41 protein-coding genes (1 of these 41 cut by a window edge) are annotated in these 57,671 nt (G+C 68.6%); 24 read left to right on the top strand and 17 right to left on the bottom strand.

Annotated features, from left to right (window positions below):
* Nucleotides 1–56: the 3' end of a class I SAM-dependent rRNA methyltransferase gene (locus GLA29479_RS05735; RefSeq protein WP_031373977.1), read on the top strand. 1,114 nt of this gene lie to the left of the window's left edge; the window shows 56 of its 1,170 coding nt (coding positions 1,115–1,170); its start codon lies beyond the left edge, outside the window; its stop codon occupies nt 54–56.
* A 1,318-nt stretch (nt 57–1,374) separates the two neighbouring features.
* On the opposite strand, the gene GLA29479_RS05730 is transcribed toward GLA29479_RS05735, so the two are convergent.
* Complete coding sequence (locus GLA29479_RS05730; RefSeq protein ID WP_031373848.1) at nt 1,375–1,698, bottom strand: hypothetical protein; 324 nt, start codon at nt 1,696–1,698, stop codon at nt 1,375–1,377.
* 431 nt (nt 1,699–2,129) lie between these two features.
* Here GLA29479_RS05730 and GLA29479_RS05725 point away from each other — a divergent pair, with 431 nt between their 5' ends.
* Nucleotides 2,130–3,704, top strand: coding sequence for a DNA recombination protein RmuC (locus tag GLA29479_RS05725; RefSeq protein ID WP_057916089.1), 1,575 nt, complete (start codon nt 2,130–2,132; stop codon nt 3,702–3,704).
* A gap of 78 nt (nt 3,705–3,782) precedes the next feature.
* Here GLA29479_RS05725 and GLA29479_RS05720 read toward each other — a convergent pair whose 3' ends face one another.
* The 6 genes from GLA29479_RS05720 to GLA29479_RS05695 form a co-directional block, all read right to left on the bottom strand.
* Nucleotides 3,783–4,982, bottom strand: a complete 1,200-nt coding sequence (locus GLA29479_RS05720) for an MlaA family lipoprotein (protein WP_082638315.1) — start codon at nt 4,980–4,982, stop codon at nt 3,783–3,785.
* A 129-nt stretch (nt 4,983–5,111) separates the two neighbouring features.
* The gene (locus GLA29479_RS05715) at nt 5,112–5,411 is read right to left on the bottom strand and encodes an STAS domain-containing protein (protein ID WP_057916090.1); all 300 of its coding nucleotides are present in this window, start codon (nt 5,409–5,411) and stop codon (nt 5,112–5,114) included.
* Between the two features lie 2 nt (nt 5,412–5,413).
* On the bottom strand, nt 5,414–6,073 hold the full coding sequence (locus GLA29479_RS05710; RefSeq protein WP_057916091.1) for an MlaC/ttg2D family ABC transporter substrate-binding protein: 660 nt from the start codon (nt 6,071–6,073) through the stop codon (nt 5,414–5,416).
* Nucleotides 6,070–6,639 (bottom strand): outer membrane lipid asymmetry maintenance protein MlaD, encoded by a 570-nt coding sequence (gene mlaD / locus GLA29479_RS05705; RefSeq protein ID WP_057916092.1) that lies wholly within the window; start codon nt 6,637–6,639, stop codon nt 6,070–6,072. Before mlaD ends, GLA29479_RS05710 begins: the two co-directional genes overlap by 4 nt.
* A gap of 164 nt (nt 6,640–6,803) precedes the next feature.
* Nucleotides 6,804–7,553, bottom strand: a complete 750-nt coding sequence (locus GLA29479_RS05700; RefSeq protein WP_057916093.1) for an MlaE family lipid ABC transporter permease subunit — start codon at nt 7,551–7,553, stop codon at nt 6,804–6,806.
* Nucleotides 7,553–8,344, bottom strand: a complete 792-nt coding sequence (locus GLA29479_RS05695; protein WP_057916094.1) for an ABC transporter ATP-binding protein — start codon at nt 8,342–8,344, stop codon at nt 7,553–7,555. Before GLA29479_RS05695 ends, GLA29479_RS05700 begins: the two co-directional genes overlap by 1 nt.
* Nucleotides 8,345–8,949: 605 nt before the next feature.
* Between GLA29479_RS05695 and recC the strand changes: the two genes are divergently transcribed.
* The 4 genes from recC to GLA29479_RS25930 all read left to right on the top strand — a co-directional run bounded on the left by recC (nt 8,950) and on the right by GLA29479_RS25930 (nt 18,794).
* Entirely contained in the window at nt 8,950–12,330 is a 3,381-nt protein-coding gene (recC, locus tag GLA29479_RS05690) for an exodeoxyribonuclease V subunit gamma (RefSeq protein ID WP_057971042.1), read from the top strand.
* Nucleotides 12,327–15,896, top strand: coding sequence for an exodeoxyribonuclease V subunit beta (gene recB / locus GLA29479_RS05685; protein ID WP_057971041.1), 3,570 nt, complete (start codon nt 12,327–12,329; stop codon nt 15,894–15,896). Before recC ends, recB begins: the two co-directional genes overlap by 4 nt.
* Entirely contained in the window at nt 15,893–17,755 is a 1,863-nt protein-coding gene (gene recD, locus GLA29479_RS05680; RefSeq protein WP_057971040.1) for an exodeoxyribonuclease V subunit alpha, read from the top strand. Before recB ends, recD begins: the two co-directional genes overlap by 4 nt.
* A 910-nt stretch (nt 17,756–18,665) precedes the next feature.
* On the top strand, nt 18,666–18,794 hold the full coding sequence (locus tag GLA29479_RS25930) for a hypothetical protein (RefSeq protein WP_282955877.1): 129 nt from the start codon (nt 18,666–18,668) through the stop codon (nt 18,792–18,794).
* Nucleotides 18,795–19,088: 294 nt separating this feature from the next.
* Here GLA29479_RS25930 and GLA29479_RS05675 read toward each other — a convergent pair whose 3' ends face one another.
* Nucleotides 19,089–20,243, bottom strand: coding sequence for a LysR family transcriptional regulator (locus GLA29479_RS05675; protein WP_082638313.1), 1,155 nt, complete (start codon nt 20,241–20,243; stop codon nt 19,089–19,091).
* A gap of 250 nt (nt 20,244–20,493) precedes the next feature.
* Here GLA29479_RS05675 and GLA29479_RS26050 point away from each other — a divergent pair, with 250 nt between their 5' ends.
* The 8 genes from GLA29479_RS26050 (at nt 20,494) to folE (ending at nt 31,445) form a co-directional block, all read left to right on the top strand.
* On the top strand, nt 20,494–20,931 hold the full coding sequence (locus GLA29479_RS26050; protein WP_057971039.1) for a DUF2798 domain-containing protein: 438 nt from the start codon (nt 20,494–20,496) through the stop codon (nt 20,929–20,931).
* A complete protein-coding gene (locus tag GLA29479_RS05665; protein WP_051884856.1) occupies nt 20,928–21,869 on the top strand; it encodes an SDR family NAD(P)-dependent oxidoreductase in 942 nt (313 codons plus the stop codon). Before GLA29479_RS26050 ends, GLA29479_RS05665 begins: the two co-directional genes overlap by 4 nt.
* The gene (locus GLA29479_RS05660) at nt 21,866–23,080 is read left to right on the top strand and encodes an efflux RND transporter periplasmic adaptor subunit (RefSeq protein WP_082638309.1); all 1,215 of its coding nucleotides are present in this window, start codon (nt 21,866–21,868) and stop codon (nt 23,078–23,080) included. Before GLA29479_RS05665 ends, GLA29479_RS05660 begins: the two co-directional genes overlap by 4 nt.
* A gap of 228 nt (nt 23,081–23,308) precedes the next feature.
* Complete coding sequence (locus GLA29479_RS05655) at nt 23,309–26,476, top strand: efflux RND transporter permease subunit (protein WP_057916100.1); 3,168 nt, start codon at nt 23,309–23,311, stop codon at nt 26,474–26,476.
* On the top strand, nt 26,469–27,920 hold the full coding sequence (locus GLA29479_RS05650) for an efflux transporter outer membrane subunit (RefSeq protein ID WP_057971038.1): 1,452 nt from the start codon (nt 26,469–26,471) through the stop codon (nt 27,918–27,920). The genes GLA29479_RS05655 and GLA29479_RS05650 overlap by 8 nt, the downstream gene beginning before the upstream one ends.
* Before the next feature lie 550 nt (nt 27,921–28,470).
* Nucleotides 28,471–30,153, top strand: coding sequence for a GGDEF domain-containing protein (locus tag GLA29479_RS05645; RefSeq protein WP_057916102.1), 1,683 nt, complete (start codon nt 28,471–28,473; stop codon nt 30,151–30,153).
* A 155-nt stretch (nt 30,154–30,308) separates the two neighbouring features.
* Nucleotides 30,309–30,650 carry a hypothetical protein gene (locus GLA29479_RS05640; protein ID WP_057971037.1) on the top strand — a complete coding sequence of 114 codons (342 nt, stop codon included), beginning with the start codon at nt 30,309–30,311 and terminating at the stop codon, nt 30,648–30,650.
* Between the two features lie 201 nt (nt 30,651–30,851).
* Complete coding sequence (gene folE / locus GLA29479_RS05635; protein ID WP_031371805.1) at nt 30,852–31,445, top strand: GTP cyclohydrolase I FolE; 594 nt, start codon at nt 30,852–30,854, stop codon at nt 31,443–31,445.
* Between the two features lie 333 nt (nt 31,446–31,778).
* Here the strand turns inward: folE and GLA29479_RS05630 are convergent, their stop codons facing one another.
* Both GLA29479_RS05630 and gltB read right to left on the bottom strand, forming a co-directional pair.
* Entirely contained in the window at nt 31,779–33,311 is a 1,533-nt protein-coding gene (locus GLA29479_RS05630) for an FAD-dependent oxidoreductase (protein WP_057971036.1), read from the bottom strand.
* Between the two features lie 251 nt (nt 33,312–33,562).
* Nucleotides 33,563–38,032 (bottom strand): glutamate synthase large subunit, encoded by a 4,470-nt coding sequence (gene gltB, locus GLA29479_RS05625; protein ID WP_057971035.1) that lies wholly within the window; start codon nt 38,030–38,032, stop codon nt 33,563–33,565.
* A 521-nt stretch (nt 38,033–38,553) separates the two neighbouring features.
* Here gltB and GLA29479_RS05620 point away from each other — a divergent pair.
* The 3 genes from GLA29479_RS05620 (at nt 38,554) to GLA29479_RS05610 (ending at nt 41,255) form a co-directional block, all read left to right on the top strand.
* Nucleotides 38,554–39,819, top strand: coding sequence for a TCR/Tet family MFS transporter (locus tag GLA29479_RS05620; protein WP_057971034.1), 1,266 nt, complete (start codon nt 38,554–38,556; stop codon nt 39,817–39,819).
* A 69-nt stretch (nt 39,820–39,888) separates the two neighbouring features.
* Complete coding sequence (locus tag GLA29479_RS05615) at nt 39,889–40,125, top strand: hypothetical protein (protein ID WP_057916107.1); 237 nt, start codon at nt 39,889–39,891, stop codon at nt 40,123–40,125.
* A 65-nt stretch (nt 40,126–40,190) separates the two neighbouring features.
* Nucleotides 40,191–41,255: a DNA topoisomerase IB gene (locus tag GLA29479_RS05610; protein ID WP_057971033.1), complete on the top strand. Its 1,065-nt coding sequence runs from the start codon at nt 40,191–40,193 to the stop codon at nt 41,253–41,255.
* A 278-nt stretch (nt 41,256–41,533) separates the two neighbouring features.
* Here GLA29479_RS05610 and GLA29479_RS05605 read toward each other — a convergent pair whose 3' ends face one another.
* Nucleotides 41,534–41,974, bottom strand: a complete 441-nt coding sequence (locus tag GLA29479_RS05605) for a barstar family protein (protein WP_057971032.1) — start codon at nt 41,972–41,974, stop codon at nt 41,534–41,536.
* A complete protein-coding gene (locus GLA29479_RS05600; protein ID WP_057971031.1) occupies nt 41,971–42,432 on the bottom strand; it encodes a guanyl-specific ribonuclease in 462 nt (153 codons plus the stop codon). The genes GLA29479_RS05605 and GLA29479_RS05600 overlap by 4 nt, the downstream gene beginning before the upstream one ends.
* Nucleotides 42,433–42,674: 242 nt before the next feature.
* On the opposite strand from GLA29479_RS05600, the gene GLA29479_RS05595 reads away from it, so the two are divergent.
* Nucleotides 42,675–42,875, top strand: coding sequence for a KTSC domain-containing protein (locus GLA29479_RS05595; RefSeq protein WP_057916111.1), 201 nt, complete (start codon nt 42,675–42,677; stop codon nt 42,873–42,875).
* Between the two features lie 94 nt (nt 42,876–42,969).
* On the opposite strand, the gene GLA29479_RS05590 is transcribed toward GLA29479_RS05595, so the two are convergent.
* The 4 genes from GLA29479_RS05590 to GLA29479_RS05575 all read right to left on the bottom strand — a co-directional run bounded on the left by GLA29479_RS05590 (nt 42,970) and on the right by GLA29479_RS05575 (nt 47,850).
* Complete coding sequence (locus tag GLA29479_RS05590; protein WP_057971030.1) at nt 42,970–43,377, bottom strand: I78 family peptidase inhibitor; 408 nt, start codon at nt 43,375–43,377, stop codon at nt 42,970–42,972.
* Between the two features lie 118 nt (nt 43,378–43,495).
* Nucleotides 43,496–43,816 (bottom strand): I78 family peptidase inhibitor, encoded by a 321-nt coding sequence (locus GLA29479_RS05585; RefSeq protein WP_057971029.1) that lies wholly within the window; start codon nt 43,814–43,816, stop codon nt 43,496–43,498.
* A gap of 279 nt (nt 43,817–44,095) precedes the next feature.
* Nucleotides 44,096–45,442, bottom strand: a complete 1,347-nt coding sequence (locus GLA29479_RS23495; RefSeq protein ID WP_248842800.1) for a ribonuclease H-like domain-containing protein — start codon at nt 45,440–45,442, stop codon at nt 44,096–44,098.
* Complete coding sequence (locus tag GLA29479_RS05575; RefSeq protein WP_425599972.1) at nt 45,439–47,850, bottom strand: DEAD/DEAH box helicase; 2,412 nt, start codon at nt 47,848–47,850, stop codon at nt 45,439–45,441. Before GLA29479_RS05575 ends, GLA29479_RS23495 begins: the two co-directional genes overlap by 4 nt.
* A 450-nt stretch (nt 47,851–48,300) precedes the next feature.
* Here GLA29479_RS05575 and GLA29479_RS05570 point away from each other — a divergent pair, with 450 nt between their 5' ends.
* The 6 genes from GLA29479_RS05570 to GLA29479_RS05545 all read left to right on the top strand — a co-directional run bounded on the left by GLA29479_RS05570 (nt 48,301) and on the right by GLA29479_RS05545 (nt 57,144).
* Nucleotides 48,301–49,914, top strand: coding sequence for an N-acetylmuramoyl-L-alanine amidase family protein (locus GLA29479_RS05570; protein WP_144436367.1), 1,614 nt, complete (start codon nt 48,301–48,303; stop codon nt 49,912–49,914).
* A 332-nt stretch (nt 49,915–50,246) separates the two neighbouring features.
* Complete coding sequence (locus tag GLA29479_RS05565; protein ID WP_057971025.1) at nt 50,247–51,704, top strand: Hsp70 family protein; 1,458 nt, start codon at nt 50,247–50,249, stop codon at nt 51,702–51,704.
* A gap of 99 nt (nt 51,705–51,803) precedes the next feature.
* Nucleotides 51,804–53,852 (top strand): McrB family protein, encoded by a 2,049-nt coding sequence (locus tag GLA29479_RS05560; RefSeq protein WP_082638308.1) that lies wholly within the window; start codon nt 51,804–51,806, stop codon nt 53,850–53,852.
* On the top strand, nt 53,849–55,138 hold the full coding sequence (locus tag GLA29479_RS05555) for an McrC family protein (protein WP_169795615.1): 1,290 nt from the start codon (nt 53,849–53,851) through the stop codon (nt 55,136–55,138). The genes GLA29479_RS05560 and GLA29479_RS05555 overlap by 4 nt, the downstream gene beginning before the upstream one ends.
* The gene (locus GLA29479_RS05550) at nt 55,135–55,764 is read left to right on the top strand and encodes a DUF938 domain-containing protein (protein WP_057971022.1); all 630 of its coding nucleotides are present in this window, start codon (nt 55,135–55,137) and stop codon (nt 55,762–55,764) included. The genes GLA29479_RS05555 and GLA29479_RS05550 overlap by 4 nt, the downstream gene beginning before the upstream one ends.
* Nucleotides 55,765–55,788: 24 nt before the next feature.
* Nucleotides 55,789–57,144 carry a hypothetical protein gene (locus GLA29479_RS05545; RefSeq protein ID WP_057971021.1) on the top strand — a complete coding sequence of 452 codons (1,356 nt, stop codon included), beginning with the start codon at nt 55,789–55,791 and terminating at the stop codon, nt 57,142–57,144.
* Here the strand turns inward: GLA29479_RS05545 and GLA29479_RS05540 are convergent.
* A complete protein-coding gene (locus GLA29479_RS05540; RefSeq protein ID WP_057971020.1) occupies nt 57,054–57,671 on the bottom strand; it encodes a YiiX family permuted papain-like enzyme in 618 nt (205 codons plus the stop codon). The genes GLA29479_RS05545 and GLA29479_RS05540 overlap by 91 nt on opposite strands.

Below are 57,671 nucleotides of genomic sequence, written 5' to 3'. Positions count from 1 at the left end.
CGCAGGTGCCGGAGTCGCGGTATCTCAAGGCGGTGTTCTGTCGCGTGTTGGATTGAGCTGATTGCCAGGTTTGTAATGCGTCGCTCCGTCTGTAGGAGCGGCGCACTAGCGAATCATGTAGGAGCTGCGTGAGCCGCGACAGCGATCTTGCGGTCTCGCGCCGGCATCTCCACGCAGGCAACGGGTAGGAGCGACGCAAGTCGCGACCGCGCTGTGACGGTCTTGCGGTATATCCAACCAGCAAGATCAAACGCACGAAGCTTCCGCCCCCTAAAGGGTGCGGGTAACTTTCTTTTGGCCAAAGCCCCAAAAGTCCGTCTGGATTCCCTTCGGTCAAAAGTCACCAAAGAAAAGTGCTTTTCCTTGACGAAGCTCCCTTGCGAGTACGTCACTCGCGCCGGGATTTTCCGATAAGACATCCTTGTCTTATCGGAAAACGGCGCACGTCCTGTGCGCCGCCCTCCGGGTCTCTACTTGACCGGAAAAGCGGCAAAGCAGATCAAAATCACGGCAACGGCAACGGCAACGGCAACGGCAACGGCAACGGCAACGGCAACGGCAACGTGGTCGCTCTTGGGTAGGAGCGGCGCGAGCCGCGACCGCGAATCTCTGCTGACGAAAATTTCTCGAAGCCATTTCGATCCTAGAGCCTTAGCTCTGGCTCTGGCTCTGGCTCTGGCTCTGGCTCTGGCTGTGCGCCGCCGAGCCCTCGCGAAGGCAATCGAAGACCCGGAGGGCGGCGCGCAGGGAAGCGCGCCGTTTTTCATCGGGACAGGGATGTCCCGTATGAAAAATCCCTGCGTCGGCATCGCTCGTGCGGGCCCTTGACTCAAAAAGAAGCATTTTTCTTTGGTTACCTTTCTTTTGTTGCTTATGACAAAAGAAAGTAACCCGCCGCTTTAGTGGCGGAAGCTTTTAGCGTTTGATCTTGATCTTGCTTGAAAGAGACGCCGCAAGACCATCGCAGCGCGGTCGCGGCTCGCGCCGCTCCTACCCTCGCGGAAGTGCGCCGTGTCGATGGGCCACGTCAGCGCTGTCGTTTGTGTGCGTCCCGTGGTCGCGGCTCGCGCCGCTCCTACCCTCGCGGAAGTGCGCCGTGTCGATGGGCCACGTGGGCGTTGTCATCTCTGCGAGTCCCGCGGTCGCGGCTCGCGCCGCTCCTACCCTCGCGAAAGTGCGCCGTGTCGATGGGCCACGTGGGCGCTGTCATCTCTGCGAGTCCCGCGGTCGCGGCTCGCGCCGCTCCTACCCTCGCGGAAGTACGCCGCTTCGATGGGCCACGTAGGCGCTGTCGTTTGTGTGCGTCCCGCGTTCGCGGCTCACGCCGCTCCTACAGGGGACGATTGGTAGCGCAGCGCGCGACATCCGAACAGCTCAATCGCGCCACCACAACACCGCCGGTGGGTCGTCGGGCAGGGCGAATTCGAGGCGCTTCAAGGCGTCCAGGTCCAACCCCGGCAGGTGCACGCTCATCGCGGTCGCCACCTCGCGATAGCCCGGCCAGTCGGTCCGCAGCTCCAGGCTGTCGCCGCTGACGGTGCCCAGCTCGACGAAGATCAGCTTGCGGTCGACCACGTCGATCGCATAGCCGTCGATGCCGTCGATGTCGGCCCAGCGGATGCCGTGGACGCGGCCGGCGCCGTCGTCGCGCCAGATGCCGCGCGGGTCGGCGTAGAGCCGGGGAGCTTGCGGGTCCATGCATGCGATCCTTGCGGTGGCCGGTCGGCGAAGCCGATCGGGGCAAATCCAGATTGGCACAGTTCCCGGCGGCGGTTCGGTTCCGTACGGAACTCGGCCGCCCCGATTCAGGCGCGATCTGCGACCGCCTGCGCATTTCGCCTTCGCGCCGGGTTCCACCCGAATGGGCGGTCGACGGCCGCCATCGCCGGGCGACGGCCACGGCTTAACCGCTCGCCATCGCAGGGCCTGAGACTCACCCCGTTAGACTAGACACCCATCCTGCGGCACCGCGGGCAGACTGCGATCGGTATCGACCCACCGGCTTGGAACCGAGCGTCGTCGAACCGCCTGCCTCCCATCGCCCGCTCCACGCCGCCTGCTCCATATCGCCTGCCCCATACCGCCCACACCCGGCGCCTGGCCCCAAGGCCTTCTCCAAGAGTTTTCCGATGCCCCTGACCGCTGCCCTCGTTGCCATCCTGTTCGCGTTGTTGATCGGCGCCGTCCTCGCCTGGCTGCTGGCCCGGGCCGGCGCCGCGAGAGCGTTGGAGGCGGCGCGCGCGGAGTTGGGCACGCAGTTGAATGCGGCCAACCAGGAGCGGGCCCAGTTGCAGGAGCGCGCTGCGCGCATACCGGAGTTGCAATCGCGTCTCGGCGAACTCGAAAGTCTGCGCGATCAGTTGGTGCGCGACAGCGGCGTGCTGCGCGAGTCGATCGGTCGCGTCGGCGCCGAGCTGGCCAAGGAGCAGGACAGCTTGCGGGTGGCGCGGTCGAACCTGGAAGAGACCGAGCGCGTGCGCGATCGGCATGCCGCCGAGGCCAACCGCCTGTCGGTGCAGGCCGCCGAACTGGCGACCCAGCTCGACGCCGAACGTAATCAGTCGCAGGCCAAGATCGCCCAACTGCGCGAAGTGCGCGAAGAGCTGACTTCCGAGTTCAAGAACCTCGCCAACGACATCCTCGAAGAAAAGAGCAAGCGCTTCACCGAGCAGAATCGCAGCCATCTCGGCTTGCTGCTCGATCCGCTGCAGAAGAAGTTGGTCGAATTCCAGAGCAAGGTCGAAACGGTCTACGACAACGAGACCCGCGACCGCACCGCGCTCGGCGAGCAGGTGCGCCAGCTCATGGCGCTGAACCAGTCGCTCAGCGACGATGCCAAGAACCTCACCAGCGCGCTCAAGGGGTCGAGCAAGGCGCAGGGCGCCTGGGGCGAGTTGATCCTCGAACGCGTGCTGGAGTCGGCCGGGTTGCGCAAGGGCGAGGAGTACGACGTCCAGGAAAGCCACAACAGCGAGGACGGCGAACGCCGTCCCGACGTCACCGTGCATCTGCCCGAGGACCGGCATCTGGTGATCGACTCCAAGGTTTCGCTGACCGCGTACGAGGAGTACGCGAGCGGCGAAGACGACGAGCAACGCGCGCGCGCGCTCAAGCGTCACATGGACTCGGTGCGCGCGCACATGCGCGGGCTGTCGGAAAAGCGCTACCAGGACCTTTACGGCCTGCGTTCGCTCGATTTCGTCTTGATGTTTGTGCCGATCGAGCCGGCCTTCATGCTTGCCGTCACCAACGACCGCAATCTGTTCATGGACGGATGGCAGCGCAACGTGCTGATGGTCAGCCCGTCGACCTTGCTGTTCGTGGTGCGCACCGTCGCGCATCTGTGGCGGCAGGAAGCGCAGAACCGCAATGCCCAGGAAATCGCCAAGCGCGGTGCGCAGCTCTACGACCGTTTGTGCGCCTTCGTCGCCGACCTGGAGAAAGTCGGCGACCGCATCGGCCAGGCCAAGGACAGCTTCGATGCCGCGCGCGACAAGCTCAGCCGCAACAAGGGCAGTGTGATCCGCCAGGCCGAGATGCTGAAGGACATGGGCGTGAAGCCGAACAAGGCCTTGCCGCCGAAATTGGTCGAGTTGTCGGCCGACGAGGACGTTGCCTCGGAAGACGGCGAAGAGGGCGTGCGGCCGATCGAAGGGGCCGCGGGCTTGTTGCCGCTGGGCGGGGATGAAGCGCCGCAGGCTTGAAGTTCCGGTACCGCTAAAGCAGAACGGCCCGGATACGCATCCGGGCCGTTCGTCGTTACGGGATGTTGCGAGTAAAACTCAGCGGCCGCCGTCGGTCGGCATCACCGGCATCGCGTCGGCCGGCACGCTGGGGTTGCTGTCGTCCTGCAGGTACTCCGGCAGGGCGCTGTCGCCGTTCTTGTCGAGGCGGTCGCCGAAGATCTGGTAGTCCCGGCGCTGGGTCCAGGAGTCGCGGACCAGGGCGTACTCGTCCTCGGCGCCGTCGCGCAGGCTGTCGAGCGGCAGCAGCTGGGCGCGCACGTCGACCAGTTGCAGGCCCTGCAGCGGGATGCGGATGCGGTCGCGTTCGACGTGGCGCAGCGGGCTCAACGGCGCATCGCCGAGGGCGCCGAAGGAGTCGCGCACGGTGCGCGGGCCGAAGAACGGCAGCTCGACATAGCGCGAGCGCTTCCAGCCCCACACGCCGAGGGTCTGGCCGAAGTCTTCGCTGCGGTTGGGCAGCTTGGCGTCACTGGCCGGATCGAAGATGCCGCCGATGCCGAGCGTGGTGTTGAGCGCGAAGCGGCCGAGCGCCTGCGCGGCCTGCTTGGGCTTGCCCTGCAGCAGCGCGTTGAGGATCGACACCGGCTGGCCGAGGTTGTTGAAGAAGTTGCTGACGCCCAGGCGCACCGGACGCGGCACGACCTTGGAGTAGGCGCGCGCGAGCGGGCGGGCGACGCCGCGATCCACCGCCATGTTGAAGCGGTGCATCTTGCGGTTGTACTTCTCCCACGGGTCGAACGCGCCCGGGACCGAAGCCGGCGCCGGCAGGGTCGGGTCGGCGACCGGGTCGTACTCCTGCGCCGGGGTGCCGTACAGCGCGTCGAAATCGCGCTCGGCCTCGGTGCGCTGGTCGTCGGCCGCGCTCGGTTCGCCCGTGGCGGTGGCCGGCGGCGGCTCGGCGGCTTCGGCCGCGGGCGCATTCGGATCGGGCTGTGCCGGTTGGGCCTGGCTCGATTCGACCTGGGCGAGGGCGTAGTCGAGAGCGGGCTCGGCCGTTGCCGCCTGCGCCGTGTCGGCCGGCGTCGTCGCGGCCGCATCGGCCGGCGTGGTCGCCGTGTCGGTGAGCGCGAGCGATTCGACGGATGGCGTCGCGAGCGCCGGTTCGTTCTGCGCCGTGGCGCTTACGAGGGTCGCTTCGGCGGCGGAGGCCGGGGTCGCGTCCTGCGCGAAAGCCGGTACGGAATGCAGCGCGGCCAAGGCCAGGCCGAGCGAGAGTGAGAGTGCGTGGGGGCGCATGGTTGCAGTCTAGTCTTCCGGGACAACGGGTGGGGGCAGCCAGGCCGGATCCGTCGGCGTTGGCGACCGCAACAGGATAGTTCTGCGACGGAACTTGCGAATCAGTGACCGGAACGTAAGAGCCTGAACTTAGCGACCGAAACCGAGCGCGTCGTCGAGCCGGTAGGCCGCGCGCAACTCGCTCAGCCCGGCCGGCGTGCCGACCACTTCGACGCCTTCGACCTGCGCGGCGAGCTCGGCCAACAGCGCCAGTCCGGCGCTGTCGACCTCGGTCACTGCGTTGAGGTCGAAGCGGCGCACGCCGCCGACCAGCGCGCGCGCCTGCGACCACAGCGTCGCCGCCGCGTCACGGTCGAGCGCGCCGCTGAACACCAGCGCGTCGCCGTCCTTGCGCACGCCGGCGGCGTCGCGGGCGGTCGCTGCGCCCATGCTCAGTTGCCGCTCGCCTGGGCTTGCAGCTTGCCGGCCTTGAGGTCCTTGGCGACCTGGGCGATCGACTTCTGGTTCAGCGGCGTGTCGAACTGATTGCGGAAGGTCTGCACGAAGCTCACGCCTTCGACCATCACGTCGAACACCTTCCACTGCGCGCCGTTCTTGCGCAGCAGGTAGTCGACCGGAATCGGCTCGCCGCCCTGGCGCAGGAACTCGCTGGAGACTTTGACGATGGCGCCGCCGCGCAGCGGGGTCTCGGACTTGATGCGGACCTTGAGCTTGGTGTTGAAGTCGAGCAGGGCCGAACCGTAGCGCTGCATCAAGCTGCCGGTGAGGGCATCGGCGAACGCGGCGACGTCGGCATCGGAGGCGCCGCGGCCGTGCGTGCCCAGGACCAGGCGCGCGGCGTAGTCGCGGTCGAACACCTGGTTGAACTCGGTCGAGATGAACTGGCTGAGCGCGGCGCGGTTCTTGCTGAACTCGGCGCGGCGCGCTTCCAGGGTCGACAGGATGCGGGTGCTGTTGTTGAGCACCATCGCGCTCGGCGTGCCGGCGGCGGGTGCGGTGCCCGGCGCCGCGGTGACCTGGGCGAGGGCGAGCGAGGGAGCGCCGGCGAGCAGGGCCGAGGCGAGGACGATGGAGATCAGTGAACGCTTCATTTCTTGGTCTCGTCGGTGGAGGGGGCGGCTTCGCCCTGGAGATAGTCGGGAACGCCGGCGTCGGCGGGCTTGGCGGCCGAATCGCCGGCCGCATTGCCGCCTTGTGCGCCACCGCCGCTGAACATGTACTTGCCGACCAGCTGGATCAGGTCGACGGCCGGCTGGGTCAGGTAGATCTCGTCGCCGGGCTTGAGGTTGTCCGGGTCGCCGCCCGGGGTCAGGCCGATGTAGCTTTCGCCCAATAGGCCGCTGGTGAAGATGCCGGCGGCGGTGTCGGCCGACAGGTTCTGGTAGCGGTTGTCGATGGCCAGGGTCACGATCGAGCTGTACTTGACCGGGTCGAGCGAAATGTCGGCGACCTGGCCCACGGTCACGCCGCCGATCTTGACCGGCGCGTTCGGGCGCAGCGCGCCGATGGTGGTGAAGCGCGCGGTGATCTCGTAGCTGCTGCGGCCGAAGCCGAACTTGCCGTTGGTGGAGGCGATCGCCAGCACCAGCAGCGAAGCCAGGGCGAGCAGCAGGAATGCGCCTACGGCGAATTCGATGCGGGGACTGCGTACGGACATGGCATCACCTTGGGATAAAGCCCGCGCGGTTCGGCGCGGCGATGTAACGGTTGGTCTACGACGTGTCGAGCAAAACCTGGGTGTTGCGCCGGGTGGGGGTGAGGGCGGCGCGCTTGCGCAGCTTCGACCTCGTCCCTGCCCTCATCCGGCCCGGGCCACCTTACTTACTTGAACAGCAGCGCCGACATCACGAAGTTGAACATCAGCACCAGCAGCGAGGCGTTGACCACGGCGCGGGTCGTCGCCACCGAGGTGCCCTCGATGGTCGGCTCGGCGTGGTAGCCGACATAGGCCGCGACCAGGGCCGCGGTCGCGCCGAACACCGCCGACTTCACGAAGGCCATCAGGAAGTCGTCGAAGAAATCGACGCTGTCCTTGAGCACCTGCCAGAAGATCCCCGACTCGATGCCGATCACGTGCACCGATTCGAAATAGCTCGCGCTGATCGCCAGGCTGCAGAAGAAACCGGTCAGCAGCGGCACGCACAGCACCGCCGCCCAGAAGCGCGGCGCGACCGCCTTGGCGATCGGGTCGATCGCCATCAGGCCGAGCGCGGTGATCTGGTCGGTCGCCCGCATCAGGCCCAGTTCGGCGGCGATCGAGCTGCCGGCGCGGCCGATGAACAGCAATGCGGTCAGCACCGGCCCCAGCTCGCGATACATGCCCAGGCCGAGCATGGCGCTGACCTGGTTGGCGGCGCCGTAGGTGTCGAGCGCGCGATAGCCCAGCAATGTCACCGATAAGCCAACGAACGCGCCGCCAACGGCGATGATCGGCAGCGAACGTGCACCTATCTTGTAAATCTCGCGGATCAGCTCGCGGAAGAAGTCGCGGGTCGGCTTGGACGCGCGCAGCACCGACAGCGAGAACAGGCCGGCACGGCCCAGCGAGCGGGTCGCAGCGATGAAGGGCATCAGGCGGCCTCCGTGGTGGTGCGCGGTGCGGCGTCGAAGCCGATCGGGCCGTCGGGTTCGCCGAGCAGGAATTGGCGCACCAGCGGGTCCTGGCTGCGTTCGAGTTCGCCCGGCGTGCCCGAGAACACGATGCCGCCGTTGGCGATCACGATGGCGTGGTCGGCGACCGGCAGGGTTTCGTGGACGTGATGGGTGACCACGATGCTGGTCAGGCCGAGAGTGTCGTTGAGACGGCGCACCAGGCTCATGACCACGCCCGAGGCGATCGGGTCCAGCCCGGTCAGCGGCTCGTCGTAGATCATCAGCGGCGGGTCCAGTGCCAGCGCGCGCGCCAGCGCGACCCGGCGCGCCATGCCGCCGGACAGCTCGCGCGGGAAGGCATCCGCGGCGGCGTGCAGGCCGACCGCGTGCAGCTTCATCAGCACCAGGCGTTGGATCAGCGCCTTCGGCAGGCGGGTGTGCGCGCGCAGCGGCAGGGCGACGTTTTCGGCCGCGGTGAGGTCGGTCAGCAGGCCGTTGCCCTGCAGCAGCACGCCGATGCCCTTGCGCAGTTCGAGCAGCTCGCGCTGATCCTGCGGCACCTTCTGGCCGAACACCTCGACCGTGCCCGCGGCCGGGGCCAGTTCGCCGGTCAGGGCCGACAGCAGGGTCGACTTGCCGCTGCCCGACGGGCCCAGCACCGCGACGATGCTGCCGCGCGGCACCGACAGATTGATCCCGCGCAGCACGCTGCGGCCACCGCGGTCGAGGCGGAGGTCGGTCAGGCGGACGATGGGCGGTTCGGTCGTCATGCGGTAGGACTGTCCGTGTGCGAGGGCGATGAGACGGTCGGACGAGGCTGCAAAACGGCGCAGCTTGGCCCAGCCAGCCTGAACCGGGGTCGAGCGTCGGCCATTGTCGCAGGTTAGGCGGCCTCGCTCGCGGCGGTGGCGGAATGGAGCGTTCAGCCGTCGTCGCATCGCCGAGGCAGGGTGGCCGGCGGCGATTAAAACGGTTTTAAGTGTGTTGGGGGCTGGGAAGGGGCAGCGGAAGCGAGGAGCGAGAGGTGAGGAGCGAGGGGGGAGAGCAAGGAGCAAATCCCCCTGCCCCCTTTCAAAGGGGGGATCTGTTTTTGGGATGAGGTTGGGTCTGACAGTCCATCGCTTCGGCGGGACTCATCAACAACCGCTCTGGTCGGAGCGTCCAGCGCTGCGCGCCTCGGATGGACCGTCAAACAAGGCGTAACCCAAACGGTGCGAGCGCGCACGAACATCACCGCGACATCTTCAAGAAGAAGTCCCCTCCCTTTGGAAAAGGGGGGCAGGGGGGGATTTGCTCTTGCTCTTGTAGTCCTCCCATCCCGCAAACGCCACAACCGGCCGCAGCGCATCCGGCGCCCTTGCGGCAAGATGGCGGGATGCCCGCGCGTGCCGATTTCCGTCTTTATCATTCCAATGCGCTGGACGTGCTGGCGGGTCTGCTCGCGCAGGAGTTGCGCACGCCCGCGCCGGGGCAGCCCTTGCTTGCGCCCGATGTGATCCTGATCCCGCAAGTGGCGATGCGCCGTTGGCTGCAGGCGACGCTGGCCCAGGCCTACGGCATCGCCGCCAATCTGGAATTCCTGACCCCGGGCGAATTCGTCCAGCGCGCGCTCGACGCCAACGCGACCGAGCAGGACCGCGATCACCCCGGCGAGGACCTCGATGCTCAGGCCCTGCGTTGGCGCTTGTACGAGGTGTTGTCGCAGCCGGGGCAAATGCGCGAGCCGGCGCTGGCGCCGCTGCGCGCCTATCTCGACGGCGACGACCCGCTGAAGTCGTGGTCGCTGTCGGGCGAGTTGGCCTCGCTGTTCGAGAAGTACCAGGCCTGGCGCCGCGACTGGCTGCTGGCCTGGGACGCCGGCCACGAACGCAACGATCCGCAGGCCGCGCTGTGGCGCCGGGTCGCCGCCGGCCGCCGCTACCGCGCGCGCCGCATCGACGATTACCTGACCCGCTTCCAGGGCGAGGCCGGCATCGCGCATCCGCCGCGCGGACTGCCGCCGCGCTTGTTCGCCTTCGCCACCCTCAACGTCTCGCCCGACGTGCTGCGGATGATCGCGACCCAGTCGATCGCCGGCACCCTGCATTTCTATCTGCCGACCCCGACGCGCAAGTACTGGGGCGACCTGGGCACTCTGGCCGAACGCCTGCGCCTGGGCGAGGACGCCGCCTTCGGCGACGACGAGAACCCGTTGCTGCAGGCCTGGGGCGCGGCCGGCCGCGATTTCATGGCGGTGCTCGGCGGTTACGAGGTCGTGCACCCCTCCGGCGAAATCGCCGCCTACGCCGATCCCGAAGAGAGCCGTCACGACGATCCCGCGCGCGACAGCCTGCTGCAGCGCCTGCAACGCGACCTGCTGCATCGGCGCGCGCTGCCGGCGACGCCGTGGCGCGAGCGCGTCGATCGCGGCGACGCCAGCCTGCAGGTGCACGCCTGCCACACCCGTCTGCGCGAAGTGCAGGTGCTGCACGATCAGTTGCAGGGCCTGCTCGATCCGAACTCGGCCGAGGGCCGGCGCTTCGATCCGCCGTTGCAGCCGCGCGAGATCGCGGTGCTGGCGCCCGACATCGATCCCTACGCGCCGCACATCGCCGCGGTGTTCGGCGGCCTGGCCGGGCGCCCGGGTTTCATTCCGTATGCGCTGGCCGATGCCAGCCCGCTCGCGTCCGAGCCGCTCGCGGAAGTGTTCCTGCGCCTGCTGGCCTTGCCGGTCTCGCGCTTCGGCCTCAGCGAAATCCTCGACCTGCTGGCGACGCCGGCGATCGCCGATCAAGCCGGCCTCGACGGCGCCGGCCTCGAACGCCTGCGCACCTGGCTGCAGAACGCCGGCGCGCGCTGGGGCATCGACGCCGCCCATCGCAGCCGCCATGACGCCCCCGGCGACGACGCCTACACCTGGGCGTTCGCGCTCGACCGCCTGCTGCTCGGCCACGCCGCCGGCGACGGCGCCGCGCCCGACGAGATGATCGCCGGCATCGCGCCCTATGCCGAGCTCGAAGGCGCCTCGCTGGACGCGCTGGATGCGCTGATCCGTCTGCTGCGGGTGTTGGCGCGCTTCGAACGGGCGCTCGATGCCGAACTGAGCCCGGCGCACTGGGCCGACCGCCTGCTCGGCCTGTTGCGGGCGATGCTGCCCGAACGCCCGCGCGATGCCACCGACCAACGCACCCTCGAACGCCTGCGCAACCTGATCGAAAGCTTCGCCCGCGATGCCGCCAAGGCCGGCTTCGAAGGCAGCGTCGGGGCGGAAGTGGTGCGCAGCCATTTCCGCGCCGCGCTCGCCGAGGCCGACACCCGCGCACCGCTGCTGACCGGCGGCGTCAGCTTCGGCCGCATGGTGCCGATGCGTTTGATTCCGTTCCGGGTGATCTGCTTGCTCGGCATGAACGACGGCGATTACCCGCGCCGCGACCCGGCCGGCGGCCTCAACCGGCTCGCCGCGGAACTCGGCACCGCCGCGCGCCGCCACGGCGACCGCTCGCTGCGCGACGACGACCGCTTCTTGTTCCTGCAGTTGTTCGGCGCCGCCTCCGACAGCTTCTACCTGAGTTACCTCGGCGCCGATCCGCGCGACGGCAGCCAGCGCGAACCCTCGACCCTGGTCTCGGAACTGCTCGACGTGGCCGCGCGTTACCACGCCGATCCGGCCGCGGCGCGCAGCGAGTTCGTGGTGCGCGAACCCCTGCAGCCGTTCGCCGCGGCCGCGTTCGGCGCCGGCGAGCGCGAGCCGGAGCCGCGCCGTTTCAGTTACCGCGCCGAATGGCGGCCGGCGGTCGACGCCGGTGCGCTCGGCCTGCGCGGCGAGATCGGCCCCTGGCTCAACGAGCCCTTGCCGCCGGATCCCGACGCCGCCGACGACGGCAGCGTGACCTATCAAGACCTGCGCAGCTTCCTGCGCGACCCGCCGACCGCGTTCCTGCGCCAGCGCCTCGGTCTGCGCCTGCCCGACGAGATCGACAGCAGCGACGACGTCGAGCCGCTGGTGCTGCCCGGCCCGGGCCTGTTCCGCCAGCAACTGCAGCGCGCGGTGTTCGACGACCTGATCGCCGGCGGCGGCCGCATCGACCGCGAGCGCCTGCAGGCGACGTTGCGCGCGCGCGCGCTGTTGCCGTCCGGCCCGCTCGGCCGGCGCCAGCTCGATGCTCTGCTCGGTCAGGTGCGGCCCTATGCCGACGCCTTCGCCGGCTGGCGCAGCGGCGAGGCCGAAGCGTTGCCGTTCGAACTCGACCTCGGCGACGCGCGCCTGCTCGGCCGGCTCGACGACGTCTACGCCGGCGGCCTCGCGCGGCTGCGTTTCGACAGCCTGCACGGGCCGTCGCAGATCGCCCACGGTCTCGACTGGCTGGTGCTGTCGGCGCTCGGCGACCGGCGCCCGCTGGCCCAGTTCGCCCAGGTCGACGGCGGCCCGGGGCCGCATCTGCGCGAAGCGCTGGCGCCGCAGCAGGCCCAGGCTGCGCTACGTACTTTGTTGCGCCTGCGCGACTACGGCTTGCGCGCGCCGCTGCCCTTCCTGCCGCGCGCCGGCTGGCTCTGGTACGAAGCCGCCGCTCAGGACAAGGACGGCTGGGGCAAGGCCGAGAGCCAATGGCACGGCAGCCCGCGCAGTTGGGGCGAAGCGACCACGCCCGGCGCGCGCCTGGCCTTGCGCGGGCGCGATCCGTTCCGCGACCCGATGCTCGGCGAAGAATTCCGCGAGATCGCCAAGCTGGTGTTCGGCGCCGTCGTCCACGGCCGCGACGAAGGCGGCGACGCATGAACGCCGTGCGCGATCCTTTCCTGGAACTGCCGCTCGACGGCCTGCGCCTGATCGAGGCCAGCGCCGGCACCGGCAAGACCTATACCCTGGCGACCCTGGTCACGCGCCTGGTGATCGAACGCGAACTGCGCATCGGCGAGATCCTCGCGGTGACCTTCACCGACGCCGCCACCCAGGAACTGCGCGAGCGCCTGCGCCGCCGTTTGCTGCTGGCCGCGCGCATCGCCGCCGACGACCCGGCCTTGCCGCGCGACGGCGACGACGACGAGCGCGCGCTGACCCGCAGCCTGGTCGAGGCGCAGGCCGCGCAGGAAGGCGCCGCGCCCTTGCGCGCGCGCCTTGCGCGTGCGGCGCGCGAGATCGACCTGGCCGCGGTGGTCACCATCCACGGCTTCTGCGCGCGGGTCCTGGCCGAGCACGCACTCGAAACCGGACAGCCGTTCGCGGCGCCGGAGATGATCGGCAGCGAACGCGAATTGCACGACGAGATCGCCGTGGACCTGTGGCGCGCCTTCGGCAGCGAGGCGACCGCGGCCGAACTGCTGTCGTTGCAATGGCCGGGCGGCCCGCCTTCGCTCGCGGCCGATCTCGGCCCGTTACTGCGCACGCAGCAACTGTTGCCGCCGGTGCCGTTGCAGTCGGACGACCCGTTGCCGGCGTTGCAACAGGCGGCGCAAATGCTGAGCGCGGCGTTCGCCGAACACGGCGATGAAGCCTGCGCGCGGCTCGATGCCGCGATCGCCGCCAAGGTGCTCAACGGCAACAGTTATCGCGCGACGCTGCCGCGCGAGTTGTGGCTGCTGCTGAGCCAGTGGAGCGCGCACGGCGATGCCGCCCAGGCGCTGGACCCGCGGATCGAACGGTTGACCCCGGCGACCCTGGCCGCGCGCACCAACAAGGGCAAGGAGGCGGCGACGCCGTCCTCGCCGCTGTTCGACGCCGTCGCGGCTTACCTCGACGCCGCGCAACTGCGCGCGCAATGGCTGGCCGCGCAGGCGGTGGCCCTGGTCCACCAAGTGCGCGAGCAAGCCGGCAAGCGGCTGAGCGAACTCAAGCGCGTGCGCCGGGTGCAGAGCTTCGACGATCTGATCGCCGACGTCGCCAGCGCCTTGGAAGGGCCGCACGGCGATGCCTTGGCCGAACGCTTGCGCGAACAGTACGCAGTGGCCCTGGTCGATGAATTCCAGGACACCGACGCGCGCCAGTGGCGGATCTTCGAGCGCGTGTTCGGCGAACGCGCGCTGTTCCTGATCGGCGACCCCAAGCAGGCGATCTATGGCTTCCGCGGCGGCGACGTGCACACGTATCTGATGGCGGCCCAGCGCGCCGAACAGGCGCCGCCGCTGGATCACAACTTCCGTTCGCGGCCCTCCCTGCTGCGCGCGCTCTCGGCGCTGTATGCGCAGGCCGGCGAGACGGCCTTCATCGATGCGCGCATCCGCTTCCGCGAGGTCCAGCCCGGCGGCGCCGTCGCCGATGCCGACCTGCAACGCCACGGCGCGACCGCGCCGGCGCTGACTTTGCGCCGCTTGCCGGCACCCGACGACGGCCGCAAGAAACCCGAATGGAATGCGCCGGAATCGCGCGAGCTCGCCACCCGCGCCTGCGTCGCCGCGATCCACGCCTGGCTGCGCGATGCGCGCGACGGCCGCGCCGAGATCGCCGGCCGGCCGGTGCAGCCGGCCGACATCGCCGTGCTGGTGCGCAGCCACGACGAGGCCGCGCGCATCCAGCAGGCCTTGATCGCGGCCGGCATTCCCGCGGTTGCGGCCGGTCGCCGCAGCTTGTTCGCGACCGAGCAGGCCCTGGACGTGTTGAGCCTGTTCGACGCCTTGCTGCACCCCGGCGACAGCGGCCGCCTGCGTGCGGCGCTCGCGACCGCTTTGATCGGCCTGGACGCCAGCGCGATCGCGCGCTTGTCCGAGGACGAGCCTTGGCAACGTGACTGGCAGATGCGCGCGCTGGGCTGGCGCGAGCGATGGCAGCGGCACGGGCCGCTGGCCCTGATCGCCGACCTGTGCGCCGAGCAGGCGCCGCGCCTGCTGACCTTGGCCGACGGCGAACGCCGCCTGACCAACCTGATGCAACTCGGCGAAACCCTGCAGGAAGCCGACACCCGCTCGCTCGGCCTGCACGGTCTGCGCGATTGGCTGCGCCTGCGCATCGCCGAGGCCGACGACAGCGACGAGAAGCAGCAACTGCGTTTGGAGTCGGACGCGCGGCGGGTGCAGATCCTGACCCTGCACAAGAGCAAGGGCCTGGAGTTCGGCCTGGTGTTTCTGCCCTTCATCGCGATCGGCCGCGAGCCGCGCGGCGGGCGTTTGTGCGAGTACCCCGATCCGGAGCTGGGCCGGGTGCTGCAATTGCAGACCGAGGTGGTCGACCCGCGCGCGCCCGACTGGGACAGTGCGCGCGAACGCGCCGCGATCGAATCGCGTTCGGAAGACGCGCGTCTGCTCTACGTCGGCCTGACCCGCGCGCGCCATGCGCTGTGGTTGGCGAGCGGTCCCCTGTACCTGGCGCCGGCCTCGCCGTTGCTGGCGATGGTGGCCGATCCCGACGCGCTCGCCGCCGGCCATGCCGGCGAGATCGTCATCGACGACGGCGCCCTCGAAGCCGCGCCCGCGCCGCTGTTGCCGGCCGCGTCTGGCGCGGTGCCGCCGGCGCGTAGCGCGCGCCGCAATCTGGCGCGCGACTGGTGGGTCTACAGCTTTACCCAGCTCACCAACGAGGCCAGCGGCGGCGATGCGCCGTTGGTAGCGCTGGACGAACGCGGCGCCGAGGACGAACCGGAGACCGCGCCGGCCTTGCTCACGCCCGCCGATGCGCGCTTCTCCGGCAGCCGCTTCGGTAACGTCGTCCACGACGCGCTCGAACGGGTCGATTTCGGCGCCTGGCGCGATTGGACGCCGGGCCAGGCCGAGCCGCCGGGCGAGGGCGAGGTGCTGGCGTCGGCCTTGCGCGCCGAAGGCTATACCGAGGCCGACATCGACGAAGGCCTGCCGGTGCTGGCCTCGCTGGTCGGCCTGACCCTGACCGCCGCGCTGCCCGAAGGCGCGCGTCTGTGTGAGGTGCCCGAGCGCGAACGCCGCGCTGAGATGGAGTTCCACTTCGCCCTCGAATCGGCGCCGATCGACGCTTTGCTCGATGCCATGCATGCGCACGGTTGGCTGCGCGAGCGCCAGGCCTTCGGTCTGCGGCGCCGGCTCGAAGGCCTGATGACCGGCAAGATCGACCTGGTCTACGTCCACGATGGGCGCTATTACGTGCTCGATTACAAGACCAACCGGCTGCCCGCCTACGACGCCGCGCATGTCGAGCGGGCGATGGACGAAAGCGAGTACACCCTGCAATCGCTGATCTACACCATCGCCTTGCACCGCTGGTTGCGCTTCCGCCTGGGCGAGGACTACGACTACGCGCGCGACTTCGGCGGCGTGCGCTATCTGTTCTGCCGCGGCCTGGATCCCGAGGATCCGGCCGCAGGCGTGTACGCGCACCAGCCGGCGCGCGCGCTGGTCGATGCGGTCGATGCCTTGTTCGCGGGACGCGGGGGTGGGGCATGAGCCTGCTCGATACGCTCTATCGCGAAGGCGCCTTGCGCACGATCGACCACGCGCTGGCCCAGGCGCTGCGCCGGCTCGACCGCGACACGCCCGACTGGGTGCTGGCGGCGGCGGCGCTGGCCTCGCAGGCGATCGCCCACGGCCATGCCGCGTTCGATCCGTCGCGACCGTGGCTGTTGAGCGATGCGGCGATCGACTGGCCGCCTGCGGAGGAATGGTTGGCGGCGTTGCGCGATTCGCGCTGGATCGCCGCGCCGGCCGACGGCGCCGTCGCTCATCGCGACGCGCCCTTGGTGCTGGAGCGCGGCCTGCTGTATCTGCGCCGTTATCGCGAATACGAACGCCGGCTCGCCGCCGGCCTGCGCCGGATCGCCGCCTCGGCGCCGCCGGCGCCGGACCTGGCGGCCCTGGCGCCGTTGTTCGCGGCGCTGTTTCCGAACGCGCGCGACGACGACCGGCAGGCGCGCGCCGCGGCAGTGGCCTTGTTGCAATCGCTGTTGCTCGCCACCGGCGGCCCCGGCACCGGCAAGACCACCACCATCGCGCGGCTGCTGGTGTTGTTGATCGCGCAGGCCCGCGTCGAAGGCGCGGAGCCGCCGCGGATCGCACTGGCCGCGCCGACCGGGCGTGCCGCCGAACGCATGGCCGAAAGCCTGCGTGCGGCAGCGTCGCGGCTGCGCGACCTGGACGGCGTCGAGACGACGTTGTGCGAGGCTTTGCCGGTCGAAGCGAGCACCCTGCACCGCCTGCTCGGCAGCGTGCCCGACAGCCCGCGCTTCCGTCACGACGCCAGCCGGCCGCTGCCGTTCGACATCGTGGTGGTCGACGAGGCTTCGATGGTCGACCTGCCGTTGATGTGCAAGCTGGTCGAGGCGGTGGCCGACGGCGCACGCCTGATCCTGCTCGGCGACCGCGATCAACTGCCTTCGGTCGAAGCCGGCGACGTGCTCGCCGCGATCGTCGATGCCGCCGGCGAGGACGACGGCCTGCCGTTGGCGCTCGCGGAGCGGTTGCGGCCTTTGCTCGGCGATGCCTTGCCGGTACAACCCGACCCGACCCCGCTCGGCGCCTACCGGGTGCATCTGCGTCGTGGCTATCGCCAGGCCGAGAGCCTGGAACTGGCACCGCTGGCTGAGGCCACCCGCGCCGGCGATGCCGATGCGGTGCTCGCTTTGTTGCGCGGTGGCCGCCTGGCCGGCGTGCAGTTCCACGAAGACATGTACGACCCGCTCAGCGGCAACGGCCGCGAACTGCTGTTGCCGACCTGGCGTGCCTTGGCCGGCGCCGCCGACCCGCTGGAAGCGCTCGCCCTGGCGGCGCGCCTGCGCCTGCTGACCGCCTTGCGCGACGGCGGCCAAGGCGCGGCGCCGTTGAATGCACGCATCGAAGAAGCGCTCGCAGGCGCGCATCGCCCGCCGTACTTCCATGGCCGCTTGCTGCTGATCACCGAGAACAGCTACCGCCATGGTTTGTTCAACGGCGACATCGGCGTCTGCCTGCGCGCCGATGCGGGCGCTCGCCCGGCCGGTGCGCGCGAACAAGAGGGTAGTGCGGCGACCACGGTGGCCTGGTTCGCCGGCGGCAGCGACGGCGTGCGCGGTTTCCATCCCTCGGCCCTGCCTGCGCACGGCGGCGCCTTCGCGATGACCGTGCACAAGGCCCAGGGCTCCGAGTTCGACAGCGTCTGGCTGCAGCTGCCGCGCCAGGACGCGCGTCATCTCTCACGCGAGTTGCTCTACACCGGCATGACCCGCGCGCGGCAATCGTTGCACATCGCCGCCAGCGAACCGGTGCTGAGGCAGGCGCTGTCGCGGCATGCGGCGCGGGTGTCGGGGTTGGCGTGGCGGTTGGGCGGGTGAGGGTTGACCACTGTGTGCGGTTACCGGCGTGGGGTCATTCCGGTTGCTGCAGGGCAGGAACGGCGCCAGCCGACCGCGTCGCCTCGATCTTGCGATGTCACTGCGTAGGTTAGTTGTAGGAGCGACGAGAGTCGCGACCGCGGGACGCGCAGTGATCGCAACGCCGATGCCGCGTCAATGAAATGCTTGCCGGCGCGGGGGTGGGAGCGGCGCGAGCCGCGACCGTGCTGCTTGCCGTGGCGACGTTTCTTGCCGCAGAGCGATGAAGCAACATCTACGGCTTCCGTCCGCTGACGCGGCCGGGTTACTTTCTTTTGCTAAGCCCAAAAGAAAGGTAACCAAAGAAAAGGGCTCTCCTTGACGAAGCTCCCCTGCGAGCACGCAGCTCGCGCCGGGATTTTCCGATAAGACGTCCCTGTCTTATCGGAAAACGCCGCACGTCCTGTGCGGCGCCCTCCGGGTCTCCACTTGACCGGTAAGGCGGCAAAGCAGATCAAAATCTCGGCAACGGCAACGGCAACGGCAACGGCAACGGCAACGGCAACGGCAACGGCAACGTTGATCTACCACTGGAGGAGCGGCGTGAGCCGCGACCAAGCATCCACGATCACTCGCGCCGACAGCCGCGGATCGCGGTCGCGGCTTGCGCCGCTCCTACCCCGAAGCAGCGTTGTGGTTGCTGTGCGCCGTTCCGCACTCGCGAAGGCAATCGAAGACCCGGAGGGCGGCGCGCAGGGATGCGCGCTGTTTTTCATCGGGACAAGGATGTCCCGTATGAAAAAGCCCTGCGTATGCACCGCTCGTGCGGGCCCTTGATTCAAAACAAAGCATTTTTCTTTGGTTACCTTTCTTTTGTTGCTTTAGACAAAAGAAAGTAACCCGCCGCTTTAGTGGCGGAAGCTTTTAGCGTTTGATCCTGATCCTGATCCTGATCCTGATCCTGATCCTGATCCTGATCCTGATCCTGATCCTGATCCTGATCCTGATCCTGATCCTGATCCTGATCTTGCTTGAGCGATGCGCCGCAAGACCGTCGTAACGCGGTCGCGGCTTGTGACCAAAGGAAATCCAGTAGGACGCCGCTCCTACCCCGCGAAAGTGCGCCGCTCCGATAAGCCGAGGTGGCGTTGTCATCTCCGCGCATCCCTTGGCCGCGACTTATGACCGAAGGAAATCCAGTAGGAGGTCGCTCCTACAGGGGAAGGACTCGCGGTGTCTTTGTTCAAGCAGGTGCGAAGCTTCCGGCGCCGGCCGGGCCACTTATGGCAACCGCAACCGCGACGCGCCCTGGTGCCCAGGCGCGGCGCTGACACCAGCGCCGCGTCCTCGGCACTCACACCAGCGCCGCGTCCTCGTCGCTCGGGGTGTCGTCCTTGCGCGCGGGCTCCTCGGCCGCCTTGCCGGCGCGCGCCGGCGGCTTGCCGCGCAGGTCGACCGCTTCGGCGATCGCCTCGATCGCTTCGACCACGGGTACCGCGATGGTGCGCTGGTCGTTGGCTTCCTTGGCCAGGCCGTGGGCGAGCGCGGCTTCGGCTTCTTCGGAGGCCTTGCGGAAGCGCTTGGCGTCCGGGCACAGCACCTGCATGTAGTCGGCGTCGAAGTTCAGGCGCTCGACCAGGAAATCGACGAAGGCCCGTACCTTGGGGGACTGCACCTGCCCGCGCGGGAACACCGCGTTGAACTCGTACTCCGGGCCGGTCCAGCCGGCCAGCACGCGCTGCACGTAACCCTGTTCGGCGAAGGCCTTGACGGTGACGTCGGCGGCCAGCATCAGCGCTTCGCCGCACAGCAGCGCGCCGCGCAACGGGCCCGGGTCGTTGGCGACCATGACCGGGTCGATCACGTAATCGACGTTGCGTTCGCCGTCGTTGAGCGTCCACACGTACTCGTTGTTACGCCGCGACTTCGGCATCGCCAGGGTGCGGTGATGGCGCAGGTCGTCGGGGTGCAGCGGTTCGCCGTGGCGGGCCAGGTAGTTCGGGCTGGCGTAGATCTGGGTGCGGAAGATCGCCAGGCGGCGCTTGATCAGGTTGGAGTCGGGCAGGTCGCCGACTCGCAGCGCCACGTCGATGCCCTTGTCGATCAGGTCGACGGTGTCGTTGCTGAGGTTCATCTCCACCCGCACTTCCGGATGGCGCGCATGGAACTCGCCGAGCAAGGGCGCGATCCAGGTGATGCCGACCGAATACGGCGCGGTGATGCGCAACCAGCCGCGCGGGCCGCCCTGCAGCTGGCCGACCGCGCTTTCGGCTTCGGCCAGTTCGCGGGCGATGCGCTGGCAGTGCTCGAAGTACAGATTGCCGGCCTCGGTCAGGCCGAGCTTGCGGGTCGTACGGTGCAGCAGCTGCGCGCCGAGCCGGGTTTCGAGTTCCTGGACCTTGCGGCTGACCGTGGTCTTGGGCAGGCGCAGGACGCGGGCGGCGGCGATGAAGCTGCCGCTCTCGACCACCTTGACGAAGATCAGGGTGTCGTTGAGATCGTGAGCCATGGGCTATGGCCTCCGTAGCGGTGTGGATCGAACGGGAGCCTGCCGCAGGCCGCGCCTTGCACCGGCGCCGCGGGGGTTCTCGTCAGTTCAAAAACTCGATGTGTGTAGCAGCTGCGGTAGCGGGTGACGGCTGTCATGGCGCCTTGCTGACCCCCTCCACTGCCCGGGCGGGGCGGCGGCGGCGACAGTAACGGCATCGTCGCGGGCTGCGAGCAAGCTCGATCCCCGTGTCTCCCACGTCCCTGCCGTCATGTCTGGGGCCGGCCGGGAGGCATTCAAGGAGGCAATGGGGGCATTGGCCCGATGTCGGGACAATTATTCCCTGAATCAGTGGCTAATCAAGTGCCGTCCGTCTCTCTACTCTGTGCCGCAGATCGACACCAAGGCCCCCGCCATGTTGAGCCCCCGACAAGCCCGATTCGCGTTTCTCCCACTCATGCTGGTGGCCATGTCGGCCCTGATCGGGCTGGCCGTGGTCGTGTTCCGCCAAGGCCTGGCGCAAGGCGCCGAAGAGGCCTGGATGCTGGCCTGGGTGCTGGCCTTCATCATCGCGCTGCCCTCGGCGATGCTGCTGCTGCCGGCCGTCAGTGCCGTGCTGGCACATTACACCCGGGGTCATTCCGGGAATGACACTCGTCATGGGATCATCCCGATGACGGGAGAGAAAGTCCCGGGAGCGGGACAATGAAAGCCCCTTTGGTTGTACTCGGTGCCACCGGCGGTGTCGGTCGCGGCGTCGTCCAGGCCGCCCTCGACGGCGGCCGGCCGGTCATCGCGGTCGCCCGCCAGGCCAGCGAACTGAAAGTGCTCAAGGCCAGCTTCCCCCACGCCGACCTGACCACGATCGCCGGCTCGGTGAGCAACGACCCTGCCGGCGCCAAACTCGCCCGCGCCCTGCGCAAACTCGGCCGTCCCCTGGCCGGAGTGGTCGCGGCGGTGTGCGGCAGCGCCGAACGCGGCCGCCTGCTCGACAACCCGGCCGAGTTCCTGCGCCGCAAGCTCGACGAGGATCTCCTCCCCCACCTCGCCGCAGCGCGCCACCTGCTGCCCTTGCTGGCCGAACACGATCGCGGCGGCACCTACGTGCTGATCGGCGGTCCCGGCAGCGAGCACCCCTGGGCCGGTTACGGTCACCGTTCGATCGGTGCCGCGGCCCTGCGCATGCTCGCGCGCGTGCTGCACGACGAAGCGCGCCAGTTGGCGGTCCGCGTGCAACTGCTCGCGGTCGATACGCCGGTGTGCACCGAGTTCAACCAACGCAACGCCTGCCCGGAATGGCCGAGCGCCCTGTCGGTCGGCCAGCGCGCGTTGGCCCTGATCGACCACGACGCCGACAGCGAGCCGCCGCATGCGGTGGTGCCGTATGCCTCGCGCGTCGCCCCGCCGCCGCAGTTGCCGCCGCGCGCCGCGCGCGTCCCCTCAGCGCCCGCCAGCCGCCTGCCAGCCGGTGCCCCCGCCTATCCCACCACCGCCCGTCCCACCCCTAAATCGGCTTCAACCGATGCGTGTTCGCAAGATCCGGACAGCACCGCCGACGAAACCGCGCAACGCTGCCTGCAGGACGCGCGCGCATTGTTGAAGTCGTTGACCTCCAAGAATCCCAAACAGGAACCCACCCCCCGATGAGCACCAGCAACTACTTCGCCCGTTCCGGCCGCGCCGGCGTCGGGCTCTCCGTGCTCGCGCTGGCCGCGAGCGTCGTCATTGCCCTCGCCGCGGTCGGTTGCGGCAGCCAGGCCGCCACCCCCGAAGGCGCGCCGCCGCCGCCGGAAGTCAGCGTCGCCCAGGTCCTGAGCAAGCAGGTCCGGCAGTGGGACGAGTTCACCGGCCGCGTCACCGCGGTGGAATCGGTCGAACTGCGCGCCCGCGTCAGCGGCTACGTCGAGCGCGTGGCCTACCAGGAAGGCCAGGAGGTCAAGAAGGGCGATCTGCTGTTCGTGATCGACCAGCGCCGTTACCGCGCCGAACTCAACCGCGCCCAGGCCGAACTGGAACGCGCACGCGCCGAAGCGCGCCTGGCCCAGACCCAGGACAAGCGCGCCCAGACCCTGGTCGAGGCCAAGGCGATCTCGCGCGAAGAGTTCGAGACCCGCCGCGCCGCCACCACCCAGGGCAACGCCTCGGTCCGCGCGGCCGAAGCCGCGGTGGCCTCGGCCCAGCTCGACCTGACCTTCACCGAAGTGCGCGCGCCGATCAGCGGCCGCGCCGGTCGCGCCCTGGTCACCGTCGGCAATCTGGCCCAGGCCGACCAGACCCAGCTGACCACGCTGGTTTCGCAAAACCCCATGTACGTCTACTTCGAAAGCGACGAGCAGACCTACCTGCGCTACAACGAGCTGGCGCGTAAGGGCGAGCGCAAGGACAACAAGAACCCGGTCCGTATCGGTCTGGCCAGCGAAACCGGTTATCCGCACCAGGGCACGGTCGACTTCACCGACAACCAGGTCGACCCGCGCACCGGCACCATCCGCGCCCGCGCGGTGGTCGACAACACCGACCGCATCTTCACCCAGGGCTTGTTCGCGCGCGTCCAGCTCGAAGGCACCGGCGATTTCAAGGCCATGTTGGTCGACGACAAGGCCGTGCTCACCGACCAGGACCGCAAGTACGTCTACGTGCTCGGCCCGAAGAACGAGGCTCTGCGCAAGGACATCGTGCTCGGCCGCATGATCGACGGGCTGCGCGTGGTCGAATCGGGCCTGGCGCCGACCGACAAGGTCATCGTCCACGGCGTGCAGAAGGTGTTCTTCCCGGGCATGCCGGTGGCGCCGAAGACCATCGCGATGGGCGCCCCGGCACCGGGTCCGCAGGTCGCGAGCACGGCCGGGGCGAAATAAGCGCGGCGGCGTACTGACCAAAAACCTTCGGAAAGCCTTGGTTCGTCATCCCCGCGCAGGCGGGGATCCAGGGCTCCGGGCGACAACGTTTGAAGTCCGCGAATCTCCGCTTCAGCGGGGATGACCGGCCCAAGCCGACGCGCCTACGGGTTATCGCAATCAAGGTCCACGTCCCCACGGCGTGGGCCCGGGAATCATGCGGCTCAAGGCCGCACCAAGGAATCCGTCATGGACTTTTCCAAATTTTTCATCGATCGGCCGATCTTCGCCGCGGTGCTGTCGATCGTGATCTTCGCCGCCGGCCTGATCGCGATACCGATCCTGCCGATCAGCGAATATCCCGAAGTCATCCCGCCCTCGGTAATGGTGCGCACGGTGTATCCGGGCGCCAACCCGAAGGTCATCGCCGAAACCGTCGCCACGCCGCTCGAAGAAGCGATCAACGGCGTCGAAGACATGATGTACATCAAGTCGGTCGCCGGTTCCGACGGCGTGCTGGCGATCACCGTCACCTTCAAGCCGGGCACCGACCCGGACGACGCGGCGGTGCGCGTGCAGAACCGGGTCAGCCAGGCGCTGGCGCGATTGCCCGAGGACGTGCGCCGGCAAGGCGTGACGACCCAGAAGCAGGCGCCGGTGTTCCTGATGGTGGTGCACCTGACCTCGCCGAACGGCAAGTACGACACCCTGTACCTGCGTAATTACGCGCGCCTGCACGTCAAGGATCAGCTCGCCCGCCTGTCCGGCGTCGGCGACGCGCAGATCTTCGGCGGCGGCGACTACGCCATGCGCGTGTGGCTGGACCCGGACAAGATCGCCTCGCGCGGCCTGACCGCCGGCGACGTGCTGCGCGCGATGCGCGAGCAGAACGTGCAGGTCTCGGCCGGCCAGCTCGGCGCCGACCCCATGCCCAACAGCGACTTCCTCACCCTGATCAACGCCAAGGGCCGCCTGCAAAGCAAGGAAGAGTTCGGCAACATCGTGGTCAAGAGCGGCAGCGACGGCGAAATCGTGCGCCTGTCCGATGTCGCCCGCCTGGAACTGGGCGCCGGCGACTACAGCCTGCGCGCGCAGCTCGACGGCAAGAACGCGGTCGGCATCGGTATCTTCCAGTCGCCGGGCGCCAACGCGCTGCAGATCCAGGAGCAGGTGATCGCCAACATGGATCGCCTGTCCGAGAGCTTCCCGGACGGCATCAAGTACGAGGCCGTGTACGACACCACCATCTTCGTGCGCGATTCGATCAAGGCGGTGGTCACGACCCTGCTGGAAGCGATCGCGCTGGTGGTGCTGGTGGTGATCCTGTTCCTGCAGACCTGGCGCGCTTCGATCATCCCGCTGCTGGCCGTGCCGGTGTCGGTGGTCGGCACCTTCGCCGCGCTGTACCTGCTCGGCTTCTCGATCAACACTTTGAGTTTGTTCGGCTTGGTGCTGGCGATCGGCATCGTCGTCGACGACGCGATCGTGGTGGTGGAAAACGTCGAACGCAACATCGAGGAAGGCCTGACCCCGCTCGCCGCGGCGCACCAGGCGATGAAGGAAGTGTCCGGCCCGATCGTCGCGATCGCGCTGGTGTTGTGTGCGGTGTTCGTGCCGATGGCGTTCCTGTCGGGCGTGACCGGTCAGTTCTACAAGCAGTTCGCGGTGACCATCGCCATCTCGACGGTGATCTCGGCGATCAACTCGTTGACCCTGTCGCCGGCCCTGGCCGCGCGCCTGCTCAAGCCGCACAGCGCACCGAAGGACGCGCCGTCGCGCCTGATCGACCGTCTGTTCGGCTGGCTGTTCCGTCCGTTCAACCGCTTCTTCGCGTCGAGCTCGCAGAAGTACCAGGGCGCGGTCTCGCGCACGCTGGGCAAGCGCGGCGCGGTGTTCGTGGTGTATGCGGTGCTGTTGGTCGCGACCGGCCTGATGTTCAAGGTGGTGCCGGCCGGCTTCATCCCGCTGCAGGACAAGCTGTACCTGATCGCCGCGGTGAAGTTGCCTGAAGGCTCGTCGATCGCGCGCACCGATGCTCTGCTCAAGAAGGTCACCGACGTCGCGGCCAAGGTCGACGGCGTGCAGAACACCATGGCCTTCCCGGGCTTGAACGCGGTGCAGTTCACCAACACGCCCAACACCGGCGTGGCGTTCCTGCCGCTCAAGCCGTTCAGCGAGCGCAGCCGTACCGCGGTGGAAATCACCGCCGAGCTCAACCAGAAGATCGGCGGCTTCCAGGAAGGCTTCACCTTCGCCCTGATGCCGCCGCCGATCCTCGGCCTCGGCAACGGCGCGGGCTATCAGTTGTTCATCGAAGACCGCAGCAACCTGGGTTACGGCGCCTTGCAGAATGCGGTCAGCGCGTTCCAGGGCACGATCATGCAGACCCCGGGCATGGGTTATGCGAACACGACCTACCAGGCCAACGTGCCGCAGCTCGACGCCGAAGTCGACCGCGTCAAGGCCAAGGCCCAGGGCGTGCCGCTGACCGATCTGTTCGACACCCTGCAGACCTACCTGGGTTCGGCCTACGTCAACGACTTCAACCAGTTCGGCCGCACCTGGCAGGTCATCGCCCAGGCCGACGGCTCGTTCCGCGACAGCGTCGAGGACATCGCCAACCTGCGTACCCGCAACGATCGCGGCGAGATGGTGCCGATCGGCTCGATGGTGACGGTCAAGCAGACCTTCGGTCCCGACCCGGTGCTGCGCTACAACGGCCACCCGGCCGCCGACATCGCCGGCGACGTCGATCCGCGCGTGATGTCCTCGGCCCAGGCCATGGACGTGGTCAAGGACGTGGCGGCGAAGGTGTTGCCGCACGGCATGGAAATCGAATGGACCGACCTGAGCTACCAGCAGGCCAGCCAGGGCAATGCCGCGTTGATCGTGTTCCCGCTCGCCATCCTGCTCGCCTTCCTGGTGCTGGCGGCGCTGTACGAAAGCTGGACCCTGCCGCTGGCGGTGATCCTGATCGTGCCGATGTGCATGCTGTCGGCCTTGGCCGGCGTGTGGCTCACCGGCGGCGACAACAACGTGTTCGTGCAGGTCGGCCTGGTCGTGCTGATGGGCCTGGCGTGCAAGAACGCGATCCTGATCGTCGAATTCGCCCGCGAACTCGAACTGCAGGGCAAGGGCATCGTCGAAGCCGCTCTGGAAGCCTGCCGCCTGCGTCTGCGTCCGATCGTCATGACCTCGATCGCCTTCATCGCCGGCACCGTGCCGTTGGTGCTGTCGCACGGCGCCGGCGCGGAAATCCGCTCGGTCACCGGCATCACCGTGTTCGCCGGCATGTTGGGCGTGACCCTGTTCGGCCTGTTCCTGACCCCGGTGTTCTACGTCGCCCTGCGCAAGCTGGTCGGCCAGAAGCTGGTCTCGCACGGCGAACACACTCCTCTGGAGAAGATCCATGCGTAAGTTGACCTTTCCCGCCGTGGCCGTGCTGACGCTCGCCTTGGCCGCCTGCGCCGTCGGTCCGGACTATGTCCGGCCGACCCTGGCCACGCCGGACGCGTTCGCCCGCACCGACGCGGCCGCCGCCACCGACGGCAGCGCCGTGGCCGACGCCAACGCCGAGTTCTGGCAGAGCTTCAACGACCCGCTGCTGACGCGGCTGGTCGAGGAGTCGCTGTCGGCCAACCACGACCTGCGCATCGCCCTGGCCAACTACGACCGCGCCAACGCCTTGTTGCGCGGCGCCAAGTTCGACCGTTTCCCGACCATCACCGGCAGCGCCAACGGCAGCGAATCGCGTTCGAGCTCCGACCAGATGCCGGGCGCGTCGAACTCGGCGCGCGACAACGAGAGCTACAGCGTCCAGGCCAATGCGAGCTGGGAACTCGACCTGTTCGGCCGCGTGCGCCGCAACATCGAGTCCGAGCGCGCCGAAGCCTGGGCCGGCGCGGCCGATCTGCAGGCGATGCAGGTGTCGATCGTAGGCGAAGTGGCGCGCAGCTATGTCGAGCTGCGCGGCCTGCAGGAACGCCTGCGCGTCGCCCGCGTCAACGCCGACAACCAGAAGGAAACCCTGCGCCTGGTGCAGGCGCGTTTCGACGCCGGACGCGGCACCGAGTTCGATACCTCGCGTGCCCGTGCCCAGCTCGAGGCGACCCTGGCCCGGGTGCCCAACCTGGAAGCGCAGGTCGCGGTCACCCAGCACCGCCTCGCGGTGCTGACCGGGCAGACGCCGGACGCGTTGATCGCCACGCTCGACGAGGCCTCGGCCTTGCCGGCGTTGCCGGCGCGGTTGGATGCCGGCACCCCGGGCGAGCTGCTGCGCCGTCGTCCCGACGTCGCCGCGGCCGAGCACCGCCTGCACGCGGCCACCGCGCGCATCGGCGTGGCCACCGCCGACCTGTTCCCGCGCTTCACCCTCAGCGGCCTGATCGGTTCGCAGGCGATCGACACCAGCGCCCTGTTCGAACGCGCCAGCGAAACCCGCCTGGTCGCGCTCGGCATCGACTGGTCGTTCCTCGACATCGGCCGCGTGCGTGCACGCATCAAGGCCGCCGATGCCACCGCCGAGGGCGAGCTCGCCCGCTATCAGCAGAGCGTGTTGCTGGCGCTGGAAGACACCGAGAACGCCCTCGTGCGCTATGCACGGGCGCGGGTCGAGGACCAGCACCTGGAACGCGCCGCGCTCGACAGCGCCAAGGCCGCCCAGCTCGCGCGCGTGCGCTACGAGGCCGGCGCCGCCGACCTGTTCGAAGTGCTCGACGCCGAACGCACCCAGTTGCAGGCCCAGGATGCGTTCGCCGACGGCCGCACCCGCAGCGTCACCGGCGCGATCGCCCTGTACAAGGCGATGGCGGGCGGTTGGCCCGGCCGCGAGCCGGTGCGCGAGGGCGTCGCCCAGCGTTGATGGTTCCCCTTGACCGACGATAAAACGGGCGCGGCGGGGCTCCCTTCCCCTCTCATTCGCCGTGACCCGTCGTCGGTCTTTTTGATTCGCTCCAGCCGGTCGTGCGACCGGCTGGAGTTTTCGTATCGGCCGCCGACTCTCTAGCGTGGTGTAGCGTTCTGTCGGAGACCCGAGCGGACTCCCCAACTCGTCATCCCCGCGCAGGCGGGGTGAACGGATGCGTTTGCGAGCCACTGGCTCGCGCATCCGTGAACGCCAGGGCGCTGTGCGCCCTGGCCGGGCCGCAGAGACTTCAAGCGTTCCCGCACGAAAGTCCGGTGGATCCCCGCCTTCGCGGGGGTGAATGGATGCGGCTTGCGAGCCACTGGCTCGCGCATCCATGAACGCCAGGGCGTCATGCGCCCTGGCCGGGTCGCAGAGACTTCAGCGTCATCTCGCGATATCCGCCCTCGCCGAGCTCCCAGGCGGCCGCCCCTCCCCGGCCCATATGCCGACCCGCGCCGACTCGGGCTAGACTGCGCAGCTTCATGGTTCGGGAGCGGATCCGGGTATGCGCATAGGCCTGTGGGCGCTGCTGATCGCGTTGGCCTGCGCCTGTCTGCCGGCCGCCGCGCAATCGTTGAAGGTCGAGGTCCTGCTGACCGATACCGACCTGCAGGCGCCGCCGGTCGGCGCCCCGGTGATCCGCCAGTTGGTCGCCGAACGGCCCGAAGAATCGATCCGTTTCAGCCTGCCGCGCCGCAACGAGGGCTACTGGCTGCGCCTGACCAGCCAGCGCGCGATCGGCAAATACGAAGGCCAGTTGCTGGTCCTGCGCGGTCCGCGCGCGATGGGTCCCCTGCTGTATTACCCGCCCGGCGCCGGTCCGCGCGAAGTCGAGGACGCCGAACACGGCGGCGTGCCGCTGATGCGGCGCGGCTGGGTGCTGGCCCTGCCGAACGGCTGGCCGCCGTCCTCGGTGGCCTATCTGCGCATCAAGGGCCGCGCGGCGATGAGCGAGATCCGCCTGTCGTTCGCCAGCATTCCCGACCTGGCGCGGCAGGAGCGCGGCGACGCCCGCTTCATGGCCGCGGCCTTTACCGCGATGATGCTGATGGCGGTGGCGATGGTCGGCGTGTGGGTCGCGTTCCGCGACTTCGTCTATCTCGGTTACGGCGCCTATCTGGCCTGCATCGCGACCTATCTGTTGTTGCTGTCCGGCGACGCTTCGGAGATGTGGGGGCTGGCCGGGCTGGCCAGCGAACCGGCGATCGGCTGGGCGCTGGCGACTCTGGCGACGATCTTCCAACTCGGTTTCAGCCTGCGCTTCCTCGACCTGCCGCGGCTCATGCCGCGCACCGCCTGGGTGCTGCGCGCGATCCAGTGGGCCAACATGTTCTGGCTGCTGGTGCTGGTGATCATGCGCGAGCACTCCTACGGCTGGTGGTACATCGGCGGCAACCTGTTGCTGCTGCTCGGCGTGCCGCTGATGCTGGTGATCGCGGTCGCGGCCTGGCGCAAAGGCGCGCCCTACGCCGGTTACTACCTGCTCGGTTGGACCCCGATGCTGGTGTTCGCCGCCGCGCTGGCCGCCAATGCGCTCGGCTTGCGCGACGCCGAATGGGCCGAACGCGGCCTGGCCCTGACCGCGGTGCTGGAATCGGCCGTGCTCGCCCTGGCCCTGAGTCAGCATGCCGCCAACCGCCATCGCATCCTGTTGCTGGCGCGGCAGTCGGTCGAACGCGACCCGCTGACCGGCGCGCTCAACGCCCAGGTCCTGGAACAGATGCTCGAAGCCTGGTCTTCGCCGGGCAGCCTGAACGTCAATACTTACGGCCTGTTGCTGGTCGACCTGGACGGCTTCGGCGAGGTCAACGCGCGCTACGGCCGCGCGGTCGGCGACGCCCTGCTGCAGCAGGCCCTGGCGCGCATGCGCGGGGTGTTGCGGCCCGACGACACCATCGCCCGCATGGCCGGCGATTGCTTCGGCATCGTCAGCGAATGCGAACGGGTCGAATGCGAGCTGCTGGCGCGTCGCCTGGCCGACACCTTCGCCGAGCGTCCGTTCCGCATCGACGGCCACGAGATCACCATGAGCGTGAGCATCGGCCTGGCCATCTCGCAGCGGGGCGAGCAAGTCGCCGAGCTGTTCGAGCGCGTGCGACAGGCTTTGCGCAGCGCCACCGTGGCCGGCCGCAACGCGGTCAGCGTCGCCCAGGCCCGCGACGTCGCGACGGCTGTGCCGGCGGAGTGATTCCGCCCTCACGCGGCCCTGACGCCGCTGAGCCGCGCGCCACCGTTTGCTGAACATCGGCGCGGTTGCATCCGATCTTCACCTGCATTGCATGGATCAAGGCCTAGCGTGGTGGCCAAGGACGCACGTGGCGTCCCTGGAATCCGACGCCGGCCATGAAACATCTCGACGCAAAGGAGGTCGGTTCGGCGGTGGCCGAGGCGATCGACCTTGGCGAATACCGCGAGCACTTCCATCGCGAATACCGTTTCGCCGCGTACTACAGCGCCGGACGCGAATGGCCCGACTACGAACCCGCCTACCGTTACGGCTACGACAGCTATCTGGACTGCGGCGGGCACCGCTTCGAAGAGGTCGAGGCCGAACTGGGACGCGAATGGCACCGGCACCGCGCCAGCTCGCGCCTGCATTGGATCGAAGCGCGCGAGGCGGTGCGCGACGGATGGCATCACATCGAGCGCAGCCTGCCTCACGCACTCGACCGGTCGCTGCGCTGACGGCTCGCGCGATGACCACCGCTCCCTAGGCGCTCTCCCCCGGGGAGTCTACTGGTCGCCCCTCCGGGCGGCCTTTTTTTTGCCGGCCGTGGCGGTTGGCGGCGGCCGTCGCAGCCACGGCAACCCGGCGTTCCGCCCGCGCACTCGGCGTGCGCGGCGCGGTGGAGTAGGATGCCCCTCCCACATGCAAGAGGCCGGACCATGGCCGACAACGACAGCAAGCCGTCCCGCGAACAGGCCGAGGCCGCCGTCCGCACCCTGCTGAGCTGGGCCGGCGAAGACCCCGCCCGCGAAGGCCTGCTCGACACGCCCAAGCGCGTGGTCGAAGCCTACGGCGACTGGTTCAGCGGCTACGGCGACGATCCGCGCGAATACCTGGCGCGCACCTTCGAGGAAGTGGCCGGTTACGACGAAATGATCGTGCTGCGCGACATCGAGTTCGAGAGCCATTGCGAGCACCACATGGCGCCGATCATCGGCAAGGCCCATGTCGGCTATCTGCCGAGCGGCAAGGTCGTCGGCATCAGCAAGCTGGCCCGCGTGGTCGAGACCTACGCGCGCCGTTTCCAGGTCCAGGAAAAGATGACCGCACAGATCGCCCAGTCGATCCAGGACGTGCTGCAACCGCTCGGCGTCGGCGTGGTCATCGAAGGCGCCCACGAATGCATGACCACCCGCGGCGTGCACAAGCGCGGCGTCAGCATGATCACCTCGAAGATGCTCGGCATGTTCCGCGACGACGCCCGCACCCGCGCCGAGTTCCTGCGCTTCATCGACGTCGGCCCGGGCCGCTGACGGCGCCGTGAGCAGCGGTGGGTCGGTTCCCATGGACCGGCCTGCATCGCCGGTACCGACGATGCAATGGCGAACTTGCCTTCGCGGCAATCAGGCTCCGCAGCGCTTCTCCCAGGCCGTTATCCCCGCGAAGGCGGGGATCCAGGGCTCCGGGCGAGAACGCTTGAGGTCTCTGCGGCCCGGCCAGGGCGCACAGCGCCCAGGCGTTCATGGATGCGCGAGCCAGTGGCTCGCAAGCCGCATCCATTCACCCCCGCCTTCGCGGGGATGATGGTCTGGAGCTCTCGCGGGGTGCGGAGCCCGTGCATCCCTGTCTGCAGGCGTGAAAAAGCGTCAGCCCGTCTTCGCCAGCTTCGCATCGTCCCGCGCCGCCACCGGCGCCTGCGCGCTCAACAGCGACACGATGCCCGCCGCCGCCTCGCGGCCTTCGAAAGCCGCGGTCACCACCAGGTCGGCGCCGCGCACCGCGTCGCCGCCGGCGAATACCTTCGGATGGGTCGTCTGATACGGCAGCCCGGCCGCGGTCTTGCGCCGCGTCGCGCAGCTTTCGCTGGTCGCCAGCACCTTGATCCGGCCGTTGTCGGTCAACTCGATGCCCTGCTGCGCCAGCCACGCCGGCGGATCGGGCTGGAAGCCGAAGGCGATGATGACCACGTCGGCCTCGAGCACCGATTCGCTGCCTTCGACCACTTCGGCGCGTTGACGGCCGCGCGCGTCCGGCGCGCCCAGGCGCGTTTCGGCCACGCGCACCGCATTGACCGCGGTGCCGTCGCCGAGCAGTTCCAGCGGCTGGCGGTTGAACAGGAACTCGACGCCTTCCTCGCGGGCGTTGCCGACCTCGCGCGCGGAGCCGGGCATGTTGGCTTCGTCGCGCCGGTACACGCAGCGCACCTGCGCCGCGCCCATGCGCACCGCGCTGCGCACACAGTCCATGCCGGTGTCGCCGCCGCCGAGCACGACCACGCGCTTGCCGCGCAGGTCGGGCAATTCGAGTTGGTCTTCCCAGCCGGCGATCGGCTGCGAACGCACGGTGTCGCCTTCGCTGTGCACGACGCGGCCGTTCTGGACCAGGAACGGCAGCGCCGGCAGGACGTTGCGCAGGTCCTGGCCGGGCAGGCCGCCGTCGGTGTAGCGGTACGAGCCCAGGCCCAGGAACACCGCGTCGAACTGCGCGATCAGTTCGTCCAGACTCAGGTCGCGGCCGATCTCGACGCCGAGCTTGAACTGCACGCCCATGCCTTCGAGCACCTCGCGGCGCTGGCGCATGACCGACTTTTCGAGCTTGAAACTCGGGATGCCGAAGTGCAGCAACCCGCCGATGTCTTCGTAGCGGTCGAACACCACCGCCTGGATGCCGGCGCGGGCCAGGCGGTCGGCGCAGGACAGCCCGGCCGGGCCGGCGCCGACGATGGCGACGCGCCGGCCGTTGGGCTTCACCGCCGACAAGTCCGGGCGCCAACCGCTGGCGAAGGCGCTGTCGACGATGTACTTCTCGACCGCGCCGATGGTGACCGCGCCGAAACCGTCGTTGAGGGTGCAACTGCCTTCGCACAGACGGTCCTGCGGGCAGACGCGGCCGCAGATCTCCGGCAGCGGGTTGGTCTCGTGACACAGCGCCGCGGCTTCGTGGACACGGCCCTCGCGCGCGAGTTCGAGCCAGTTCGGAATGTAGTTGTGCAGCGGGCAGGCCCAACCGCAATACGGATTACCGCAGTCGAGGCAGCGGCCGGCCTGCTTCTTGGCTTCGGCTTCGGCGAAGCGGCCGTACAGCTCGCCCCAGTCGCCGTCCAGGCGCAGTTGCAGGGGGATGCGCGTGGGCATCTCGCGCGAGGCATCACGGAATTGGAAGACGGACTTCTTGCTCATGAGTGGCGGCCCCGTTGGCTGCGTTGTCGTGGCGTCGTGGCTGGGGCTGCAAAAGAAAGATCAGAAGCAAATCCCCCCGGCCCCCTTTTTCGAAGGGGGGAGGAGTACCCGTTTGTCATGGCGATCGTGCGCAGACGCGGGGCGTTCGCGCGATTCGTGCCGCAGGAACCGGTGCTCCACCGCCGTTCCCCCCTTTGCAAAAGCGGGGCAGGGGGGATTTGCCGTTGCCGTTGCCGGGTGCGTCATCGTCATCACGCCGCACTCCTCAAGGTCTCGGCCAGCGACTCAAGGCTCGCGGCCTTCGGCTTGACCAGCCAGAACTTGCCCATGTAGTCGCGCATCTCGTCGAGGATGCGGCGCGCCCAGGCGCTGCCGGTCAGGGCGACATGGGTTTCGAGCAGGTCGTGCAGGTGCGAGCGGTGATGCTCGAAGCCGTCGGCGGAAATGCGCAGGATGTCGATCAGCTCGTGGTTGTAGCGGTCGACGAAGTCGCGTTCGGTGTCGAGCACGTAGGCCATGCCGCCGGTGAAGCCGGCGCCGAAGTTCAGGCCGGTGCGGCCGAGCACCGCGACCACGCCGCCGGTCATGTACTCGCAGCAGTGATCGCCGGCGCCTTCGACCACCGCGGTCGCGCCGGAGTTGCGCACGCCGAAGCGTTCGCCGGCGCGGCCTGCGGCATACAGCTCGCCGCCGGTGGCGCCGTACAGACAGGTGTTGCCAAGGATCGGCGTCTCGTGGGCGACGTAGCGCGCGCCGCTCGGCGGGCGCAGGACGATGCGGCCGCCGGCCATGCCCTTGCCGACGTAGTCGTTGGCTTCGCCCGACAACTCGAACTGCAGGCCCCCGGCCTGGAAGGCGCCGAAGCTCTGCCCGGCGGTGCCGCTGAAACGCAGGGTCAGCGGCGCGTCGCTCATGCCGCGGTCGCCGTGCAGGCGGGCGATGCGTCCGGACAGGCGCGCGCCGATGCTGCGGTCGGTGTTGCGGATCTTGTAGCTGTACTCGCCGCCGGACTTGTCGGCGATGGCGCCGGCCAGGTCGCTTTCGAGTTGGGCCGACAGGCCGTCGGGCGCGTCCGGCGGCGCCGGCACGCCGCAATGGCCGCCGTGGGCGAGGCCGGAGCCGGCGAGCAAGGGCGCCAGGTCGAGACGCTGCTGGCGCGCGCTGTCGCCCTGGCTCTGCCGCAGCAGATCGGTGCGGCCGACGATTTCGCCGAGCGTGCGCACGCCGAGCGAGGCCAGCCAATGCCGCACTTCTTCGGCGAGCAGGCGGAAGAAGTTCTCCACGCGTTCGGGCAGGCCGGTGAAGTGGTCGCGGCGCAGACCGGCGTCCTGGGTCGCTACGCCGGTCGCGCAGTTGTTGAGGTGGCAGATGCGCAGGTACTTGCAGCCCAGGGCGATCATCGGCGCGGTACCGAAGCCGAAGCTCTCGGCGCCGAGCAAGGCGGCCTTGACCACGTCGAGACCGCTCTTGAGGCCGCCGTCGGTCTGCAGGATCACCCGGTCGCGCAGGTCGTTGGCGACCAGGGCCTGGCGCGCTTCGGCCAGACCCAGCTCCCACGGCGTGCCGGCGTAGCGGATCGACGACAGCGGGCTGGCGCCGGTGCCGCCGTCGTGGCCCGACACGGTGACCAGGTCGGCGCCGGCCTTGACCACGCCGGTGGCGATGGTGCCGACGCCGGCATGCGAGACCAGCTTGACCGAGATCAGCGCTTGCGGATTGACCTGGCGCAAATCGTGAATCAGCTGCGCCAGGTCTTCGATCGAATAGATGTCGTGATGCGGCGGCGGCGAGATCAGGCCGATGCCGGGCATCGCATAGCGCAAGCGCGCGATCAGCTCGTTGACCTTGTGGCCCGGCAGCTGGCCGCCTTCGCCGGGCTTGGCGCCCTGCGCGACCTTGATCTGCAGCACTTCGGCGTTGACCAGGTACTCCGGGGTCACGCCGAACCGGCCCGAGGCGATCTGCTTGATCTTGGAGACCTTGTCGGTGCCGTAGCGCGCCGGGTCTTCGCCGCCTTCGCCGGAATTGGAGCGCCCGCCGAGCCGGTTCATCGCGATCGCCAAGGCTTCGTGCGCTTCCGGCGACAACGCGCCCAGGCTCATCGCCGCCGAATCGAAACGGCGCACGATGGCTTCGACCGGTTCGACCTGGTCGAGCGGGATCGCGGTGGCGGTGTCGCTGGCGAGTTCGAGCAGATCGCGCAGGGCCGCGGTCGGGCGTTCGTTGACTGCTTCGGCGTAGTGCTGCCAATCGGCCCAGTCGCCGCTGCCGACCGCGCGCTGCAGACGGGTGACCACGTCGGGGTTGAACAGATGGTATTCGCCGCCCGGGGTGTACTTCAGCAGGCCGCCGATCTCGGGCAGGCGGTTGGCGTCCCAGCCGAGATCGGCCAGGGTCTGGTTGTCTTCCTGTAGCAAGTCGAAGCCGGCGCCGCTGATGCGCGAGGGCGTGCCGGCGAAACACAGCTCGACCACCTCGCGGTCCAGGCCGATGATCTCGAACAGCTGCGCGCCGCGGTAGCTGCCGATGGTCGCGATGCCCATCTTCGAGATGATCTTGAGCAGGCCCTTCTTGATCGCGCGGCGGTAGCTGCGGCCGATCTGCGCGACCTCGCCGTGCTTGGTGCGCAGGATGCCGCGCGCGCCCAGGTCGTGCAGGGTCTGGTAGGCCAGGTAGGGATACACCGCGGTCGCGCCGAAACCGATCAGGCAGGCGAAATGGTGCGGGTCGCGCGCGGTGCCGGTCTCGATGATCAGGTTGGCTTCGCAACGCAGGCCGACGCGCACCAGGTGCTGGTGGATCGCGCCGGTCGCCAGCAGCGCATGCATCATCAGGCACTCGCGGCGCGGGCGGCGGTCGCTGATGATCAGCAGCACGATGCCGTCGCGGGTGGCCTCCTCGGCTTCCAGGCACAGGCGCTGGATCGCCGCCTTCAGGCCTTCCTCGGCGCTGTAGTTCAAATCGATGTAGCGGTGCGACTGATCGTACGGCGCCATCGACAGCAGCTGGCGCAGCTTGCGTTGCGCGAGCACCGGCGAGTTCAGGTGGATGTGGCCGACATTGCCGGGGCCGTCGACGAAGACGTTGCCCTCGCGCCCGATCTGGGTCGCCAGCGACATCACGCAGTCCTCGCGCAACGGGTCCATCGGCGGGTTGGTGACCTGGGCGAAAGCCTGGCGGAAGTGGTCGTAGAGCGAGCGCACTTGTTGCGACAGCACCGCCATCGGCACGTCGTCGCCCATCGAGCCGGTCGCTTCCTGCTCGATCTCGGCGAGCGGGCGCAGCACCTGCTCGCGTTCTTCGCGGGTCAGCTGGAACAGCTTCTGGAAGCCGGCCAGGGTGTCGTGATCGAAGGGTTCGGCGGTCAGATTGGGGTCGATCAACTCGCTGTGCAGGTAGGTCATGCCCTGCTTGAGCCAGCGCTTGTACGGCGCACGCGCGCGGTTGATGCGATCGATGGCCTCGGAGTCGAGCAACTCGCCCTGGTAAAGGTCGGCGGCGATCATCTCGCCCGGGCCGAGCTTGCCCTTGGCCTCGATTTCCTCGACCGGCAGTTCCCACACGCCGGCTTCGGAGGCGATCAGGAAATGGCGGTCGCGCGAACGCAGCCAGCGCGCCGGGCGCAGGCCGTTGCGGTCGAGGGTGCAGGCGGCGTAACGGCCATCGCAGGTGACGATGCCGGCCGGGCCGTCCCACGGCTCGGTGTTGAGCGCGTAGTACTCGTAGAACGCGGCGAGGTCGGCGTCCTTGTATTCCAGCGACTGGGTGGCCGGTGGGATCAGGATGCGCATCGCCTTGAGCAGGTCCATGCCGCCGGCTTGCAGCACTTCGAGCATGTTGTCGAGGCTCTGCGAGTCGGAGCCGTCGGTGCCGACGACTTGGTCGAACTCGCGCAGGTCCAGCACCGGCGTGCGCCAGGCATGCGCGCGCGCCTGCGCCCAGGCGCGGTTGCCGGCGATGGTGTTGATCTCGCCGTTGTGGGCGAGCAGGCGGAACGGCTGCGCCAGCGGCCAGCGCGGCGTGGTATTGGTGGAGAAGCGCTGGTGGAACACGACCGCGCTCGCGGCCAGTTCGGGGCGCTGCAGGTCCGGATACAACTGCATCAGCCGGTCCGGCAGCACCATGCCCTTGTAGCCGATGCTGGCCGAGGACAGGCTGACCACGTAGAAGTCCTGGAAGGCTTCGGCGTCGGTCTGGCGCAGGCGTTGTTCGGCGCGGCGGCGCGCCAGGAACAACGAACGCTGGAAACCGGCCGGGTCGAACGGCGCGGCGGCGTCGACGAAGATCTGCTCGATGCGCGGCATGGTCTGGCGGGCGAGTTCGCCGCAGGCCGTCAAATCGACCGGCACCACGCGCCAGCCGGTCACGCGCATGCCTTCGCTGCGCAGGGTTTCGTTGAGTACGTCGCGGGCCTGGGCGGCCAGCGCGGTGTCGCGCGGCAGGAACACCAGGCCGGAAGCGAAATGCGGGCCCGGGCGGATGTTGGCCTCGCGGGCGATCAGGCGCAGGAAGGCGTCGGGATGGCGGATCAGCAAGCCGCAACCGTCGCCGCTGAGCCCGTCGGCGGCGACGCCGCCGCGGTGGGTCATGCGCGAGAGCGCCTCGAGGGCGCGGTCGACCAGGGCGCGGCTAGGGCGATCGTCGAGTTGCGCGATCAGTCCGAAACCGCAGCTGTCCCGCTCGTCGCGGGGGTCGTACAGACTTTGTTGCCTGGCTTGCATCGCATCTCCGGACCGGTGGGGTGTTCCGTGGATCGCTAGCTCGCTATCGCTTTACGTTGTGGTCTGACCGGGTCCTTGCATCGATGTACTAAAACTGGTCCCCGGAGGCGGTTCCCCAACGCGAAGCGACGTTCGCGATATCGATTGGTGGCTTGGCGGTGTTGCTGGAGGTTCTGTTGCGAGGTTCGGTTGTGTTGCGCGCAGGGCGCATCCGCCACTGGCGCGGGACTCGTCCCGCACCGGCAGTCTCAAAACCGAGCGTGTTTCGACTAAACCACAAATTGTGCGATGCGGCAATTCGCCCATGGGCGCGGAATTTGCCCTGCTTACACGCGCACGGAACTGTGAGCGCGCGCGCTCACAAGCGATTTTGTAAGCCAATGATCCGGATGGGAAAATTCTCGATTCGTCGGGCAATTAGTAACGTAAGAAACCATCGCGCGATGACAAACGTCCCTGCCGCACACTCGCCTGCGCGCTAGACTGCGCTACTCGCAAGCCCTTTCGCCCCTTTGGCACTCATGACCTCTCCCTCCGCTCCTGTTTCGGGCGCGCGTCGTGCTGCGCTCGTCTTCATCTTCATCACCGTGCTGATCGATGTGCTGTCGTTCGGCCTGATCATTCCGGTGCTGCCGCACCTGATCGAAGACTTCGTCGGCGGCGACACCGCCAAGGCGGCGTACTGGGTCGGCCTGTTCGGCACCGTGTTCGCGCTGATCCAGTTCGTGTTCTCGCCGATCCAGGGCAGCCTGTCGGACCGGTACGGCCGGCGCCCGGTGATCCTGATCTCCTGCCTGGGCCTGGGCCTGGACTTCATCCTGATGGCGGTGGCCAACACCCTGCCGCTGCTGCTGATCGGCCGCATCATCTCCGGCATCACCGCGGCCAGCTTCACCACCGCCAACGCCTACGTCGCCGACGTCACCCCGCCGGAACAGCGCGCCAAGAGCTTCGGCATGATCGGCGCCGCGTTCGGCGTCGGCTTCGTGATCGGCCCGGTGATCGGCAGCCAGCTCGGCGCGATCGACATGCGCCTGCCGTTCTGGTTCGCCGCCGGCCTGGCCTTGTTGAACTTCTTCTACGGCTGGTTCGTGCTGCCCGAATCGCTGCCGCCGGAAAAGCGCACCGCGCGCTTCGACTGGGCCCACGCCAACCCGTTCGGCTCGCTGATGCTGCTCAAGCGTTACCCGCAGGTGTTCGGCCTGGCCGCGGTGGTGTTCATCGCCAACATGGCCCACTACGTCTACCCGAGCATCTTCGTGCTGTTCGCCGGCTACCAGTACCAGTGGGGCCTGGACAAGGTCGGCTGGGTGCTGGCGGTGGTCGGCGTGTTCAACATCATCGTCAACGTCGCCCTGATCGGCCGCGTCGTCGCCTGGGTCGGCGAGCGCCGCACCTTGCTGTTCGGCCTGGCCTGCGGCGTGATCGGCTTCATCGTCTACGGCAGCGCCGACACCGGCCTGATCTTCCTGCTCGGCCTGCCGATCAGCGCCTTGTGGGCGATGGCGGCGCCGGCGACCCAGGCCCTGGTCACGCGCCAGGTCGGCGCCCACGAACAGGGCCGCATCCAGGGCGCGCTGATGAGCCTGGTCAGTCTGGCCGGTGTGGTCGGGCCGGCGATCTTCGCCAGCAGCTTCGGTTATTTCATCGGCAAGTCGGCGCCGGTCCACCTGCCGGGCGCGCCGTGGTACATCGCCGCGGCCCTGCTCGGCATCGGTCTGCTGATCGCCTGGCGTTATGCGCGCGTGCCGGCGACGGCGCCGGCCGCGGCCGATGCGGTGGCCTGAACCAATGACACTGGCGGGCCCTCGCCGCGTCGGCGAAGGTCGGCGGCGAGATCTCGACAGGAGCCTTGCATGCGTTTATTCACCGGCCTCGCCGTTCTGACCTTTGCCGCGATGCTCGGCGCCTGCAGCGGCGTCGAGTACCGCGACACCAATGCCGCGGTCGATGCGCGCCCCGAATGCGCGAGCGGCCCGACGCGTCCCGGCGAAACCCCGCCGGCCTGGTGCGAGCGCAAGCTCGAAGCGAAGTGGGATTCGCAAGGCGCCTCGGAAAAGGTCGACTTCAAGAAAAAAGACGACGAGCGCTGAACCGCGCGCCGTCGCGCCGCGGCTTCTTGGCGCGGCCTTGACGGCCGGCCCCGTATTGCTGGGGCATGAGCGAGCGAGCGCCTTCGGCTGCGGTCAATCGCCGCGCCGCGCGCGCGGCCGGCTTGCGTTACGTCAACGACGGCGAGCCCGGCATCCTGCGCCGGCGTGCCGGGCGCGGCTTCGCCTATCGCGATGCGCGCGGCCACGCGGTGCAGGCAGCGAAGACCCTCGAACGCATCCGCGCACTGGCGATTCCGCCGGCCTATACCGAGGTCTGGATCTGCGCCGACGCGCGCGGCCACATCCAGGCGACCGGCCGCGATGCGCGCGGGCGCAAGCAATACCGTTATCACCCGCAATGGCGGCAGCGCCGCGACGAGGGTAAGTTCGAGCGCGTGGTCGACTTCGGGCGCGCGTTGCCGGCGTTGCGCCGCTGTGTGCGTCGTGACCTGAAGCTGCCGGGCTTCCCGCGCGACAAGGTGTTGGCGATCGTGGTGGCGGTGATGGCCGAGACCCTGCTGCGGATCGGCAATCACGAGTACGCGCGCAGCAACCGCTCGTTCGGCCTGACCACCTTGCGCAACCGCCACGTCGAATTCCTGCGCGACGGCCGCGCGCGCTTTCGCTTTCGCGGCAAGAGCGGGCTGGCGCAGGAGGTCGAACTCGACAACGCCAGGCTGACCCGGCTGGTGCGGCGTTGCCAGCAATTGCCGGGGCAGGCGCTGTTCCAGTATCGCGACGACGACGGCCGCCTGCAGCCGATCGATTCCGGCGCGGTCAACGATTATCTGCAGCGCGCGATGGGCGCCGACTTCAGCGCCAAGGATTTCCGCACCTGGGGCGGCACCCTGGCCGCGTTCCGGCGCCTGGCCGCATTGCCCTTGCCCGAGCCCGCGCGCGGCGGCGCGCCGAGCGAACGCGCCCTGGCCTCGGCGCAGAACGCGGTGATCGGCGAAGTCGCGCAGGCCTTGCGCAACACCCCGTCGGTTTGCCGTAAGGCCTACATCGACCCGGCCGTGTTCGTGGGCTGGCGCGAAGGCCGGTTGGCGCGTTACGCCGACGGCGCCCGCGGCGAACTGGAATGGGAGCGCGCGGCGCTGCGATTCCTCAAGCAGGCGCGGCGGAGCTAGCGCGTCACGACCCCTGCTTCAAAGGGTAGGAGCGGCGCGAGCCGCGACCACGAATCTGCGGCTGGCGACGTTCGCACGGGTGGCTGCGCGGTCGCGGCTCGCGCCGCTCCTACAGGTGCCGCATCGTGGCGTGCTTTAGGAGTAGGAACGGCGTCCCACAGGGATTTCCTTTGGTCACAAGCCGCGACCACGAAACCTACGGCCATCGACGCCGGCGCGTGCGGGTGCGCGGTCGCGGCTCGCGCCGCTCCTACCCTGAAAGCCGGCGTGCGGTTCGCTCAAGGCGCCATCTGTTCGAGCTCGGATTGCGGCAGCGGCAACAGCGCCCAGAACGCGATGCGCGACTTCGCCCAATCCTGCGCGGCGTCGTTGAGGATCTCGACCAGCGTCGCGGCGTCCTCTCCATGCTCGGCCTGCCAGGGGCCGGCGTGTTCGATCAACAGCAGATAGCCCGGCGCCGGCCACCACGACAGGTCGTTGACGCAGTCGTTGAGTGCGTCCCAGTTATGGCCGAACCAGGCCGGGAAACGCAGGCCCGCGGCAATGCGCGCCAGCGCATCGTCCTTGTCGGCGCAGCCGGCGAAATCGACGCGGGCGACCGCGAATTCGAGCTCGGCCGCGGCATCGGCCAATGCGCGCGCGTCGCGCGCATCGATGAAGTAGGCGCCGGCCTGGGCCGGATCGGCGAGCAACTCGCGCGGGTCGATCGAGCCGCTCATCGCGCGCCTCCGTCGGCCCGCACGTCGAAGCGGGTGAAGCTGCGGTAGTGATCGCCGGTGTAGTAGTACTCCGACGGCGGGTCGCCGCCGGTGACGATGCGGCGCGCGCCGCGGTCGTCGGAATGCGGCGTCTCGACCGTGTACTCGCGGTAATAGCCGCGCGGTTGCCGCGGCAGGCGTTGCTCGCGATTGTGGAACACGCCGCCGTCCTGGCGATGCGCGAACGGGCCGCCCGCGGCAATGCGGCGCAAGGTGTCGTCCGCTTCCGGCGGCAGTGCGATCGAGGCGATCGGCAGGGTTTCGGCGTGGCCGCGCCCGGCGTCGCGCGCGACCGGCTGCGACTGCGACACCGGTGCATGCGCGGGGGCGGCGGGTTGCGGCGCCTGCATGTCGCGCTGGCTCCAGACCCACAGACCGATCAAGACCACGGCGGCGATCAGCCAGAGATTACGGCGCATCGGAGACTCCTGGCGGATAACGCCGGCAGTTTAGGCCAAGGGCCGGGCTCGCGCTCGCGGCTATCGATAGGCTCGGCTGTCGATCGGCGAGCCGATGCCGCATACCGGCGCTCCCTCGCGCTGCGCAGCGTCGCGGGCCGTGCGACGGGGTCGTGTTCTCATAGTGGGGGTCGAACGGCGCGCTCGGTTCGGCGCAACCGCGACCCGGGCGATCCACCACACACCTCAAGGAGATGCATGCAATGGAGATGATCCGTGTTTCTTCCTCGGCCATCGAGGCGATCGGCTACGACCTTGCGACCGGGCTGCTGAGGATCCGCTTCGTCGAGGGCCAGGACTACGATTTTCACGGCGTGCCCGAGAGCGTGAACCTGGGCCTGATCGCGGCGACCTCGAAAGGCGGCTACTACCACGCCCACATCCGCGATCGCTATTCCAGCTGAGCGGCGTGATCGCCCGCGTGCCGGCGAACCTCGATTCGCCGGCACGCGATAGCGCTTGGGATAAGCGCCGCTTCTGCGCTTAACCGCCCTGCGCTCAACCGCAGCCGACGTCGACGATGACGTTCTTCTCGTCGACGTGAACATTGACGCGGCCGTCCAGGTACTCCTTGGTGATCATCTGGCCCGGCTTGAGCACGCGCACGGTGTGGCCGCCGGCGCTGACTTTCGCCTGTTCGACGGTGGCTGCATCGGCGGTCTTGCCGATCAGGCTGGCCTTGGCGGCCGCGGCGTTGCAGGTCGGGCGCGACGGCAGCGGCGAGGGTTCGCCGGGGGCGATGCTGCCGGCGTTCTGAGCGTCGGCCGGCTCGACCGCGGCGCTCGGCATTTCATCGGCGGGGCGGGGGCCGGCGCAGGCGGCCATGGCCAGCGGCAGGGACGCGGCGAGCAGCGCGCCGGACAGCAGGCGGTGCAGGGGCTGGGAGAGAGCGGACCGGTTCGACATGGCGACGTCCTTCGCTGGATGCGCGCGCGGCGCGATGGCCCGAGCCTGCCCGGGCACAGCTGTGCCCAGGGTTAACGCCGGCCGCGGATCCTGCGATCCGCGACCGTGCGCACAGCCCTCAGCCGCAGCGCAGGCCGGTGATGGCGCCGCGTTCGTTGACGTCGATGTTGAGGCGGTCCTGCTGGAAGTCCATGGTCGCGGCCATGCCCGGGGTCAGCACGCGCACGTTGCGGCTGCCGGTTTCGACGCGGGCGCGTTCGACCACGTCGGCGTTCGGGGCGCGGCCGATGGCCCAGCGCGCGGCTTCGGCGTTGCAGGTGGACGGGCTGACATTGGTCGGCGGGATCGGCGTGGCGCAGGCGGCCAGGGCGAGGGTGAGGACGGCGCCGCAAACCAGCGGTCGCAATCCGATGAGGCGGTCAGTGGCGAACAGGGACATGGCGAGGCTCCGGACGTGGTCGCGGGCAGAGTGCGACCGGCGACGTGTGCGGCGTATGAAGGCCGCGGGCTGCGCAGTGTAGCCGGGGTGTTTGCGACTCAGATGACTCAATCGGGCGCTATGCGCGGCCGCGACAGCAGGCTCCGGGCAGGGATGGCGCTCAGTGCGGATTCGCTTCGGCCACAAGCCGCGATCGCGATCGCGCCTCCAACTGCGTCACCGTCGAGCGTGCGACGGCGATGTCTCGCAGGGCCTCGGCGATGCGGCGTCGGTGATCGCTCAGACCGGCAAGGCCGCTTGCGCCTCGACCAGCTTCAGCATCAACTGCGCCAGCGTCACCACGTCCTGATGGTTATGCGCGGCGACGCGACGCAACAAGGCCGAACTGCCGCCGCGCAGGTAATGCAGCCACGCGGCTGGCGCCTGCGAGCCGGGCAGGTCGTCCTCGCGCACGATCCGCAACAGCTCGCGTTCGATGGTCGCCAACTTGCAGTTCTCCCAAACGCCGCGATACAGGCGCCGGGTCGGGAACAGCAGGTCGACATGGTCGAGCCCGGCGAGCGGATTGGCGATGCGGGCGAGGCGGTAGCGCGTATTGAGCAGCGGCGCGTCGTAACAGCGGCCGTTGTAGCTCGACAGCACCGTGTCCGGCCCCAGCCACTGCGCGAACGCGCGCAGCATCGCCGGCTCGGCGGCGAGGGTGGCGATGGTCAGTTGGCGGATACGCAGGCCGTCGCCGTGCACGGCATCGCGATGCCAGTCGGCCGCGCCGATCATGAAAGCGCGGGTGCCGGTGCCGCCGGCCAAGCCGGTGGTCTCGGTGTCGAAGAACATCAGCCGGCGCGGGTCGAGGGCGTCGTCGGGACGTTTGGCGAAGGCCAGCGACAGCGCGGCCTGCGGCACCGGCAAGCGGAGGTGGATTTCGCTGAAGTAGAGGCCGGGGGAGATCTCCTGGCCGGGCACCGAGCGGTCGATGGGGCCCGGCGCCGGCGCGGGCCGTGCTGCGGATGCGGATGCGGGCGCCTGCGGCAACGGCGAGGTACCCGGCTTGCGTTCGCGTTGTGCGATCAGCCGGCGCAGGGCGTCGAGGTCGGGGCGCGCAGAGCGGATCTCGGGGAGCCCGTCTTTTCCGAAGAGGGGAGTGCCGGTGTCGGAGAGCGGAGGACAAATCTCCCCCAACCCCTCCTTTGCAAAGAGGGGAGCGCTGGCGTTGGAGCCGGGAGGGTGAAGCGCTTGGGAAGCACGCTCCCTTTGTTCAAGAGATGAAGCGGCGGTGTTGGAGCGCGCAGAGCGGATCTCCCCCGGCCCCTCTTTTGCAAAGAGGGGAGCACTGACGTCGGTGTGGGGAGGGCGAGTCGCTATCGGCGCCTTTGACTCGCGAGTCGCTGCGTCGTTGATATCCGTGGCAGGCAGAGTGCTAACGCTGCGGGTGGCGGGGAGATCCACAAGTTCTGCGACCCCGGCCACCGAGCCATGTTCCCCGGGCCGAGCGCCTCGATTCTCCTCTTTGAAAAAGAGCGGTTGGGGGAGATTTGCTTGACCTGCCGGCGCCATCGCCCCTTCATCCGCGACCGCACGCCCCGCCTGCCGCTGCAATAAGCGCAGCTTGGCGATATCGAGGCTCACGCGGCCTCGCCTTCGCCGAGCAAGCTCAGCACTTGCCGCGCCAGCGATTTCGGTGTGTTCTCGCTACGGGTTTCGTCGACCGCCAGGATCGGGCCGACGCAGGCCGGGCAGCCGGCGCGGCAATCGCAGCGTTCGATCAGTTCGCGTGCGCGCGTCACCAGTTCGGCCTGGCGCAGCCACAAAGGTTCGCTGAGCCCGACGCCGCCGGGGAAGTTGTCGTACAGATAGACCGTCGGCACGAACTGCTGCACCTCGAGCGCGGCCATCGCCGAGCCCGGCACCAGCTCATTGCCGGCGCCGCGCAACTGCCCGCGCCCGCCGGCGTCCTGGGTCGCGAACCAGGCGCCGTCGCCGTTGCCGACCGACTTCTGCAGATCGCGCGCGTCCGCCATCACCGCGACGGTGGCGACCACGTGCAGCGCATGCGCGGCGCCGAGAAAGCCGTCCAGTGCATCCTGTTTCGAGTCGAACCGCGACAGCAGCACGCCCTGCGGCAGCTGCCACCACACCGCGGTGGTGTGCAGCTCCTGGTCGGGCAGGTTGACCGGGCCGTAGCCGATGTTCTCGTGGGTGTAGTAGCGGATCTTCTTGTAGCCGGCGACGCGGCGCACCACGTGCACTTCGCCGTGGTGGCTGTCGCCGCGCCCGGCTTCGCCGCCGTCGAAGCGGTCCAGCACCTTGAGCTTGGTGTAGTCGATCGAGTCGGTGTAGTAGTCGACCTGGGTGCGGGTGACATAGGCCTTGCGGCCTTCCCAATCGAGGCGTTCGACCTGGTAAGGCAGCGACTGGATCATGTGGATCGCGCCTTCGTACAAGGTCAGCGCGGCGGCCGAATAATCGACTTCGGCGATGATCGCCTGACGGCCGTCGCTGCGGTCGACCACGACGAAGTTGCCGTCGGCGACCGAGCGCAGGCTGACCGCATTGGCCGGGTAGCTGTCGGCGATCCATTCCCAGCGCTCGCCTTCGCGATGGACCACGCCGGTCTCGGCCAGCGCCTGCAGGTACACCTCCGGATCGATCGGGCCGAACGCCTCGCCGTGCTGGAACGGCAGTTCGAAGGCGGCGCAGCGGATGTGGTCGAACAGGATCAGCGGTTGGTCCGGGGCGATGCGCGCATGCTCGGGCGGGGCGTCGGCGAAGAAGTCCGGGTGCCGCACCACGTATTGATCGAGCGGCTGCGAGTTCGCCACCAGCACGCCGAGCGAAGGCTGTTGGCGGCGCCCGGCGCGGCCGAAGCGCTGCCAGGTCGCCGCGACCGAGCCCGGGTAGCCGTTGAGCACGACCACGTCGAGGCTGCCGATGTCGACGCCGAGCTCCAGCGCCGAGGTCGACACGATGCCGTCGATACGACCGTCGCGCATCGCCCGTTCGGCCTCGCGCCGCTCGCTCGGCAGATAGCCGCCGCGGTAGGCGCGGATGCGCGCCGGCTTGCGCGGGTCGTGGTCGAACACGTCCTTGAGGTATTTGGTCAGCACCTCGACCATCAGCCGGGTCTGGGCGAACACCAAGGTCTTGAGCCCGGCCTTGATGGCGATGCGGGCGATGCGGTTGCTCTGCGAACGCGCCGAGGCGCGCAGGCCGAGATCGGCATTGACCACCGGCGGGTTCCACAGCAGCACGTGCTTGTCGCCGGTCGGCGCGCCGGATTCGAGGATCGCGCGCACCGGGCGTTCGATCAGTGCCTGCGCATGCGCCTGCGGATTGCCGATCGTCGCCGAGCACAGGATGAACTGCGGCGCGACGCCGTAGAAAGCGCAGATGCGCTTGAGCCGGCGCAGCACGTCGGCGACGTGGCTGCCGAACACGCCGCGGTAGGTGTGGATTTCGTCGATGACGATGTAGCGCAGGTTCTCGAAGAACTGCGCCCACTTGGTGTGATGCGGCAGGATGGCCTGGTGCAGCATGTCCGGGTTGGAGACGACGATGTCGCCGTGCAGGCGGATCGCCTGGCGCGCATCGCCGGGGGTGTCGCCGTCGAAGGTGAAGGCCTTGACCCCGAGGTCGCCGGCGCGGTTGAGCTCCAGCAGTTCGGCGACCTGGTCCTGGGCCAGCGCCTTGGTCGGGAACAGGTACAGCGCCTTGGCGCCCTGGGTCATTGCCGCGGCCAGCACCGGCAGGGTGTAGCACAGCGACTTGCCGGATGCCGTCGGCGTGACCACGGCGACGTCTTCGCCGGCCTGGGCGGCGTCCCAGGCCTCGGCCTGGTGGCTGTAGAGGCGGTCGATGCCACGCGCGCGCAACGCCGCCTTGAGCGGTTCCGGTAAGGCCTCCGGCAGCGGCGCATAGCGGCCCTCGCGGCCGGGCAGAGTGAAACGGCCGGTGATGCGCCCGCGGTAGCGGCGTTGCAGGCGGTCGGCGAGCGCGCCGCCGTGGCGGGCGTCGACGGCTTCGTCGGCCTGAGCCAGCGCGCGCTGCGCGGCCGCGGCGGGGACGAGGTCGCGCTGGGACGGATCGATCAAGGCGGACATATCGAGGCGGGCGACGGCTGCAGGGGCGGAGTCTCGTTGTACGCGACGACAATCTCAGTCCGTGAGACGGCGTGCCGACCCGGGCTGACGATCAGGCACCTGCTCGTGCCGTTCGTCCCATGGCGCTTCACTAAGCAAGCTCGAATCGGTGTTATGGCTCGGCCACAACGTCGTCGACGATGTTGCGACAACTGTACTTACACCCAAAAGACGAACCAGGCACTTACGACTACTCAATCGGGATCGGCATATGCAGCCGACATCCCGAACTAAGGGTGAGTGCCGCATGGAAGAGCGCACGGACATTGCCGACATCTCGCATCGCATGCGTTCGCAAGGCGATCGCTACGGCCGTTGATTCAGCACCAATTAAATGGAGATTAGATCGTGACTGATGAAAATAAAGGATATCCGACCGGTACGCGTCGTTCGCAGGGGCGTTCGAATGCAGGTCGCCCGCCGTTGCTGAGTGTCATGGCATCGGCCTGCATCGTGGCGGCGACGCTGGCCGTGCAGAGCCCGCTTGCGGCAGCCCAAGCGAAGCCGGATGGCCAAGTCGTAGCGCCGCTGGGCAGCGGCAAGGCGGCGGCGACCTTTGCAAGCAAGGATCGACTCAAGATAGAGGCGATGCTGACCGACGAATTGCAGCGCGTCGTCGATCGACAGAAACGTCTGGAGGGGCAGGGCAAGATCGTTCGTGTCAAAGCGAGCCTCGACATAACCAGCAAGGCTCTCGTCATCGATCTGAGCCGGGCCTATGTGCCGAAGTTCAACGGCGGCCGCTTCGAAGACCAGCAGCACGAGCTGGCGATGGTCGCGATGTCGATTCTGAGTGGAACGATCGCCGTCGATGAGGTCAGATTCCTGTTCGACGGAAAGAGTATCTACAAGTATTTTCCGCAAGACGAAATTGCGCCGAGACAGCCCAAAGCCACGACGGTAGAGCCGGCCGACCTGGTGGTCGTGTCCGCGGCGCATGGGTATTACTTCCACTATGAAGATAATACTTGGAGGCTTCAGCGTCCGGCTCCCCAGGGAGTCTACGAGGACTTAATTACGCAGTATTTGGCTCAGCATCTTGAGGGGTATTTGGGCGCGCGTTCGGCGGCCAACCTGGGTATCCCGCGTAGCCATCTCAGCGATACGCACGTTCCTTCAGGCCACCCGTGGTGGAAGATGTCGGCGCGCACTTACCTGGAGAGCCAGTTTCCGGATAACCCCACCATGTGGAGCACTTCCGATAATCAAGGCGACGATCGTCAGTACGATCAAGACATCAATGCCCGCCCTAAATTCGCCAACCATATCAATGCGACCGCCCTGCTCAGCATCCATACGAATGCCGACGACGGCAGTGGAACTGCGCGCGGAACCATCGTCGCCTACCATACCGGTCGCGAGACCAGTCGGGCGCTCGGCAGCAGTGTCCTGTGCTACATGGCGGAACAGATTCATGCGGTGCCTGGCTACGGCAGCTTTCCTGTCGCGGCCGCTCCGACCGGATACACCAATAAAGGCGAGAACGAACTGGCGCATATGCCGGCGATCATCGTCGAAACCGCCTTTCACACCAACGCGACCGATGCTGCGGCCCTTCAGGATACGAATTTCCAGAAGGGCGCGATGAGAGGCGTGGAAAAGGGCTATCGCATGTGGCGCCAAGGCAAGCCTTGCACGGCACAGGCGATCGCCTCGATCCCGGCCGCTACCGGCTACATCAATACCGCCTTCCCCGTAACGGTCAACTTCCAGGGCTATCCGCAGCTGCCGGTCAAGGCCGAAACGAAAGTCGTGAGCTGTCCGGCGACCTGGAACTGCAGCAACATGGTGAAGTCGACGACGATGCTGTCGCAGACGCAGTTGCAATACCAGATTCTCTGCACGAGTCCGAACCAGGTGGCCGACGCTTCCTTCACCGTCGATACCACGCTGGTCGACGCGGACGGCGTGCGTACACAGCCGGTTCGCAACACCTATACCTGCAAATGGCCGGCGACGTAGATCAACCCTGTGCTCTGCCGGGCGAGCGTTGTCGGTCAGGGCCGTTCTTCGGATGGGCCGCTCGGGGTTCCATTCGTTTAGCTGAGGTGGCGCCGCACTGCCTGAGGCAGTGCGGCGCAGTCGCTCCCGATGGGGCCGGGCGGACACCACTGGCAAACCCATAGCGCGATATGCCGGATGTGTCGCCAAACCCGGCGTCGCATCCGGCCGGGGCTTCCAGTGAAGAGCCGGTGTGGGCCTGCCGCTGGTATCCCTCGCCAATCGCCCCGCGGTTCAGCCCCGGCGGGCCAGGGCACTGTATCCTTGCGCGCCGCAGAACCCTCAGTTTTCCCATGAAGATCGGTATCGATTTCGGCACCAGCTATTCGGCCGCCGCGGCCCTCGTCGACGGCGACGTCCGCACGATCCGCTTCGGCGACGAGCGCCAGTTCCGCACCACGGTGTATTTCCCGGAAGCGGTGCCGGACCCGAGCCAGTTCGAGCTGACCGACGCGCTGGAAGCCGAGGTCGAGGCGCAGGTGCGCAATGCGCGCACCCAGCAGACCCGCGCGATCAACGAGGCGCAAGCGCGGCGCGAACACGCCGCGCGCCTGCCGGCGGAACAGCGCGAGGCGGCGCTGGCGATGATCCCGACACCGGCGCAGCGCTCCGAGCAGGACCTGCGCCGCGACGCCGTCCGCGCGGTGCGCCGGCAGTGGCTGGAACTGCAGGTGCGCGAAGCGCGCGCCTCGGCGGCCTCGTTGCAGAACGCGGTGTACGGCGAAGAAGCGGTCGAGGCCTATCTGAGCGAAGGCTTCGGCAACCTGGTGCAATCGCCCAAGTCGATGCTCGGCTACCAGCTCGCGCCGCACGTGCGCCAGACCATCGTCGGCATCGCCGGCTACATCCTCGAACACATCCGCCTGACCGCCGGCCAGCAACTCGGCGCCAACGTGCGCCGCGCCGTGCTCGGCCGCCCGGTGCAGTTCCGCAGCTCGCTCGGCGCGGCCGGCGGCGACCAGGCCCTGGAGATCATGACCGAGGCGGCAGCCAGCGCCGGCTTCGATGAGGTCAGCTTTCTCGAAGAACCGGTGGCGGCGGCGCTGGGCTATCACGCGCAGAGCGCCGATCGTCACCGCACCCTGGTCGTCGACATCGGCGGCGGCACCACCGACATCACCCTGGCCGAAGTCGGCGGTCCGCAGGCGCCGGTGGTGCTGGGCTCCTGGGGCATCGCCCGCGGCGGCGTCGACGTCGACTTGTCGCTGAGCCTGTCGCGCTTCATGCCGCTGTTCGGCAAAGGCGCGACCCGCGTGCCGGCGCACCATTACGTCGAGGCCGCGACCGTGCACGACGTGGTGCGCCAGCGCGAGTTCCAGCGCCGCGACAGTTACCGCGAAGTCGACGCGCCGTTCGGCCCGCGCCTGATTTCGCTGCAGCAGGCCGGCAACACCACGCGCCTGAGCCGCGCGGTCGAGTCGACCAAGATCCAGTTGAGCACGCAGGGCGACAGCCGCGCCACGCTGGACTACATCGAGCGCGACCTCGCCCTGGCCTCGACGGCCGACGACCTGGCCCGCGCGGCCGACCCTTTCCTCGGCAACCTGGCCGAACTGCTGCGCGAGGTCGGTGCCGAAATTACCGCCGAGCTGGGCGAAGCCCCGGCCGCGGTGTTCCTGACCGGCGGCATGTCGCGCGCGCCCTACGTGCGCGAAACCGTGCGCGAGTGTTTCCCGAACGCGCGCCAGGTCGCCGGCGACGCCTCGCTCGGCGTGGTCTCGGGGCTGGCGTTCGCGGCGGCGCGGGACTGATTCGCGACTTGCGCAGGACTGCGCCGCAGCGGGACTTGTGATCCAATCGCGCCATGCGTCCGTCGCTCGACGCAGGCGCGATATCAGAGGACACGAGGCATGCATGGACAGGCCGTAGAGGACCTTGCGCTGATGCGCGAGGTGGCGCAGCGCCACGAACGTTTGTTGAAGGTGGCGCTGGGCTGGCGCAAGGACCATCCGGGGTTCACCTTCGCATTGCGCACGCGCGACAACCCCAAACGCAATCGCCTCGAAGCCGGCTACTGGTTTCAGGGCAACGAGTACTACCTGTTCTTCGCCCCGTTCAAGCTCAGCGATTCGAACAACAAGACCCGCACCATCGGCCTGGTGTTCTCGCTGAAGAACGGCCAGATCCGCAAGGCCTACATCGAGATCGTCTACGGCAGCATCCAGGACCCGGTGCTGTGCCGGGTGCACGAGCGCCTGCTGCAGGCGCTGGGCATGGAGGTGACGCCGCGCAAGGAGTGCAAGAAGACCATCCCGGCCTCGTCGCCGGAAGAAGCCTTCGTCTACTTCATGAACCACGTCTACCCGGTCGCCCAGCAGATCATCGCCGACGAAGGCGTGGAAGGGCGGTTCTTCATCACCCAGGAGGAATTCGAATCGGCGATGGAACGGCTACCGCGCGGGCGCCGCCGGCCGCGGCCGCCGTCCACGCTTGAGGCTCTGTGGAAGCCGCAGCCTCCGGCCAGCGTCGTGCCGGTGGCGGAGCCACGGACCAAGGCGGTCAATACGATCTATTACGGGCCGCCCGGCACCGGCAAGACCCGCAAATACGAGGAGCTGCGCAGCGATCCGCGTTACCGCACCGAAGCACAGGCGCTGTCGGCCGACGCGCGCGACGAGCGGCGTGTGGGCTCGGCGCCGTGGCACGCAGTCATCACCGCGGCGCTGCTCGACGTCGGGGGCTCGGCGCGAGTGCCGCAGCTGCGCACGCATGCGTGGGTCCAAGCCTCGGCGCGGCTGCGCGGACGTACCCGCAATCTGAAGGAAACTCTGTGGGGGCAATTGCAGTCGCATGCCCCCTTGGACTCGGCGACCGTGCGCACCAGCGCCCGTACCGGTGCGGTGTTGTTCGACAAGGACGCGGACTCGGTCTGGCGTTTGCTGCCCGAATGGCGCGATAACGCGCCGGACCTGGCCGAGGCGGTCGATGCCATCGTCGACGGCCTCGACTTTCAGCAACAGGCCAACGTGGCCGAGTCGCGCCTGAGCCTGGTGACCTTCCATCCGAGTTACTCCTACGAGGACTTCGTCGAGGGCATCCGGCCGGTGCCGGCCGACGGCGACGACGGGCGCGTCGAGTTTCGGGTCCAGCCCGGCTTGTTCAAGGAGCTCTGTCGCGTCGCTCACCTGCATCCGCAGCAGCGCTACGCCTTGTTCATCGACGAAATCAACCGCGCCAACCTGGCCAAGGTGTTCGGCGAGTTGATCGCCCTGATCGAACCCGACAAGCGCGTGACCGCCGGCGCCGAGCCGGGCGAAGGCAGCGGCCTGTGGGTGATACTGCCGGCCAGCCACGAATTATTCGGGGTGCCGGACAACCTCGACCTTTACGCCACCATGAACACCGCCGATCGTTCGATCGCATTGATGGACCTGGCGCTGCGCCGCCGCTTCCGCTTCGAAGAGACGCCACCGCTGCCGGAAGAGATCAAGGGCGGCGACGGTAACGGCGGCGTGATCGCCGACGGCGTGCGCGTGGATCTGCCGCTGTTGCTGCGCAAGCTCAACCAGCGCATCGAGTACCTGCTCGACCGCGATCATTGCATCGGCCACGCCTATTTTCTTGAGGTGCGCTCGCTCGACGATCTGCGCGACTGTTTCCGCGATCGCATCATTCCCCTGCTGCAGGAGTACTTCTTCGACGACTGGGGCCGGATCCAGCGCGTGCTCGGCAGCATGGGCAAGGCCGATCGCTCGCCCTTCGTCGAGGCGCTGGACGTGGATGCGATCGATCTGTTCGGCGTGCACGTATCGGACCTGCCGCGCATTCCGCGCTATCGCATCGAACTGACCGACGCCTCGCAGAGCTGGTCGGCGGCCGATTTTCGCAGCCTGTATTCGCAGGGCGACGAGGACATCGACGACGACGAGGCCGAACTCGGGGACGGAGCCGAGCCGTGAATCCCGCGTTGAGAGCCTTCGAACACACGCCGGTGCCGATCACGGCTCTGCCGACCGCGAATAGTCTCGGCCTCGACGAGGTCCAGCGTCTGGAAGCGGTCTGCCTGCTGCGCCCGGGGCTGTGCGAATTCGGACGGAGCACGGTGCGCTTCGCCCAGTACTGCGGCGTGCTGTGCATCGGCGAGCGCATCCTGGAAATTCTGCCAAAAACCGACCGCACCACGGCCGATGCGGCGCCGGCTCACGACATGCTGTTGCGGATGTTGCGAGTGGTGCACGACCTGCCGTCGCCGCCGCTCGGATCCGGTTCGCACGACGTGATCCGCTCGCCGTTGATCGAATTGTTCGCCGGGCGTTTCCTTGCCGAGACCATGCGCCTGGTCAAGGCCGGGTTGCTGAAGTCCTATGTGTCGCGGTCCGAGAATTCGGCGACGGTGCGCGGCCGCATCGACTGGCCTCGGCATTTGCGCGCCAATGCGGGCCGACAGGATCGTGCCTGGTGCGAGTTCGACGAGCTCACCCACGATGTCGCGGTGAATCGGGTGCTCGTGCTCGCCCTGCTGCACCTGCGCGACTGGCTGGTCGCGCCGACGTTGATCCGGCTATGGCATGAGCTGATGGCCGCGTTCGACGGCATCGCGCCGGCGCGTCGCGACGAGATCGAGCGGTTGTGCTTGGATCGCCAAAGCCGTCGCTATGCCGCGGCTTTGAAGTGGGCGCGCTGGATCATCGAGGGTCTGTCGCCTTCGCTGCGCGCCGGAGCAGCCACGGCGCCCGCGCTGCTATTCGACATGAACCAGTTATTCGAACGCTATGTGGCGATCAAGCTGGCCCGGCAGGCGCCGCCCGGTTGGGTGGTCGAATGCCAGTACGACGACCGGCATCTGGCCCGGGTCCTGGTCGGCGAGCAGAGTTCGCAGCCGGCCTACCGCCTCAAGCCGGACCTGCTGGTGCGTCGCGCCGACCGCATCGTGATGATCGCCGACACCAAATGGAAGCGGCTGGAGCGCGACCGCTACGGCAAGATCCGCCCGTCCACCGATGATATGTACCAACTCAACGCCTATGCCACCGCGTTCCAGGAATGCGGCGAGCTGGCGCTGATCTATCCCTGTTTCGACGGCCTGGCCGCGGACACCCTGGAGACGACGATGCGCTACGAATTGGCCGGCCCGAGCGGATCGCAGTCGCGGCGCGTGCACGTGGCCGCGGTCGATCTGATGGACGATGTGCTGCGGGTTCGGGTCGGCTCGAGCGGCGACGTGCTGCGCAGGTTGGCGGCATGAGCGCGAACGACAAACCCCATTCCCCCTCCTGCGACCGCAACCGCGATCCGATCCTCGCGGTGCTGCGCGCGCATTTCGGCGAGCGCCGGCGGGTGCTGGAGATCGGCAGCGGCACCGGCCAGCACGCGGTGTATTTCGCCGCGGCGATGCCGTGGTTGAGCTGGCAGTGTTCGGATCGCGCCGAATACCTGCCCGGCATCGCGCTGTGGCTGGACGAGGCGGCGTTACCGAACACGCCGCCGGCGGTCGAGCTCGACGTGGCCTCGCCGCGATGGCCTGGCGAGGCGGACGAGGTGCGTTTCGATGCGGCGTTCAGCGCCAACAGCCTGCACATCATGGGCTGGGCGCAGGTCGAGGCCTTCTTCCGTGGGCTCGACCGGGTGTTGGCGGCGGACGCGACGCTCGCGGTCTACGGGCCGTTCAATTATCGCGGCGAGTTCAGCAGCGACAGCAATCGCGAATTCGACGCCTGGTTGAAGGCGCGCGACCCGCAGTCGGGGGTGCGCGACTTCGAGGCGGTCGATGCCCTCGCCGCGGCCATCGGGCTGCGCTTGCTCGCCGATGAGGCGATGCCGGCCAATAACCGTTGTCTGGTGTGGCGCCGGTCGCCGCCGCACAATGCCTGACCCTTCGGCTTTTCGACTCCGGCCATGATGCCTCGTCTGCCTTGCCTGGCTCTGTTGCCGTTGCTGCTGCTCTTACCGGGCTGCGGCCGCGAGCCGGCGCGGCCGGAAGCCGAAGCGCAAACAGCGGACGCGCCGTGGCGGGTTTCGGCCTGGCCCTTGCGGATCGACGCGGCGGCGGCCCAGCCCGACTTGATCGCGACAGCGGATGGGCGTGTGTGGTTGTCGTGGATCACCGGCGAAGCCGGCAAGTATGCCCTGCGCTACGCCGTCGCCGACCGCGACGGCCGTTGGCCCGAGCCGCCGCGATCGATCGCCGTGGGCCAGGACTGGTTCGTCAACTGGGCCGACACGCCGCATCTCGCGGTGAGCGCCGACGGCGCGGTGTGGGCGCATTGGCTGCAGAAATCGGCGCAGGCGCCGTATGCCTACGATGTGGTGCTGGTGCGCTCGGCCAACGGCGCAGCGCCGTGGTCGTCGCCGCTCAAGGTCAATACCGATGGCGGCCAGAGCGAGCACGGCTTCGTGTCGATCTGGCCCGACGGCGCCGACGCGGTCGGCGTGGCCTGGCTCGACGGCCGCCACAGCAACAGCGGCGAGGCCGGCCATGGCGGCGGTCACGGTGGCGGCTCCGGTGCGATGAGTCTGCGTAGCGTGCGCATCGGCGCCAACCTGCATCGCTTCGACGAAGTCGAACTCGACACGATGACCTGCGACTGCTGCCAGACCGATGCGGCGATGACCGCGCGCGGCCCGCTGCTGGTCTATCGCGACCGCAGCGAGGGCGAGGTCCGCGACATTGCCGTCACCCGTGGCGACGAGCGCGGTTGGACGAAGCCGAAGCCGGTGCACGCCGACGGCTGGGTGATGCCGGCCTGCCCAGTCAACGGGCCCTCGGTCAGCGCGCTCGGCGAAGCGGCCGTGGTGGCCTGGTACACCGCGGCCGGCGACACGCCGACAGTGCAGGCGGCCTACAGCCGCGACGCCGGCGATCGCTTCGCTGCGCCGCTGGTGCTCGACCGCGGCGAACAGGTGCAGGGGCGGGTCGAAACCGCGCTGAGCGCCGATGCCGCCTGGGTGCTGTGGCTGCGCGAGGACAGCAACGGCCAGAGCCTGCAGCTCGCACGTTTGGCGCCGGATCTGTCGCGCGAGCGTCAGCGCATCGAAGTGGCGCGTCTGCAGGGGCGCGGCCGCGGCACCGGATTCGCGCAGATGGCGGTGACCGACGAGGCGGTGCACGTGGTCTGGACCGACTACATCGGCCGCGGGGCGGTGCTGCGCGGTGCGCGGATTCAGCCCGAGGCGACGCTGGTCAGCAAGGGCGAGTCGAACATCGCCGCCGGCGAGATCACCGGTTCGGCCAGCGGCACGCGCTCGCCGTAACGCTCGCGCAGCTTGGCCTTCACCGCGGGGTCGTCGAGCTTGAAGCTGCGCAGCGGCTGCAGCGTACCGATGCGCACGCCCAGGGCGCGGTCGTACATCTTCCAGACCAGCTCCGAGCAATAGATGCGCTGGTCCGACCACTCGAACGCCAGATCGTAGCGGCGTCCGCGGAAAGCTTCCGCCGCATTGCGCAGCTTCGTGGCCTGCTGCGCGGTCAACGGCGTGCGCAGGCGCTTGAGCACGTAGTGGCCGCCGCTGCCGCGGGCGATCCAGCGTGCCAGCGGCGTGTAGGTCACCGGGTCGATCGCCTCGAACACGTAGGGCTGGCCGTCGCGGTGCAGGATCACGCCCATGTGGCTGTAGCGCGAGCCGGAGGCGCGTTGGATCGCCTGGCTCTGCGAAGAGCGCGAGACGTGGAAGATCACGTCGCCGTCGCGGACTTGCGGCGGGCGCGCGTCGGCGCAACCGCAGGCGGACGCGGCGAGCAGGGCGGACAGCAGGCCGCAGGCGAGGTGGCGGAGTTTCAT

The organism is Lysobacter antibioticus (assembly GCF_001442535.1).
Taxonomy (GTDB): domain Bacteria; phylum Pseudomonadota; class Gammaproteobacteria; order Xanthomonadales; family Xanthomonadaceae; genus Lysobacter; species Lysobacter antibioticus.
This window is presented reverse-complemented; position numbering and strand designations above follow the sequence as displayed.

Bases quoted from the DNA above. Each gene is read 5' to 3' on its own strand.
- mlaD (WP_057916092.1), bottom strand. From the start codon at position 6,639: ATGTCCGTACGCAGTCCCCGCATCGAATTCGCCGTAGGCGCATTCCTG.
- GLA29479_RS05600 (WP_057971031.1), bottom strand. From the start codon at position 42,432: ATGCGCCGTAATCTCTGGCTGATCGCCGCCGTGGTCTTGATCGGTCTG.
- GLA29479_RS05655 (WP_057916100.1), top strand. From the start codon at position 23,309: ATGGACTTTTCCAAATTTTTCATCGATCGGCCGATCTTCGCCGCGGTG.
- GLA29479_RS05545 (WP_057971021.1), top strand. From the start codon at position 55,789: ATGATGCCTCGTCTGCCTTGCCTGGCTCTGTTGCCGTTGCTGCTGCTC.
- GLA29479_RS05660 (WP_082638309.1), top strand. From the start codon at position 21,866: ATGAGCACCAGCAACTACTTCGCCCGTTCCGGCCGCGCCGGCGTCGGG.
- GLA29479_RS05585 (WP_057971029.1), bottom strand. From the start codon at position 43,816: ATGTCCCTGTTCGCCACTGACCGCCTCATCGGATTGCGACCGCTGGTT.
- GLA29479_RS05665 (WP_051884856.1), top strand. From the start codon at position 20,928: ATGAAAGCCCCTTTGGTTGTACTCGGTGCCACCGGCGGTGTCGGTCGC.
- GLA29479_RS05615 (WP_057916107.1), top strand. From the start codon at position 39,889: ATGCGTTTATTCACCGGCCTCGCCGTTCTGACCTTTGCCGCGATGCTC.
- GLA29479_RS05540 (WP_057971020.1), bottom strand. From the start codon at position 57,671: ATGAAACTCCGCCACCTCGCCTGCGGCCTGCTGTCCGCCCTGCTCGCC.
- GLA29479_RS05565 (WP_057971025.1), top strand. From the start codon at position 50,247: ATGAAGATCGGTATCGATTTCGGCACCAGCTATTCGGCCGCCGCGGCC.
- GLA29479_RS05715 (WP_057916090.1), bottom strand. From the start codon at position 5,411: ATGGGCGCAGCGACCGCCCGCGACGCCGCCGGCGTGCGCAAGGACGGC.
- GLA29479_RS05730 (WP_031373848.1), bottom strand. From the start codon at position 1,698: ATGGACCCGCAAGCTCCCCGGCTCTACGCCGACCCGCGCGGCATCTGG.
- GLA29479_RS05710 (WP_057916091.1), bottom strand. From the start codon at position 6,073: ATGAAGCGTTCACTGATCTCCATCGTCCTCGCCTCGGCCCTGCTCGCC.
- GLA29479_RS05640 (WP_057971037.1), top strand. From the start codon at position 30,309: ATGAAACATCTCGACGCAAAGGAGGTCGGTTCGGCGGTGGCCGAGGCG.
- GLA29479_RS05630 (WP_057971036.1), bottom strand. From the start codon at position 33,311: ATGAGCAAGAAGTCCGTCTTCCAATTCCGTGATGCCTCGCGCGAGATG.
- GLA29479_RS05725 (WP_057916089.1), top strand. From the start codon at position 2,130: ATGCCCCTGACCGCTGCCCTCGTTGCCATCCTGTTCGCGTTGTTGATC.
- GLA29479_RS26050 (WP_057971039.1), top strand. From the start codon at position 20,494: ATGTCTGGGGCCGGCCGGGAGGCATTCAAGGAGGCAATGGGGGCATTG.
- GLA29479_RS05645 (WP_057916102.1), top strand. From the start codon at position 28,471: ATGCGCATAGGCCTGTGGGCGCTGCTGATCGCGTTGGCCTGCGCCTGT.
- GLA29479_RS05695 (WP_057916094.1), bottom strand. From the start codon at position 8,344: ATGACGACCGAACCGCCCATCGTCCGCCTGACCGACCTCCGCCTCGAC.
- GLA29479_RS05650 (WP_057971038.1), top strand. From the start codon at position 26,469: ATGCGTAAGTTGACCTTTCCCGCCGTGGCCGTGCTGACGCTCGCCTTG.
- GLA29479_RS05590 (WP_057971030.1), bottom strand. From the start codon at position 43,377: ATGTCGAACCGGTCCGCTCTCTCCCAGCCCCTGCACCGCCTGCTGTCC.
- GLA29479_RS05620 (WP_057971034.1), top strand. From the start codon at position 38,554: ATGACCTCTCCCTCCGCTCCTGTTTCGGGCGCGCGTCGTGCTGCGCTC.
- GLA29479_RS05550 (WP_057971022.1), top strand. From the start codon at position 55,135: ATGAGCGCGAACGACAAACCCCATTCCCCCTCCTGCGACCGCAACCGC.
- GLA29479_RS05605 (WP_057971032.1), bottom strand. From the start codon at position 41,974: ATGAGCGGCTCGATCGACCCGCGCGAGTTGCTCGCCGATCCGGCCCAG.
- GLA29479_RS05720 (WP_082638315.1), bottom strand. From the start codon at position 4,982: ATGCGCCCCCACGCACTCTCACTCTCGCTCGGCCTGGCCTTGGCCGCG.
- GLA29479_RS05675 (WP_082638313.1), bottom strand. From the start codon at position 20,243: ATGGCTCACGATCTCAACGACACCCTGATCTTCGTCAAGGTGGTCGAG.
- recD (WP_057971040.1), top strand. From the start codon at position 15,893: ATGAGCCTGCTCGATACGCTCTATCGCGAAGGCGCCTTGCGCACGATC.
- folE (WP_031371805.1), top strand. From the start codon at position 30,852: ATGGCCGACAACGACAGCAAGCCGTCCCGCGAACAGGCCGAGGCCGCC.
- GLA29479_RS05595 (WP_057916111.1), top strand. From the start codon at position 42,675: ATGGAGATGATCCGTGTTTCTTCCTCGGCCATCGAGGCGATCGGCTAC.
- recB (WP_057971041.1), top strand. From the start codon at position 12,327: ATGAACGCCGTGCGCGATCCTTTCCTGGAACTGCCGCTCGACGGCCTG.
- recC (WP_057971042.1), top strand. From the start codon at position 8,950: ATGCCCGCGCGTGCCGATTTCCGTCTTTATCATTCCAATGCGCTGGAC.
- gltB (WP_057971035.1), bottom strand. From the start codon at position 38,032: ATGCAAGCCAGGCAACAAAGTCTGTACGACCCCCGCGACGAGCGGGAC.
- GLA29479_RS05610 (WP_057971033.1), top strand. From the start codon at position 40,191: ATGAGCGAGCGAGCGCCTTCGGCTGCGGTCAATCGCCGCGCCGCGCGC.
- GLA29479_RS05700 (WP_057916093.1), bottom strand. From the start codon at position 7,553: ATGCCCTTCATCGCTGCGACCCGCTCGCTGGGCCGTGCCGGCCTGTTC.
- GLA29479_RS05560 (WP_082638308.1), top strand. From the start codon at position 51,804: ATGCATGGACAGGCCGTAGAGGACCTTGCGCTGATGCGCGAGGTGGCG.